The organism is Flavobacterium sp. DG2-3 (assembly GCF_030730925.1).
Classification (GTDB): domain Bacteria; phylum Bacteroidota; class Bacteroidia; order Flavobacteriales; family Flavobacteriaceae; genus Flavobacterium.
The window spans coordinates 1-57,335 of the sequence record NZ_JAVAMB010000015.1 but is presented as its reverse complement, the minus strand read 5'-3'; the positions used below and the strand labels follow the sequence as shown (position 1 = coordinate 57,335).

The window sequence follows — 57,335 nt, the reverse complement described above, 5'->3', positions numbered from 1 at the left end:
CGTTAAATAATGAATATGGAGGAGTAACTTTAGCAGAAATACTAAATTCAGAACCATACATTGGGAAGATAGGATTTGTTCCTTTATTACTTCTTGAAAGTCCTATAGTATAAGCTAAGTTTCTTGACGCACCATTACCAAACGTAAACAAACCTGTATTATAATTGTTCAAGTCGTAGTGCTGATAACTTACCGATTGTGATAATACGAAGTAGTCATCTGGCACGGTTAACCTTTTAGCTAAACCAACTTGGACTGTAAAAATATTAAAACTTTTGCTTCTATCAACAGTTCGAGTAATATAATTGTTAAGAAATTGCTTACTATATGAAATAGATGAACTAAACTGTACTGGTTTCTTTCCTCCAAACCAAGGTTCTGAGAATGATAAACTATACGTTTGGAAGTATGTACTTCCTTGTAGACGAAGCGCTACTTTTTGTCCATCTCCCATTGGTAAAGGCTTATAAGCTTCTTTGTCGAACATTTTTCGTGCAGAGAAGTTGTTAAATGAAAGTCCTAATGTACCAATGAAACCTCCACCGCCATAACCTCCTTGAAGTTCGACCTGGCTAGATCCTTTTTCAACTACATTGTATTCGATATCAACAGTTCCAGCTCCAGCGTCTACGTTTTTAAATTTAGGATCGATTGCCTCAGGATCAAAGAATCCTAATTGTCCAATCTCACGAATCGTTCTAACCAATTGTTCTTTACTGTATTTTTCACCTGGTTTTGTTCTTAACTCACGATAAATAACATGATCGTTTGTTTTGTCGTTTCCAACAACCGTAATTTTATTGAAATAAGCGATAGGACCTTCAGTAACTCTAATCTCAAAATCGATAGTGTCATTAACCGTTCTGACCTCTACAGCATTTATGTTTGAAAACAAGTAACCGTTGTTTTGGTACAAGTTGGTAATGTCTTCAGCATCTGGTTTTGTTTTATCAGCAATTCTTTTTTCTAATAAAACTCCATTATAGGTTTCTCCTTTTTTGATTCCTAAATAACGGTTTAAAAGCTGATCTGAATAAACTGTATTTCCTAGGAATTTGATGTTTCCGAAGTAATATTTATTTCCTTCTTCTACGTTAATATTAATAGAAAGAGCCTTTTTTTGTTTGTTGTATTTTACAGAATCGTAAATAATACGAGCATCACGATATCCTTTTTCTTTGTATGCTGCAATTATTTTTTCTAAGTCAGTTTTGTATTTTTCTGGAATAAATTTAGAAGCTTTAAAGACACGAATGAAGTTTTTCTGTTTGGTGTCTTTCATTGCGGCGCGCAATTGCGTATCTGTAAGTTGTTTATTTCCAGTGAAATCAATATTGCTGATTTTCACTTTGTCACCTTTATCTATTCTGACAAGCATATTAACTTGGTGTCCGTTAATAGTATCAGGAGTATTGGTAATAGTAACTTTTGTGTTATAAAAACCTTCTTTTTTATACTTGTTTTCGATGTAGTTTTTAGTGGTTGTAATTAAGTTTTCGTTGACAATTTTGTTTTTTGTCAAGTTGTTATCTTTAATTAAACCTTCGATTTTACTTTTCTTTACACCAACGATTTTAACTTCATTTAGTTTAGGAAGCTCAACAATGTCTAAATCTAAATAGATACTGTCATTTTCTACTTTATTAACATAGAACGCGATTTCATCAAAAAGCCCGAGTTTTCCTAATTTTTTAATTGCGCTACTGATTTCTTCTCCAGGAACAGTAATTTCCTGACCTTTTTGAAGTCCTGAAAAGGTAACAACAGTCTGTTCATTGAAGCTTATTTTACCAACAACAGAGACTTTAGCTAGAATATATTTTTTCCCTTGATCAAAAGGAACTCTTTCTTGTGCTTTAATTTGTGAAAAACTACCCAAAAGTAAAAGGGTAAAGACTATTTGTATTTTTTTTTGCAACACTAAAAAATTATTTAATTTGTTCACTGGTTTTTCCAAATCTACGTTCTCTTTTTTGATAACTAATAATAGCCTCATATAAATCTTGGTCTTTAAAGTCTGGCCACAAGACATTAGTAAAATACAATTCTGCATAGGCGATCTGCCATAGCAAAAAATTACTTATTCTATGTTCTCCACTTGTTCGTATTAATAAATCTACGTCAGGTAAATTTTGCGTGTAAAGATGCTCATTTATAATTGAATCGTCAATAGTGTCTATTGAAATTATATTATTTTTAACTTTATCACTAATTGACTTTACGGCATTTACCAATTCTTCTCTAGAGCCGTAGCTTAAAGCGAGAGTAAGAGTTAAGCGTGTATTATTTTTAGTCTTTTCCATAACATCCAAAAGTTCTTTTTGGGCTGTTTTTGGCAATTTATCAAGATTTCCTATTGCATTAAGTCTGATATTGTTTTCTTGAAGGGTAACGAGTTCTTTTTTTAATGAATTAATCAATATTTTCATTAATGCCTGTACCTCAAGTTTTGGGCGGTTCCAGTTTTCTGTAGAGAAAGCATATAGCGTTAAATATTCAATTCCTAGTTTAGCTGAGGTTTTGATGATGTCTTTTACAGATTTGGTACCATTTTCGTGGCCAAATGCACGCAGAAAGCCTTGTTGTTTAGCCCAACGTCCGTTACCGTCCATAATGATGGCAAGGTGTTTTGGTAAGTTTGTGTGATCTATTGATTCTATTAAATTCATTTTATTCTGCGCAATAGCAAGGTTTTTGTCCAAAGGTATAGGTTAAAGTAATACCTGAAAAAACATACCAGTCATTATTATTTAAATTTCCAAACTTTAAAATGTTTGAACTACTTGTATCAGGGTTGCTTCCGTCAATGTTGTCTGTGAAAGTATAACGTACTCCAGTTTCAAGTCCTAATACGAAACGTGGTGTTATGTTCGATTTTATACCTAGTATAAAAGGTATAGCAAGAGAGCTTGAGTTTTCGGAATATATTATGTTTGGATCTGCTGGTTGGCGATATCGATACAAATTATCATACAGGAAAAAATTTAATCCTGAAAATACATAAGGAGTTATTTTTGTATGATAATCATGCAGATTAAAATCAAAGAAATTAAATTCTAAACCAGCAGAAAACTCTTTTATATCATTGTCAAAGCGATAACCTCTTCCGCTTCTTCCGCTTTCGTCAGATTTGAGGTCATTTCCACTAACATTTGATTGAGTGTAAGAGAATCTCCAGGAATGTCTAGGGCTTCTATTCCATTTATACAGAATACCAAAAGCTAGTTTTTCTGGGTTGATATAAGTTGTTTTACCAACATCTCCAACAAAGTTGCTTCCACCAAGAAAAACACCAATCTCATTGATTTGAGCATTAAGTGTAATAAAGGGGAAAAAACATAACAATAAATTAAAAATTTTCTTCATTTAATTCAAAATTGCGTGCAAATATAATAATTATCAATACGAATCAAAGTTCCTTTGCTTAAATGTGCTTTTTTTTCAATTTACGTTATGATTTTGAGCCATTTAATGATGATTCACTACATGCAGAACGAGAAAATGTGGTATTATCGTATAGTGAAGAATCAGAAAAGAGTTTAATTTCTTTTATCTTCTCCCCAGAGCAGTTTGTTTCTCAAGGTCTTTAAGAAAGTTTCGCCTGGTATTTCAACCATTTTAATTTTGTAATCTGTCTTTTTAATTTTTAAAATAGATTCATTTTTCACAGAGGAAATTCTCGAATCTAAAGAAACTAGGTATTGGTCTTCTCTTCCTGTTACGCGCAGTGTAATTTCGGTATCGTCAGGAATAACAAGAGGTCTGGCAGTTAAATTGTGTGGGGCAATTGGCGTAATAACAAGGCTTTTTACATCTGGCGTTAAAATTGGTCCGCCACAGCTAAGCGAATATCCTGTTGATCCGGTTGGCGTTGAAATGATTAATCCGTCGGCCCAATAAGAATTTAAATATTCATTGTTCAAATAAGTTTCAACCGTAATCATCGAAGTCGTGTCTTTTCTGCTCACTGTAACTTCGTTCATTGCAAAATTAAGTTCTTTGAAAGCCTCGTTATAAGGTTCACAGCTTAATCCTAACAAAGTTCTTTCAGAAGTGGTGTAATTTTGGTCTATTACATATTGTAGTAAACTTTCGATATTCTCTTTCTGAACTTTAGCAAGAAAACCTAATCGGCCTGCATTTATACCTAATAAAGGAACTCCAGAATTACGAACAAAAGCAGCGGCTCTTAAAATAGTACCGTCACCTCCAATACTAATCAGCATTTCAAAACTATTGTCTAAAGCAGTACTTGGAGAAAAAGTTTTGTATTCTTTTTTTACAAGCTGTTTTTCGTAAAGCATTTTCAGGAAATTTTCTTCAATTACCATTTCAACGTTATTGGTATTGAAAAATTTGAAAATGTCTTTTATAATAGGTTCTGTGCTATTCTGATAGTATTGTCCGTAAATGGCTATTTTCATTCTATTTAAATTAGATAATTTGTCAATGTGTCAATTAGATAATTTGCAAATGTGAAAAATGTCTAATTAACTAATTTTCTCATTGGCACATTCAAAATCTATATATTAAGGTATTTGTCTAAATAATCTGATCGCTCTTTTAAGCTGTTAATATAGGTATCTTCCTGATGTTCAGAAATAATTTCGTAACCGTATCTTCTATAGGTCTGGATAATCTCATTAATTGCTCCTAAACCAATTTTTACCGTAATCTGAACATTGTTTTCTGTATCAGCTTCAGAAACAAAACAGCCTAAAACTTTTCCGTTATTGCTTTCTATAATTTGGGTTACCTCACTCATTGAATAATCCAAAAGACCTTTTTGTACAATAATAATAGCGCCTGGTTCTTTTAAAAATGGAGTTTCCTGAAAAAACTTCATAATGTCTACCATTTCATAATAGCCAATATAATTATTGTTTTCGTCAAGAATAGGAAGGATGTTTGTGTGGTTTTTTGCAAAGACCTCTAAGACATCAAGCCAGATCATCGATTTTCTGGCAAAAAAACGTTCTAAAGTATATTTGTAGTCAATTGCTTTTTTGTCAATGTCAAACGTTTCGACATCATCAGAAGAAATGCTTCCAATGAAAGTACCATCTTCTAAAATCGGAAAATGAGAAAAATTTACATCGATAAAAAAGTCCTGAATCGAGGCTATCGTTTCCTGACTGTCAATCGCTCTGAAATCGTTTGTGATATAGTTTGTAATTTCTGTCATAAATCAATTGAGGATATTTGATGCAAAATAATCAAAAAATACCGAAAACCGCTCTGTTTTACTTTGTATTTTTGTCGTAACAAATATAAGGTTACTAGAATTAATATCTATTTATATGACAAAATTAAGTGTAAATATCAATAAAATTGCAACGCTTCGAAATGCTCGCGGCGGAAATGTTCCTGATTTATTAAAAGTGGCTGCAGATATTCAGCGATTTGGCGGGCAAGGAATTACTATTCACCCACGTCCAGATGAGCGCCATATTCGTTATCAGGATGCGCGCGATTTAAAAGCAGTCGTTACAACAGAATATAATATTGAAGGAAATCCGCAGCATAATTTTATTGATTTGGTTTTAGAATGCAAACCAGACCAAGTAACCTTGGTTCCAGACGCAATTGGCGCTATAACTTCTTCTGCAGGTTGGGATACAATAAAAAATCAAGAATATTTGACAGAAGTGATTCAGGAATTTCAAAGAAACGGAATCAGAACTTCGATTTTTGTTGATCCGATTTTGGAAATGATTGAAGGAGCTAAAAAAACGGGTACAGATAGAATTGAATTGTACACAGAATCTTTTGCGCACCAATACGATTTAGGAAACGAAAGAGGGATTGATCCTTATGTTGAAGCCGCTAAATTGGCAAATGAATTAGGTTTAGGAATCAATGCTGGACACGATTTGAGTTTGGATAATATCAAGTTTTTTAAACAAAATATTCCAGGTTTATTAGAGGTTTCTATCGGTCATGCTTTAATTTCAGAAGCGCTCTATTTAGGTTTAGATAATACGGTGAATATGTATCTGAATAAATTGAAATAAGAATTTTAGTTTTTTGAATTTAAATTTTTAGATAATGATAATAAACCAGATTCCATTATTTTCAGAAATTAAAGAAATTATTCTTCAATCTCGTCAACGTGTTTTTAGAATGGCAAATTCAGCATTACTTGAAACATATTGGGAAATTGGGAAGCTGATTGTTGAAGCTGAACAAAAAGGAAAAGATCGTGCAGACTATGGCAAATCAACTTTAAAGAATTTAGCAAATCAGCTTACAGTAGAGTTTGGAAAAGGATTTGATGAAAGAAACTTAAATAATATGCGGGCTTTTTATAAAGCTTTTCCAATTTGGAACGCATTGCGTACTGAATTGAGCTGGACACATTATCGTTTATTATCAAGATTAAATTCTAATGAAAAAATCAAATATTATTTAAATGAAAGTATAGTAAATAATTGGAATAGCAGAACGCTTCAACGACAGATAAACTCATTAGCTTTTGAGCGTGTTTTAGAGCATAAGGATATTGAAGCAAAACCAGAAACAATTCATAGTCTAATAAAAGATCCTTATATATTTGAGTTTTTAGGATTGTCGCCAGAAAGTAAAAATTCTGAGCGAAGTATAGAAACTTCTATTATAGATCATCTGCAACAATTTCTGTTGGAATTTGGAAAAGGATTTGCTTTTGTTGCAAGACAACAACATATAGTTACAGATACCTCTGATTTTTATATTGATTTAGTATTCTATAATTATATTTTAAAGTGCTTTGTTATTATTGATTTAAAAACAGGTTCCTTATCTCATCAGGATATTGGGCAAATCGATATGTATGTTCGTATGTACGATGATTTGAAAAAAGGAGAGTCTGATCAGCCGACAATTGGAATTTTGCTCTGTTCGGAGAAAGATGAAACGATTGTGAAATATTCGGTACTGGCTGATAAGAAAAGTGTTTTTGCAAGTCAATATTTACTTTACATGCCAAAAGAAGAAGAATTAAAAGCATTAATTGAAAACAATATTCAAAGATTTGGATTAGAAAAAGAGAATTAAATCTCAAAAAATAAATATTTAAATATGTTATACTCAAAAATAGAAGGCGAAGGAAAACCATTTGTCATCATGCACGGCTTTCTCGGAATGTCTGACAATTGGAAAACTCTTGCTGGACAATATGTAGAAGCCGGATTTCAAGTTCATATTTTAGATTTAAGAAACCATGGACGCAGTTTTCATTCAGACGAGTGGAGTTATGAGGCAATGGTGCAGGACGTTTATGAATACTGTCAAGCAAATAATCTAACACGAATTGATATTCTAGGACATTCAATGGGAGGAAAAGTTGCGATGCTTTTTGCGACTACGCATCCAGAAATTGTAGATAAGTTGATTGTGGCAGATATTGGTCCGAGATTTTATAAACAACATCATCAAGATATTTTAGCAGGATTAAATGCCGTTGATTTTTCGGTAAAGCCAAGCCGAAATGACGTAGAAGCAACTTTGTCACAATATGTTCCCGATTTTGGAACACGTCAGTTTTTATTGAAAAATTTATATTGGAAAGAACCAGGACAATTAGCTTTTAGATTTAATCTGCCAGCTTTTAATAATAATCTGGATGCGATTGGAAAACCTTTGCCAGATGGTTTAGTTTTTGACCAGCCGACATTGTTTATCCGCGGTGGAAATTCTGGCTATATTCAAGATGCAGATCTTGACGGAATCCGTCAGCATTTTCCAAATTTAAAATTAGAAACGATTCCAAACGCTGGGCATTGGCTTCATGCCGAAAATCCGAAAATGTTTTTCGAAATGACAGCTTCCTTTTTAAAAGAGTAGTTTTTGTGATAAAAATTTTAGTACATTTATTTAAAATTTAAAAGAAAAAGTTATGAAATTAATACTTAGACTTCTTGTTACAGCAGCCTTGGTTTTGTTACTGTCTAACCTTTTAACTGGTGTTCACGTGGCAAGTTTTGGAACAGCTGTAATTGTTGCTTTTGTTCTAGGATTGCTTAATTTGTTTATAAAACCAATATTGGTTATCCTGACATTACCAGTAACAGTAGTTACTCTCGGATTATTTTTATTAGTTATAAACGCCATCATTATTTTGCTTTGTACAAAGATTGTAGGAGGCTTTGCAGTAGATTCGTTCTGGACAGCATTAATATTCAGTGTAATTTTGTCTATTCTGCAATCTATCACCTATAAAATACTGGGAGACGATAAATAAAACATTATGGCAGATTAAAACTGCTTCTAATACAATAGATTAAAAACTTGGTTGGGTTGCAAAAATTTTATAATTTTGCAACCCAATTTTATTATGTAAATTAAAGAAGAAGATGGATATTAAAAGAGTAGCAATAGACGCTGTAAACGAGACAATCGTTATGAACGTTGTTCATATGGATTATAAAGGTCAAGTAGCAAAAAGAATTAACGAAAAAATGCCTTTAGCGCAAGTTAAAGGATTTAGAAAAGGTGCCGTGCCTAAAGATCTTGTTGAAAAACAATACGGAAAAGCTATTAAGCAAGAAGAGATCAAAAAAGTAGTTGATTTGGCTTTAGAGCGTTATATTCAATCTGAAAGATTAAATCTTTTAGGAACTCCTCTTGCTAAAGTAAATGAAGATTTTAACTGGGATGCTGAAGAATTAACTTTCGAATACGAAATTGGTTTAGTGCCAAACTTCGAAATTGATTTAGAAGCTAAAAATGATATCGTAAAATATATCGTTACTGCTGACGATAAATTAATCGACGGACAAGTAGAGCGTATCCAAAAACAATTTGGAAAAGCAATTCCTCAAGAAGTATCTGATGAAAACTCAGACTTAACTGGAACATTCTCAAACGAAGCTGAAGGAATCGACAATACAACTACAATTGCAGTTAGCGCTTTCAGTAAAAAAGCTGGAAAACAATTCGTAGGTAAAAAAGTTGGAGATGTTGTTACAGTAAGCACAAAAGGTTTATTTGAAGACGATCACCAATTAATGGATTACTTAAAAGTTGGTCACGAAGGTGTTCACGGTTTAGATGTTGAAGTAAACTTTACTATCAGCGCTATCAATGGTTCTGAGCCAGCTGAATTAAACCAAGAATTATTTGACAAACTTTTTGGTGAAGGAAAAGTAGCTTCTCTAGAAGATTTAAAAGCTAAAATTAAAGAAGATGCTGAAGCACAATTTGCACAGCAATCAGAGCAAAAATTATTATTAGACGTTCAGGATTTCTTAATCGAAAACACAAAATTTGATTTACCAGCTGAATTCCTTAAAAAATGGTTGCAAACTGTAGGAGAGAAAAAATTAACTGCAGAAGAAGCTGAAGTTGAATACGCAAGATCTGAAAAAGGTTTACGTTTCCAATTAATCGAAGGAAAAGCTTTAGCGCAAAGCAATATCCAAATTACATTTGAAGACTTAAAAGCTTTTACATCAAACGCTATCAGACAGCAAATGGCTCAATTTGGACAAACAAATCCAACTGACGAAGAAGTAGAAGGAATCGTGGCTAGAGTTTTATCTAACCAAGAAGAAGTAAAGAGACTTTCTGAGCAAGTTGTGGCATCAAAAATGTTAGATATCTTCAAAGAAAAAGCTAACCCAACAACTAAAGAGGTTACTTACGAAGAATTTATCGCTGCTTCTTACGGAGAATAATTTCTAAAATAATATTCATATTAAGAGCGTCAGGAAGTTTTTTCCCGACGCTCTTTTGTTTTAATTTATTTTTTGATTACTTTTCAGAAGCTAATCCAGCTATCCGTTGCAAGTTTTTTTATTGTCGCCTTTTTTTGTAAGGTAAAAAAAGAGCTTCCGTTGGTCGCTTTTTTCTACCAACAAAAAATAGTTGTCAATTAAAAAAAGCTTTCCACTGCTATCTGGGCTAGAAATAGGACAAATTGACATTTTTTTGAAAGAGGTACAACCTTTGATGAGAAAATAATATCATTATAACATAAACTTAGAACACTACAATATGAACTACGGTAAAGAATTCAAGAAATTTGCTACAAAGCACCAAGGAGTAAACGCAATGTATTACGATAAAATAGTAGCAGCAATGACTCCAACAAACATGACTCCATATATTATTGAAGAACGCCAGTTGAATATTTCTCAATTAGACGTTTTCTCAAGATTAATGATGGACAGAATCATCTTCTTAGGAACAGGTATCGACGATCAGATCGCCAATATCGTTCAGGCTCAGTTATTATTTTTAGAAAGCGCTGATGCTTCAAAAGATATTCAAATTTATTTAAACTCTCCAGGAGGAAGTGTTTACGCAGGTTTAGGAATTTACGATACAATGCAATACATCAAACCAGATGTAGCAACAATCTGTACAGGAATGGCAGCTTCTATGGGAGCAGTTTTATTATGTGCAGGAGCAGCAGGAAAACGTTCTGCATTGCCTCACTCAAGAGTAATGATTCACCAGCCATCTGGAGGAGCGCAAGGAGTTGCAACAGATATGGAAATCAACTTACGTGAGATGTTAAAATTGAAAGATGAATTATACAACATCATTTCACAACACTCTGGACAGTCATTCGAAAGAGTTCACAAAGACAGTGAGCGTGACTATTGGATGAAAGCTGACGAAGCAAAAGAGTACGGAATGATTGACGAAGTATTAAGAAGAGGATAATTTTCTTAAAGCGTCTAAGTTATTAAGATGCTGAGTTACTGAGGCTCTTTGTAATTTCAAAAATCATAAATAAAGTATAAGATTAAGCTGTAAAGAAGTTAAGTTTTTAAGTTTTAGGTCAAAAAGCTTAGAAACTTAGTATCTTTGCAGCTTAGTAACATAAATAGAATGGCAAAAGTAGTATTAGAATGTTCGTTTTGTGGAAGAAAGAAGCCAGAAACTAATTTATTAATTGCGGGTATCAATGCACATATTTGTGATAAATGTATTGAACAAGCACACGGAATTGTATTAGAAGAATTAAAATCTAGCGGAAGCGCAAAACTAGTTGGGGACTTAATTTTAAAGAAACCAAAAGAAATTAGAGCTTTCCTGGATCAATATGTTATTGGTCAAGATCAGACTAAAAAAGTAATGTCGGTTGCGGTTTACAATCACTACAAACGTTTAATGCAACAGCAATTGGACGACGAAGTGGAGATTGAAAAAAGTAACATCATCATGGTGGGACAAACCGGAACAGGAAAAACATTAGTAGCAAAAACAATTGCAAAAATGTTAGACGTTCCGTTGGCAATTGTTGACGCAACAGTTTTGACAGAAGCAGGTTATGTTGGAGAAGACGTAGAAAGTATTTTGACACGTTTACTTCAAGCTGCAGATTATGATGTGGCTAAAGCCGAAAGAGGAATCGTATTTATTGACGAAATTGATAAAATTGCCCGTAAAAGTGATAATCCGTCAATTACGCGTGACGTTTCTGGAGAAGGTGTTCAGCAGGCATTATTAAAATTATTAGAAGGAACAGTTGTAAACGTACCGCCAAAAGGAGGACGTAAACATCCAGACCAGAAATTTGTTGAGGTAAATACTCAAAACATCTTGTTCATTGCCGGTGGAGCTTTTGATGGTGTAGAACGTATTATTTCAAAACGTTTAAACCGTCAGGCAGTGGGTTACTCAACTTCTAAAAATGTTGACAATATCGACAAAGACAATTTGTTGCAGTATATTATTCCAAAAGACATCAAAGACTTTGGTTTGATTCCTGAAATCATTGGCCGTTTACCGGTCTTAACGCACATGGATCCTTTGGATAAAGAAACGCTTCGTGCTATTTTAACGCAACCTAAAAATGCTTTAATCAAACAATATCAGAAATTGTTCTTAATGGATGATGTTGAATTTACGATTACAGATGAAGCATTAGATTTTATTGTAGATAAAGCTTTAGAATATAAATTAGGAGCTCGTGGATTGCGTTCTTTATGCGAAGCTATCCTGACAGACGCCATGTACGAACTGCCAACTTCAGACGATATCAGTCTGACAATTGACAAAGAATATGCAGAACATACATTAAGCAAAAACTTATTGAAGCGTATGGAAATTGCTTCTTAAGTATTGAAAATATTATTTTCTAAAAACCTGTTCATTTATTTGAACAGGTTTTTTTTATATTTTATTTCATGTTATTTCTTACATTTGTTTTAGCCGATTCGTTTAATCATAAGTTTTAAATATGGATTTTGGAAGTATGGAAATTGGTTTGCTGATATGGCAAATTGTTCTTTTTGTTTTTTATGGTGCTTTTTTTGGAATTATTTTTTATACTTTGTTTTTGGTTATAAAAGCACTTAAAAAGTATTTAAGAGAATAAAAAAATAAGTTGAAACTTAATCTGGTAATTAAATTATGAAGATACTATATTGCTTCATTATTTTTTTTGCGTTGTGGTTTTGTGTCCAAAAGAAAGAGGATAAATCACTTTTGCTTCCAAAAAAGGAAAACAAGTTATTTGAGGCGAAATCAGATTATAGTTCTTATTACAAAGAAGCTTTAGCATTTTGCAAAACCAACAATTACAATCAAAATTTCTTTTTTCTTATTGATTTAGGATTGCATTCTGGCTATAAAAGATTTTTTATTTACGATTTTAAGCAAAACAAAATTGCAAAATCTTATATGGTGAGTCACGGCTGTGGCGATAACCAATGGGGAAGAACTTCTTCTAAAGAAAAACCGCAGATTAGCAACGAGTTCGATTCGCATTGTTCTTCAGTTGGAAAATTCGTTGTTTTAGATCGCGGTGTGAGTCAGTGGGGCATAAAAGTAAATTATGTTTTGCAGGGAAAAGACAAAACAAATTCGAATGCACGAAACCGTGCCATAGTGCTCCATTCTTGGGATGCAATTTCAGATAATGAAGTTTATCCAGAAGGAACGCCAGAAGGTTGGGGCTGTCCAGCAGTTTCAAACGAAAGCATGAAAGAAATCGATGAGCTTTTGAAAAACAATAAAAAAGTCCTGATGTGGATTATCAAGACTTAATATGATATCGCCATCGTGGCTTACTTTGTAATCGTCAAATAAGTGGGCTTAGCAATGACTTGGTCATTAAGCCAAACATTTTTTTTGGTAGTAGAGTTTTTTGTTCTCGAATATTCAACTTTTACAATGTCTTTGTCATTTTCATTCCATTGAATATAAGTTTCGGGAAATTTCTCTTTAGGATTGTGGTTTAAGAAAATTCGAATTGCATATCGATCTGAATTTTGGTAAATCATGAAAAAATTAGGAGAATCTAAATTGGCTTGATATTGTGGAACCAATTTCCCGTCCAATAAAAAAAGTATTTTTATTTTCTTTGGGTCGTAACTATCAGGATTGCTCGGATTCAATAAATCTTCATTTTTAGAATTAACAACACTGAAGTCTATAGAGGCATCAAGATTAAAACCTTCAATAATGTCTTCTTTAAAAGGATCAGAATCACAACCAATAGAAACCAATAGAATTAGTAAAATACCAATAGCTTTTTTCATTATTTTAGGATTTAGAAATTTCAAATAAAAATAAGAAAATTTTTAACAAAACCAACTTTTTTTATTGAACCCTAAACTTCTCTCGATATTCAATAGGTTTCATTCCGACCATTTTATAAAACACTTTCCTAAAAGCTTTCGGATCGTTATACCCCGTTTTTTCTATGATTTCTGAAATCGAAAGTTGGGTTTGTTCCAAATATTTCTTGGAGCTTTCTACTCTAATATTCTGAAGATATTCAATTGGCGGAATTCCCGTTACTTGTTTAAAACGTCGTGTCATGTTTCTTGCACTGGTCGGAATATCTTTGGTAATTTCTTCCAGTTTTTCAATTGTATGATACTGACTTTCTATTTTTTGCTGTAACATGGCAACCAAAGTGTCATTGTGTAAATGATTAGGCCTGAAAGTGCTAAAATAGCTTTGTTTGTATCGATTTAAATCTATCGAAAATATTTTAGCGATTTTTACCGCCATTTCGTTACCACAGAATTTCTGGACTAAAAGTATCAATAGGTGAAAGGTAGAGGTCGAGCCTCCGCTTGTGTACAAACTTCCGTCAGCAGTTAAAGTCTCTTCAGGTTTTAATTTGACCATCGGGAAAGCTTTTGTAAAAGCACTGCAAGCATCTACATGCGTGGTAGCTAATTTTTCGTTTAGCAAACCTGACGCAGCAAACAAAAAAGCTCCTGTACAAAAACTGGCTAATTCAGCTCCAGCTTGATGTTGTTTTTTCAGCCAGGGAATAAAATTTTTATTCTTTTTAATCATCTCGCTCATATTGTCGGTAGTAAAAGCGGGAATTAAAATTAAATCTAAAATACTATCTGAAGACTCAATAGCATTGCTTTTATATCCAAATAAATTTCCTTGATCGGCTTGTTCTTGCGATTGAAAAATCATTATTTCAAATGGTTTTTCGTTTCCCGAGGTAAGTTTGTTTGCGGTTTCAAATACTTCTAATATCGCTGCTATACTTAATAATTTATAGTCGTGAGGTACGATTAAACCTAATTTCTTGCTCATGATATTTATAGTTTTTTGGAGGTTCAGTTTATACAAAAATAAGTAAATTGTCTTAAATGCCCCTAAAAATGACTTTTATTGACATTTTAACTAATCTTAATATTTTAAATTTGTTTTAATTAATTCGTAATTTTATAAAGATGAAAACAAAAATATTCTTAAATCTTGCCGTAAAAGATTTAAAACGTTCAATTGATTTTTTTACACAGTTAGGTTTTTCATTCAATGAAAAATTTACTAACGAAAAAGGAACCTGTTTAGAAATAGGAGAAAATATTAACGCTATGCTTTTGGTAGAAGAGTTTTATCAGACTTTTACAAAAAAGCAAATTTGCGACACAAAAACAACAAGCGAAGTTCTTATTGCGATTTCTGTAGAAAGTCGTGAAAAGGTGGACGAAATTATGGAGAAGGCCGTTAAGGCAGGAGGAACTGATTACAACCAGTCACAAGATTATGGCTGGATGTATCAAAGAACTTTTCTGGATATAGACGGACATCATTGGGAAGTGTTTTATATGGATGAGAATAATATTCCAAATAATCCAGAATGATTTCGGTACAATGCATAATAAATGCATCAATTGCAAAGGTTTGGGAATTATGGACTTTGCCAGAACATATTGTAAATTGGAATTATCCATCAGAAGAATGGCACACAATTGCGGCAGAAAATGATTTAAAAATCAATGGTCAATTTAAATATACCATGCAGGCAAAAGATAAAAGTGCAACATTCGATTTTGAAGGAATATATACAGAGATAAAAGTTCTTTCTTTAATTGAATATATGCTTTCTGATAATAGAAAAGGAACTATTCTCTTTGAAGAGCATAATGGCAACGTAAAACTTACTGAAATATTTGAACCCAATCTTCAGGATTCAGAAGATATGCAGAAACAATGGTGTCAGACAGTAATAGATAATTTTAAGATCTATGCTGAACATATTAAGAACAATAATTAACTAAAAAAATAAAAATGATCACAATACAAACAACCGTTAATGCATCTCTAGACAAAGTTTGGAATTTTTGGAATACACCAGAACATATTACAAAATGGAGCTTTGCTTCTCCAGATTGGCACACACCTTATGCAGAAGTTGATTTAAGAGAAGGGGGCAAATTCAAATCGACTATGGCAGCAAAAGACGGAAGCATGAGTTTTGATTTTGAAGGCGAATTTACTCTGGTAAAAACAAACCAAGCAATTTCTTATGTGATGGCAGACGGAAGAAAGGTTGAAATTACGTTCACAGAAACTCCAAATGGTGTTGAAATAATTGAAAGCTTCGATCCAGAAACTCAAAATCCAGAAGAAATGCAGCGCGCTGGCTGGCAGGCCATTTTGGATAATTTTAAGTCTTATGTTGAGCAAAATTAGATTCAAAGTCTTCAGAAGTTACAAAGTTGCAAAGTGACAAAGCAACAAAGATTTAATGCGATGCGGTAAAAGTGAAGGATTTTATCGTTAAGCAAAAAATAAAAACTTAGCGTCTTAGTGCCTTCGTGGCAAAATGTATTCACAAAAGTTAAAAGATTTACATTTAAAATTTACTTACATAACTTATATGGTTTAAAAAAAAGAAGAAAAAATATCTAACCCAACAAAAAAAAACAAAAAATGACAAAACAAATATGGTTGAATCTTCCTGTAAAGGACGTAGCAAAAGCGAAAGATTTTTTCTGGAAAATAGGTTTTTCGTTTAATGAACAGCATGATACGCCAAGTTCGACGTGCATGATTGTAGGAGAAGGGCATTTTGTAGTAATGCTTTTTGAAGAAATGCTTTTTTCAAGTTTTTCTCAGCACAATCTCACCGATACAAAATCAAGTTCTGAAGTCTTGATTTCGATCGATGCAGAAAGCAGAGAAGAAGTAGATGAATTAGCAGAAAAAGTCAAAGAAGCTGGCGGAACTGTTTTTTCGCCTCCTGCAGAAAGTCAAGGATGGATGTATGGCTGCGGTTTTGCCGATTTGGATGGTCATCGTTGGAATGTTTTATTTATGGACTTTAGTAAATTACCCGGTTAATATGGAAAAATTAGTATTTAACATCGATGTAAAGGCTTCCAAAGAGAAGATTTGGAAAGTCTTATGGGACGACGCAAACTACAGAAAGTGGACAAGCTCTTTTTGTGGAGAAAGTTACGTGCAAACGAATTGGAACGAAGGCGATAAAATTTATTTTTTAGGGTCTGGCGGAGAGGGAATGAACAGTATAATTGAAACTAAAATTCCGAACGAATACATGGCGTTTAAACATATGGGCGAGCTTAAAGATTTTAAAGAAGTTCCGCCAAATGAAGAAACGAAAAAATGGATAGGAGCAATGGAAACCTACAGATTAATTCAAAAAGGAGATGTAGTTGATCTTCACGTAGAAGTTGACGTAATCGAAAAACATATAGATTTCTTCAAAGAAGCTTTCCCAAAAGGATTGGAAACGATTAAAGAGTTAGCAGAGAATTAGTTCTCAGTGTTAAGGACTAGAAACAACAAACAATAAAAAACATCATGGCAGCAGTAAACCCATATTTAATGTTTAACGGGACATGCGAAGAAGCATTCCTATTTTATAAATCAGTTTTTGGCGGAGAATTTCCGTATATCGGAAAATTCAAAGATGCGCCTGCAGAAGAAGGAGAAGTACTTTCAGAAGAAGCTTTAAATCGAATTATGCACGTATCGCTTCCAATTGGGAATACCATTTTAATGGGAAGCGACACGCATCCAAGATACGGAGACGTAGGTTTTGGAGATAATTTCTCTATTTCTATCAATGCAGAAAGCACAGAAGAAGCAGACCGAATTTTCAACGGACTTTCGGCTGGAGGACATGTAGAAATGCCACTGGCAGATACTTTCTGGGGAGCTTATTTCGGAATGTTCAAAGATAAGTTCGGCATCAACTGGATGGTCAATTTTGATAAAAATGAACCAATGAAATAATCAAAAAGTTATGTTATCTTAATAATAAAAGATAATTGTTAAATTACTTGAAAAAGCACATTGATATGTGCTTTTTCTTTTCAAAAAAACAAAGATTATTCTTTTTTATCAACTAGAGATTGCCGATTTTTGTCGCTTCAAATTCAAGAAAGAAAAATGGCAGCAGAAGATAAAGAAATAATTTTATTAAAAGTTTCAGGACACGATAAAATTGGAGTTACAGCAGGCTTAACCGCAGTTTTAGCGGCATACGATGCTAATATTTTAGATATCGGTCAAGCCGATATCCATGACACACTTTCTTTGGGAATTTTGTTCGAAATTGCTGCTGGGTCTTCTTCAGCGCCAGTTTTAAAAGATCTTCTGTTCAAAGCTTACGAACTGGAAATTAAAGTAAAATTTATTCCGATTTCTATAGAAGATTATGAAACATGGGTAAAATCACAATCTAAACAACGTTACATTATCAATATTTTGGGCGAAAAACTGGCGGCTTCACAATTGGCGGCAGTAACCAAAATTATGTCAGATCAAAATCTAAATATCGATTCTATTATCCGATTGACAGGGAGAACTTCTATCGTCGAAAAAGAAGAATATCCGCGTTCTTGCATTCAATTGTCTGTAACGGGCGAAATTGTAAACAAGATTATCATGACGGCCAGTTTTATGGAAATTTCTAGAACGCTAAACGTTGATATTTCTTTTCAAGAAGACAATATCTACAGAAGAAATCGCCGTTTGGTTTGCTTCGATATGGATTCGACTTTAATTCAAACCGAAGTAATCGACGAATTGGCAGAACTAAATGGAGTAGGAGATCAAGTTCGAGCCATTACAGAATCGGCTATGAACGGAGAAATTGATTTCAACGAAAGTTTCAAACAGCGCATGGCCTTGCTTGAAGGATTGAGCGAAGAAGTATTGCAAAACGTTGCTATCAACTTGCCAATAACACAAGGAGCACATCGTTTAATGAAAGCCTTAAAATATTACGGATATAAAACCGCAATTCTTTCTGGAGGATTTACCTATTTCGGAGAATATCTTCAAAAAGAATTAGGAATAGATTATGTTCATGCCAATCAGTTAGAAATAAAAGACGGTAAACTAACCGGAAAATATATCGGCGACATTGTAGATGGACAAAAGAAAGCCGAACACTTAAAAGCAATTGCCGAAAAAGAAGGAATCCACATCAACCAGACCATAGCAGTTGGAGACGGAGCAAACGATTTGCCAATGCTAAACCTAGCAGGTCTAGGAATAGCTTTCCATGCCAAACCAAAAGTAAAAGAAAGTGCTTCAACATCTATTTCAAGTTTAGGTCTCGACGGTGTTTTGTACCTTTTAGGATATCACGATCGCTATATCGATATGATGTAATGCAATTGTCATTCTAAGAATTCACCATATTTTTGTCAATTTCGACGAAGGAGACCCGAGCGATAGCGAACAGGCGAAGCAAATCTCCACAAGAAACTCGACAAAGATTGATAAAACTTATAATTAAATCTTTGCGCCTCCGCGCCTTTGCGAGCAAAAAGACACTCTAGTCACTTAAATTAATCTCGCAAAGACGCAAAGTCGCTAAGTTTTTCAAACTAGATATGTCATCCTGAGCGAAGTCGAAGGACGACAATCATAATAAAAAATAAAACCTCAGTCTTTCATCAAAAAAGAGCTGAGGTTTTTTATTTGGGCATGCCCCGCCAGAAAAAGGCGGGTCGGGCTATCCGTTCCAATCTTTTGTGCCGAACCCCGGCACAAAAGGATTTCCACTTCTATCCCTCATGCGGGTTTAGTGGAATTTCCGTTTTTAAAGACTAATGAAAAATATGAATTGCCTCCAGCTTTAGCTGGAGGTACAGGAAGAAAACAAAAAAAGGCTTTAGCCAAATGTTTAACAGGTTTGGCTAAAGCCTTCAAAGAGTCTTTTTAGAACCACTATCTAAAGCTAGTGGCAATTTATATTTTTTTATAGGACTATTTTATTCTCGAGATTCCAATTCTCTTTTCATTTCTTTTAAATTTCTAATATTTAAAATCAGAATTGGAAGCAATGCAATTGGAACAACATTCATAGCGCTGAAACCTTTCATAAAAACAATGAAAATATTAAGTGCAAACAACATAAATAATACAACGGCAAAAATAGCATTAACCGTCTTCAAAGTCTTCTGATTTTTAATCAGTTCTTCTGTTGTCATTTCGCTAAATTTCGTTGTTTTCATTTTTATAATTTTATTTATAATGACTAATCTTTAAAACTTTGGAATTTCTGGCGTCAATAATAATTACAAAAGTACCGCCAAGCATTCCAATTCGTAAAGTTCCATTAATTACCCAATAATTGTCAATTAAATTGACTTCATAAGGTTTTTGGTCTTTAATATGAGATTCTCCGTAAATTTCAAATAGAATAGGCTCTGCAATTTGGATTGCTGTTTTTTCGTTTTTTATTAATAGCTCTTTATAATCAACAACATTATGTTGTGAACCGCCATTAAGTGCTCCTTTTAATTCATTTATTGCATTTTCTTTTCCTAGTTTTATGTGAGTAACTTCGGAACAACTATAAATATTAAAAATCAAAAATAATAAGATTAGTTTTTTTAAAGAATTAAGTTGTTTATTGAATGTTGTTGAAGTCAAGATCATTAATTAATTTTAATAATTGAAAATTCGTGAATTCGTGGCGGAAAAAAAATCAACACATTTCCTTCAACTGCTCCAAATAATCCCTCTGATTTGAAAGTCTAGGAATCTTATGCTGTCCGCCCAATTTATCCCTTTCCTTTAACCAATCATAAAAAAGGTTTTCCCTCGCAACATTAATCACCAAAGGGTTTAAAGTCATATTGTTGTAGCGTTTTGCTTCGTAGTCTGAGTTTAAAGTTTGCAAAGTTTCATCCAGAACTTTTTGGAAAAGGCCAACATCAGCGGGATGTTTTTTAAATTCAATCATCCATTCGTGAGCGCCTTTTTCTTTGTCTTGCATAAAAATAGGAGCAACCGTATAATCAATCACTTCAGTTTGTGTAACCTGGCACGCTTTAGCAATAGCCTGATCGGTATTTTCGACCATTAATTCTTCGCCAAAAACATTAATATGGTGTTTCGTTCTTCCTGTAACTCTAATTCTATACGGATTTAAAGAAGTAAAACGAACTGTATCTCCAATCAAATAACGCCACAAACCAGAATTGGTCGTAATAACAATTGCGTAGTTTTTATTCAATTCGACATCAGCCAGACGAATCACTTTTTGGTTTGGAGTTCCAAAAGTGTCCATCGGAATAAATTCGTAGAAAATTCCGTAATCGAGCATCAGCAATAAGTCGCTTGAATTATTCAAATCCTGAATAGCAAAAAAACCTTCAGAAGCATTGTATATTTCGTAATATCTAAAATCTTTGCTTGGCAGAATATTTTTGTATTGTTCTTTGTATGGAGAAAAACTCACACCGCCATGAAAATAAACTTCTAGGTTGGGCCAAAGTTCGAATAAATTCTGTTTTCCTGTATTTTCCAATACTCTATTCATCAACACCAACATCCAAGACGGAACACCAGCAAAACTCGTTACGTTTTCGTTTTTAGTTTCATTGATAATGGCAGCCATTTTAGTCTCCCATTCGCTCATCAGCGAAGTTTTGCTGCTTGGTGTGCTGCTAAATTCTGCCCACATTGGCATATTTTCAATCAGAATAGCCGACAAATCTCCAAAGAAAGTATTGTTGTTTTCGTAAATTTGAGAACTTCCGCCTAAGCGAAGACTTTTTCCCAAAAACAATTCAGAATCTTCGTTATTATTCAGATAAAGGCATAACAAATCTTTACTTCCTTTATAATGGCAATCTTCAAGCGCTTCGTTACTTACCGGAATAAATTTACTTTTGGCATTTGTGGTACCGCTCGATTTGGCAAACCATTTAATTGGGGTTTCCCAAAAAACATTTTGCTCGCCCAAACGAGTACGCTCAATTAGAGGCTGTAATTCTTCGTAAGTTGCAATCGGAACTCTTTCTGCAAAAGTCTGATAAGAGTTAATAGTCGAAAATTCATATTGTTTACCAATAACCGTATTTTCAGACGCCATCAATAAGTTGTGCAATAATTCTTCCTGAACTTCATTAGGATATTTTAAAAAAAGCTCTATTTGATGAATCCTTTGTTTTAGGACCCAAGATGCAAACGAATTGATAATTGATAAAGGCATGAATCTGGTTTTTAGTTAACTGATTTTAGGTTTTTAATCTTACAATCTGTGTAAAACAAAAAAACTTAAAATTTGAATATCGAGAGACAAATAGTAACTTTGTCTTCATATCAAAAATAATGTTTTTTTGTAAAAAACAATTCTATTTGAAGTAAAGATTCTACCTAATAAGTCGAATTTTAACACAAAAAACTTTAAATCTTTTGATAAGTCTAAATCAGCAATTATAAATAAAAAAACGAATGCAATATCAAGGTGTACTGACAAAAATGCAAACTGAATTTGGAAGCCCAATTCAATACTATTTAGTTTTCGAGGATAGTTTCTTAAATGTTAATCAGTTATTAGACAAAGAAATTGAAATCAATTTTGTGGGCTGTCAATGCTTGAATTGCGGTAAAAAGAAAAAAATATACCGTCAAGGTTTTTGTTACGAATGTTTTTATTCAAGTCCGGCAGTTGGAGATTGGATTATGAGACCAGAATTGAGTACAGCGCATTTAGGAATTGCAGATCGAGATTTAGAATATGAATCGAAAGCACAGTTACAGCCGCACATTGTATATTTGGCTTCGGCATGCGAAATAAAAGTTGGAGTAACCCGCAAAACGCAAGTCCCAACTCGTTGGATCGATCAAGGTGCTTCTCAGGCAATTGCAATCGTTGAGGTTCCGAATAGATATTTGGCAGGAATAACAGAGGTAGCTTTAAAAGATCATTATACAGACAAAACTAACTGGAGAAAAATGCTCCAGAATTCGGTTGAGACTTTTGATTTAATCGCAGAAAAAGCCAAAATAGAAAGTTTGATTCCAGCAGAAGTTAGAGATTACTTTTATGCACAAAAGAATGATCTTTACGAACTCCAATATCCAGTTTTAAATTATCCGGCAAAAGTGAATAGTTTAAATCTAGATAAAACGCCTTCTTTTACAGGAAAATTGACTGGAATAAAAGGGCAGTATTTATTATTTGAAAACGGAACAGTTTTCAATATTCGAGGTTCAGAAGGTTACGTGGTTACAATAGACGTCTAGAGTTATAGCCCATTCGTCTATTTTTGGCCTATAATGGTATAATTATAATCTTAAAATTAAAATAAAGGTTATATTTTGGCAACTTTCTAGAATAAATGATGTGAATTTTGATACTATATTTTACAATTCTATAATATTTACTTTATTCAAATAATTTATTTTTAAGAAAAATTTAACTTATATTTGGTTTGGTGTACACATTCACAAACCGAATATGGTTAAAGTTTTTTAATTCAAAAAAAACAAATTATTAAATGAGTAACTTAAAGAAAGTTAATGTTTTTAGGCGTTCATTAATGCGAAATCTAACTAAGAATATAGGAAATTCTGGAGTTAGTAATGCAGGGCCTATAGATAAGAGCAAAATTAAAAAAGTCTTGATCTGCAGACCTAATGGGCGATTAGGGAATATGCTTTTAATTACGCCTCTAGTTCAGGAAGTGAGTAAAATTTTTCCAGATTGTAAAATCGATGTGTTCGTAAAAGGAATGCTGGCGCCAATTGTTTTTGAAGAATACGAAAACATCGATAAGATTATCCATCTGCCTAAAAAGCCTTTTAAAGAATTGGTAAAATACTTTAAGGTTTGGACGCTCATTAGAAATCAAAATTATGATATTGCTATAAATGTCGATCAGAATTCTTCTTCGGGAAGGCTCGGAGTAAAGTTTTCGACAGCAAAATATAAGTTTTTTGGAAATCTTCCAGAAGGCGTTACCTTAGAATATCCAGATTACGATCATATTGCAAAATATCCAGTTTATAACTTTAGATATTTTTTAAGCCAAGTAGGAATAGAAGATAAAAATGATCCTATTGCACTTTTGGATTTAAAATTATCTGATGCCGAAATTGCAAACGGAAAACAGATTTTAGATAAAATTATTGATCCAGCTAAAAGAACGATTGCTATTTTTACCTACGCAACAGGAGAAAAATGTTACTGTGTTTCTTGGTGGGAAGAATTTTATACAGCTTTGAAAAAAGAATTTCCAAACGATAATATTTTTGAAGTTTTGCCAGTAGAAAATGTTTCTCAAATAAACTTCGAAGCGCCAACTTTTTACAGTAAAGATGTTCGGGAAATAGGTTCTGTATTGGCCAATGTAGATGTTTTTGTTGGCGCAGACAGCGGAATTATGCATTTGTCAAGTGCTTCAAAAGCTCCAACAGTAGGTTTGTTTTCGGTTTCTAATTTGAAGAAATACGAACCTTACGGAAATGGAAGTGTAGGCTTGGATACCAATACTTTAGCCGTTCCAGATTTTATAAAAGCAATGCACAAAATATTAGATAAATAAAAAAAAGAAAAACCTGTTTTTTAAAACAGGTTTTTCTTTTTAAGGGACTAAGCTACTAAGGTGCTAAGCTCCTAAGTTCTCAAAGTTAAAAACTTAGAAGCTTAGTGTCTTAGCACCTTAGTAGCTTTTACTAGGGATTCTTCTTCTTAAACAATCCATTCAATAAATCACTGGCTTTTTTAGTTACTTCCTGAGTTTTTTGCTCTTTTTCAGTTTTAGCCGCTTGGGTCGTATCTTTTGCTTTTGTGTTTTTATTGATCAAATCTGTAAGCGCTGAAGTTCCTTTTTGAGTCAGTTTTTCTTTTTGCTGGTTTACCAATTGTGTAGTCAAATTGCTCACCGCCGCTTTCATGTCTGTACTGATTTTAGGATTTGAAAAGTTACCAGTCAAAGAAGCATTAATAGGAATATTGTCCAGTTTTGCAGCATCGGCAGGAGATAATTTCGCAATCAAATTATTAGCTTCAGTACCTAGATATTTAGCAGGAACATCAAATTTAAGCGTGTAATTCATAGTTTGGTCAAAACCGTGCGTTCCACCAATCGTAGCTTTAATATCTTGGTATTTAATATCAAATGGTTTTACATTTACTTTTCCGTTATCAAAAGTCAATGCCATTTTCAAATCATTTAAATTCAATTTGTTCAAATCAAGAAACTTAACATTTGAAGTCAACGAATTTAAAACAGTTGAGTTTTTTGCATTTACAGTAGTCGATAACAATTGACCTAACAAATCACCAGAAATAGATTTCAAATCTGGAGTTAATTCTTTTGCATCCAAATTACCATTTAATTTGATGGTCGAATTCAATTTTCCGTTAATGATTCCCGCGATTGGAGCGATTTTTTTCATCATATCCAATTGTGTAAAAGTTTGTGCGATATCAACTTGATTGAATCCTAAATTCATATCAAAAGTCGGCACTTTTTCTTTTGTAGAAACTGCTCCGTTTAGACCGATAGATCCTCCGAAAATATTGGTTTTAAAGTTTTCAAGAGTCGCTTTTTCATCTTTAATAAGCAATCTTCCAGAAACGTCTTTTAGTTTTAAATTATCATATAAAACTGTTGTTGCTTTTGCATTTAAAGAACAGTTTAAGAACGCAGGAATCTTCATTGCCTCAGCAGGTTTTGCTGGAGTTTTTGTTTCTGTTTTCGCAGGTTCGCCAGAAGTCATGAAATCATCAACCGCCAATTGGTTTGAACTCATATTAAAGTTTCCTTTAAGCTCTTGTTTTTTAAACATAAAACCATAGAAATTCTCTAGAACTCCATTTATGCTGATATCACTTTTTCCAGTTGTAGCATCAAATTGTTTTAAGTTGATTGTACTTGTATTAAATTGAACTAATGCAGTACTAATGTTCATCGATTTGTTGTTTTCGTCAGTATATTTAAATCCTGACAAACTCATTGTACCAGCATTTTTGATGTTTTGGTATTGGCTTTTTTCTACAGAAGCCATATCAAAATTAGTGGTAACATCAGCTTTAAGAATACCCGCCAAAGGTTTATCCATCTTGATAGGATACGCTTTTGAAAGATTAGCCAAATTGATTGTTCCTTTTAAAGCCGCATCAATAATTGGATTTACAGTTATGTTTTTGATATTCGCTTTAGCGTTAAAAACATCCTGATCAATTCTAAAAGATAACTTATCTAGGTTAACATAAGTATCATTCAAAATTCCAGTTTCGTTGATGATTTTGGTATCAATTACAATATTCTGAACCGATTTTGGAAGGTTAGGATATTGGAAAGAAGCATTGTTGGATGCAATTGCAATATTGAATTTAGGAACAGTTGTATCTGTAAGTTCTCCTTTTGCAAAACCGTTTACAGTAAAATCTCCAGTTGTTTTTACACCCTCTAAGCTTGAAGAATAAGCAGAAGGAATTAAACCTAAGAAATTGGTAAACGATGAAGTAGGCGTTTTAAACTTTAAATCGTAAATCTGAGCTTTTTCGGCCATTTGAATGAATCCGTCAAACTCTAAAGGCAATTGGTTGATTAAAGCTTTATTTTCTTTGAAAGTATATTTGCTCTTTTCTAAATCAATACCAAGAACAGCGTCTAGCGTTAGCTTCACATTTTTCATGTAATTCATTTTATCCATGTCCAATGAAACTTTTGCAGTAGATTTTGTAGTTAAATCTAATTTAGAATTGGTAAAATCTCCAGTTCCTTCGTGGTTTAAACTGTCAATTACCATTTTAATTTTAGAACCTTGGTCGATATATCTAAAAGTAAAATTCTCAATTTTATAGTTCTGAATTTTTAAAGCAAGCGGTTTGCTTTCCTCGCTTTTTGTTTCTTCTTTTTTATCTTTTAAAGCGATATCAAAGTTTCCGACACCATCTTTATTAAAAATGATATTCACTAATCCGTTTGTAGAGCTAATTCCCTGAATGTTTAAAGGTTCTTCTTTTCCTTTGAAAAGTTCTTTAATGCTCATTTTTAAGTTCAGCTCTCCCAGAGATACTAATGTATCACCTTCAAAAGGAGCTTTGTTTATGATAACTAATTTCTCGATTCCAACTGTAGCATTTGGAAAATTCTTGAATAAACTTAAATCAGCATCTGTAAAACTTACTTTGGCATCAACGCTTTCGTTAATGGCCTCGACAATTTTGGATTTGATTTGGTCTTTAAACAAAAACGGAATGGCAAATAATGCCGCAACAAATACCACAAGTACAATGGCACTTATTTTTAAAACTTTTTTTAGCATATTAATAGATTTGAGGGTTTACATAAATCGACTCCACAAAAATAGTTTTTTTTGCAAGAGTCCAAAATAAAGTTTTCTTAAAAATGTAAGAATTAACTTTATTTTAAAGAATTAAAAAAATCCGCTCTGATATTAGATCAAAACGGATTTTTTAAGGTGTTATTTTATTATTTCTGAATAAATGAAACTATTTTTTCTACTAATGCTTCAGAAATAGGAAGAGTTTCGTTATTGTAGCTCGCTATATTGTCTTCCTGATTGCCATCGATAATTTTCATAATATGATTCATCTTGTCAATAATCTGCAATTCAGCATTTTTATTAGCCTGTTTTAAATTTTCGGCATCTTTAACCGCGATTTGTAGATCATTGTTTCCTTGTGCGATTAAAACCGGAATAGTGAGTTTTTGTATTTCGGTCTGCGGATTGTATTTGAACCACGAAATCAAATAAGGTTGAATACTTGGTCTGAAAAGAGAATTCAGCATCGGATCGACTTTTTTTACCTCAAATCCGTTTTTTAAACTATCGATAATAGGAAAAGTCAAGTCGTTAAGCTGTTTCATGGATTTTGCTCCAATCTGCGTTTTTAAGATTTTATCAGCTGGCTCGCCTGCGCCTGCAATCGAAACAAATTTATCGGCTTTTGCACTCGCAACCATTCCAATCAGAGAACCTTCGCTATGTCCAATTATGATTATTTTAGAAAAACGTTTGTCTAGTTTTAGGTAATTAATCCAGCTTTTTGCGTCTTGAATATAGTTTTCAAAAACAAGACTGCTTTCAGATCCGCCTGCCGCTTTGCTTTCGCCAATCGCTCTTTTATCATAGCGCAATGATGCAATTCCGTTTTTTGCCAACGCTTCAGCCAGCATTTTTAACGAATTGTTTTTCATCATCGGATTATTTCCATTTCTGTCCGTTGGGCCAGAACCAGCAATAATTAAAGCAACAGGATATTTTTTTGTCAAATCTGGCGTTGTCAGCGTACCAAAAATCTGATCGGTATTTATTTTTAATACAGCTGGCGTTTCCTTATAAGTGATTTCTTTTTTGTCTTGAGCATTTATAAAACTCCAAAACAAAACCGTTAAAAAAAGAATTACTTTATTCATTTTTCAATTCAATTAATAAATATTGATTCCGTAAGGCAATATCGCTTGAACTCCTTTTTGTTTTTGGAATTTCTTAACCTGCTCGATCAGAAGGTAGTTTTCTTCGCCGATTTCTTCTTTGATGAAAGCCTCTTTAGATTTTGCAAAAGGAAGTCCAGAAATAAGGTCGTTTAATGTTTTTTCGTATTCAGGATAATTCTGAGTGCTGTATTTTTTTATTTTAGCTATTTTGGCAGCTTCAGCAATTGCATCATTCAATCCGCCGATTTTATCAACTAAACCAATTTTCAACGCTTCTGAACCTGACCAAACTCTTCCTTGCGCAATAGAATCAACTTGTGTAAAAGTCATTTTACGGCCTTCTGCAACATGAGTTACAAAAGTGTTGTAGATTTTTTCAACTCCTTCTAGAGTGAACGCTTTGAATTTTTCATCGACTGGTACAAACGGACTGTAGTTTGCCGAATTCTCATGCGTTTTAACCTGCTCAGAATTGATTCCTAATTTATTGGCTAATGGACTAAAGTTTGGCAGCATTCCGAAAACACCAATAGATCCTGTAATGGTATTGTTTTCAGCAAATATTTTATTGGCGTTGCAAGCAATATAATAACCGCCAGATGCAGCATAATTACCCATAGAAACTACAACTGGTTTTACTTTTTTGGTAATTTCAATTTCTCTCCAAATTAAATCAGAAGTTAGCGCGCTACCGCCTGGACTGTCAATTCTAAGAACGATGGCTTTTACGTCATCATTTTTTCTGGCTTCTTGCAGAGAGCGTCGCATCGAACCTTCGCCAATAGTGTTGACATCTCCTTCGCCACTACCAATTTCGCCTTGAGCGTAAATAATAGCAATCTGATCTGTTGCCGAATTGGCCAAAGCAGTCGTTACATAGTTTTGAGTATAATCTGCAATCGAAATTTTATTATAATCTTCGTCTTTGTCCACTTTTAGCGCTTTTCTGATAGCGTCATGGTAAACATCTTCATAAGCTACAATATCGACTAAATGCTGCTGTTTTGCCATTTCTGGAGTTCTTGCCAAAAGACCATTGGCAATTTCGTTCAATTTAGGAAGCGGAATATTTCTGCTTTTTGCAATATCGCTAGAAACGGTAGCCCAAATGGAGTTTAAAAGAGCCGTAATCTGTTCTCTATTGGCATCGCTCATTTTATTTTCTAAGAAAGGCTCAACGGCACTTTTATATTTTCCGTGGCGAATAACTTCCATACGGATTCCCGATTTGTCCTGAAAATCTTTGAAAAACATCACCTCAGATGAAAGACCTTTAAAATCAAGATCTCCAGCAGGATTTATATAAATGGTGTTGGCAACAGAATTTAGATAATATTCTTTTTGAGAATAAGTATTAGCGTAAGCCCAAACAAATTTTCCTGATTTTTTAAAGCTTTCCAAAGCATTTCTCAAATCTTTATATTGAGCAAGACCAAGAGAAGATTCATCATTTAAGATCGAAATTCCTTTGATGTTGTCATCTGTTTTAGCTGCTTCAATCGCGTTAATGACATCGGTCAAGCCAATGCCTTTTTGCTCAGAAAAACGAGTAACCCAAGGATCTTTATATTTTCCGGCGTAATCGTTTTTGATTTCTTTTAAATTCAATTCGATAACCGAATCCGATTTAAGAGAAACGGTGTCGTCTCCGCCAAAAATAACTCCAAGAAAGATTACTCCAAAGAAGAAGAGCATGATAAAAACAAAAATACCAATAACTGTGGCAATTACATTTCCTAAAAACTTCATATGTATATTTTTTTTATAAGTAGCAAAAAAGAGCAAATTGTTACAAACGAGACATCTAAATTATTGATTGGATTTGAGACGTCGTTTCACAAATATATTGGTTAATTCTAAAATAGTTTTAGTTAATTTGCATTAATTATGAAATTACAGCATCAAGTCGTTTTATCGATAGGCAGCAACCAAGGCAGCAGACTAGAAAACATTCAAAATTGTATTGATTTACTGCATCAAAATGTTGGTACTGTTATCCAAGTTTCCAAACTTTATGAAACTCCTGCTTGGGGTTTTGAAAGTGATGCTTTTTATAATTGTGCATTGCTTTTGCATACCAATTTATCTGCTCATAAAATACTCAATCAAATTTTAAAGGTCGAAAAAGAATTAGGGAGAATTCGCTTGAATCAAGTAGGATATCAATCCAGAATTATTGATGTCGATTTGATTGTTTTTGATGATGAAATAATTGATACGGAAAAGCTTCAGGTTCCGCATCCGCTAATGCAAAATAGGAATTTTGTGCTGCTTCCTATGCGGGATTTAAAACTAAATTGGGAACATCCAATTTTAAAAAAAACAATTTCAGAACTGATTGCAGTTACTCCCGATGAAAGTATTTGTACGGTTGTTCAAAGCTTAGAAAGTCCGATTGATAAAATTCCGCTCAACCGATTTAATTATGTTTCTTTTGAAGGGAATATTGGCGCAGGAAAAACAACTTTAGTACATAAAATTGCGGAAGATTTTAATGGAAAAACTGTTTTGGAAAGATTTGCAGATAATCCGTTTCTGCCAAAGTTTTACAAAGATCAAAACCGATATGCATTTCCTTTAGAAATGTCTTTTTTAGCCGACCGTTATCAGCAATTATCTGATGATTTGGCGCAGTTTGATTTGTTTAAAGATTTTATAGTTGCCGATTATCATATTTTTAAATCGCTGATTTTTGCAAAAATAACGCTTGCTGAAGATGAATATCGTTTGTACAGAAATCTATTCGATATCATTTACAAAGAAATGCCAAAACCAGATTTGTATATTTATTTGTACCAAAATACAGATCGACTTCTTCAAAACATCAAAAAACGCGGACGTGTTTATGAACAGAATATTGAAGCGGTTTATTTAGAAAAAATCAATAACGGCTACTTAGAATATATAAAATCTCAAACCGATTTGAATGTTTTAATCATCGATGTTTCGGATCGCGATTTTGTAAAGAAACACGAAGATTATCTTTATATTTTGAATGAAATTCAGAAGAAGTTAATTGGTTAATGTGCCAATTTGATAATTAGTTAATTAGATAATTCTTAGTTTGTTGCAAATTAACTAGCTAACATTTTGCCTCATAATATAATCGACACATTTTTTCCATTATCAAATTGTCAAATTATCTCATTTTCTAATTGACTAATTGACTACTTGACAAATTAGCTAATTATCCCAAGCTGTTTTCTCAGTTTTACGGATAGTTTCTCCTGAACAAGATTGTAAGACTGCTGAATGTATTTTTCCCATTCTGACTTTTTCATTCGTGTAATATCATCAATTAAAACCCATTTGTATTTTGCAACATAAGGCGCTGGTTTAAATCCAGGTTTATTGCTCATTTCTTCAAATTCTTCGTCCAAAACTTTAAACGAAGCCGATGTAGGATTTTGATCCAATCCTACCACACAATACATTTTAGTGCCTACTGAAAACACAAGATCATGCTCCCATTTAATATCTTCGGTTGTGCCAGTTAATTTTTGGCAGATTTCTCGAATTATTTCTATATCCATTTTATGCTTTTAGTAATTTTTAGAATTAGATGATTAGGCAATGTGTCAATTAGATAATTTAAGCAGAAATCCAAAGTATTATCTAATTTTCTAATTGACACATTATATAATTGATAAACTATCTTTTTAAAGTAAAATGTCCTCTTAAAACAGGCATCGAATCATCGACTTTTAATGCATACCAATAATCGGAAGCTGGAAGCGGAATTTGATTTAAAGTGCCATCCCAACTCATTTTGAAACGGCTTAATTGAGCTACTAGTTTTCCGTAGCGATCAAAAATAGTAACAACTGCCTGAGGGTAATTTTCCATTCCAGTTACTTCCCAATTGTCATTGTAAGTATCATTATTTGGTGTGAAAAATGGAGGAAAAACTAGTACTACAAATTGTTTTTCAGCTTCTCCGCATCGGCTTTTTTCTCGTGCATAAGCGGTCTGAAGCCCTCCAGGAACATCATAAAACACATTAGAATCTTGATAATTGACACCGTCTACAGAATATTCAAAATAATCTTCTGCTTTTACAAGATAAATGATTGCTCTAGTACCTTCAACGTCTATACGGGCAATTTGCGGAACTTTGCGCTCTTCGACAATAATAGTTTTTGTACTCGTACAATTTTCAGGACTTGTAACGTCTACAGTATAGGTTCCGCCTTCAGTAACATCTATAGTTTGAGTAGTTTTGCCATTAGACCATAAATAACTCATGCCAGAAATTCCTGCGTCTAATGTTCTGGTTTGAAACTGGCACAAAGGCAATGTTTCATTTGTAACAGCTGGAGGTGTATAAATAACAATGTTTATTGGAATTCTAGTCGGATTTACGCATCCATTATTTGAAGCCTCAGCATAATAAGTCGTATTTGATGAAATTGTTGGAGTGGTAAAAGCGGGTCCTGTAAAAAGACTTGTTGTTGCAGTTGCTGAATCATACCATTTAATAGAACCAACATTTGAAGTCGCTCTAATGGTTAAAGTACCAGGGCCGCAATTTGTATAGGTCTCTTGTTCTGCAATAGGAGTAGTGGGAGTTGCATTTACAGTTGCCGTTACCAATTTGCGGTTCGATTCGCAGCCAGCATCAACATAGTAAGTTGTGGTTGCAGTTATTATTGGAGTAGTGTAGCTTGGGCCTGTCGCCAATAAATTACCGCCAATAGCAGCATCAAACCATCTTATTGTTGCTCCAGCAGTTGTTGTTGAATTCAAAGTAAAACTTCCAGAATCGCAAACTGCACTAGGAATTAGAGGTTGTGTTGCTACAGGAATAGTAATTTTAGTACTCGCAGCAATTTCTAACGGAGCTTCACCCGGCATTCCGCCATATTCTACAATATATCCTTTTGGCTGATAGTTATCACCCGGAGTTAAAGAACCGGTATTAGATAAATCATTCCAAGAACCTCTTATTCCAACGCCGGGTTGTGTGATGTGCGCATAATCTTCCTCGCCTTGCTGGTTGGGTTCGCCATTGTTCCAAAAAGCAAAATTTGGTGTTGAGCCATTGGCGTTTCCATTCCAAAAAACAGTTCCAGTTTCTGGTCCGGTAACCCATTTCCAAACACCTTCTGTTTCGGCATCGCTTCCGCCAATCCATCCCGTTCCAGAGGCTTGTTCGCCAATTAATTTGGCTTCATCAGCAGATAAAATTGTAGCTAAATATCCTTGAAGTCCATAATAGGTACGTGCCGCTGCTGCATCTCGTGCCGCAGTCCATGTGATGCCAATACTTGAAACGTATTCGTAATAATGCTGTGTAGACGGCAAATAATTTGCTTTACCCATTGTAATAGAAAATGTTCGAATTCCAGAAGCTGTAGCTGATGAATTGGTAAAAACAACATCTTTAATGGCTGCGACAAAATCTGAATATAAAACATCTGCTCCTGTAGGACTTGATAAGGTTAGTTTTCCCGCTATTGCATCCCAGCTTGTAGTAATATTTGGGTGTGATGCAGGATTTGAAAGTTCCAGTTTGTCAAGGCCACTCGAATATCCAGAAGAAATTTGAATGTAAACGGCTTCAGTTCCTGTGTCTGATGGATCATTGTCTATTTTAACATCTTCTACAATTTTAATAGTGCCTTGAGGACAGTATAATTGATCACCTTTGGCTTTGATAGAAGGAGGCGCGGTAGCAGCAACCCTGCTGCAATCGGTAGAATATCTAGACGTATTGTCTCTATAAGATGCCCAGTTGGCATTAGAATAACTTTCGTTATCTACCAGAATGCAGGTTAGAGCTGGATTGGTTTTAAAGTCAACAGCAGTAAGGTTTGAGTTTTGCCCATTTTTTACATTCAGATAAGTCAATTGGTTATTATCACACCAAAAATTTATTAGACTACGATTGGTAGAAATGTCCAAACTGGTTAATTGATTGAAACGGCAATTTAGAACGAACAATTTTGTGTTTTGTGTAACATTTAGTGAGGTCAAACGATTGGAAAGGATATTGAAATAACTAAGGTCAACATTAGAAGAAACATCAATGCTTGATAGGTTGTTAGAAGCACAGCTTAAATCTCGTAATAAAATATTTTTAGACAAATCTAAAGAGCTTATTTGATTTGCAGTACAATTTAAACCTATCAAGGCTAGATTTTTGCCAACATCTAAAGTAGTTAGAAGATTATTACGGCAAAAAAGCGTTTGTAAAAGCAAGTTTTGAGATACGTCTAAACTGCTTATTTTATTGTGATCTACAAATAAAGTTTCTAAAGCCGTATTTTTTGCAATATCAAGAGTGGTTAGCTCATTGTAACCACAATCTAAATGTCTAAGCAGTAAATTTTTTGAAAGATCTAAAGAAGTAATTCTGTTATTGGTATAGGGATTATTATTGTCTGATAATCCCAAGTCTAATTGTTCTAAATTTGTAAAAGATTCAATTCCAGTTAAATTTGAAATGCTTCTGCCGGGAATTGTTAAGATTTTTACATTGACAACATTGGCGGTAAGAACTTGACCATCAATAGTGCCATTGTCAATATTTAAATCGATTAAAGCTTGTTCAAAATTAGGATCAGGAATTTGAGTATATTGTTGTGCAAATCCAATAAAACTGGACAGCAGTAAAGGGAATAAAAAAGACGCTTTTAAAAAGTAATGTTTTTTCATTTTATAAAAGTATCACTTTTATAATAACAAAAAAATATTTTTACATTTCTAACATTTTAAGTCTGAAAAATATTTTAAAATCACATTTTTTTAATAAAAACCTGTGTTAATTTTTATTTGGCCAATTCATTTTTTGAAACAAATCCCAAACTACAATTCCGGCGCTTACAGAAATATTAAGAGAGTGTTTAGTTCCAAGCTGCGGAATTTCAATACATCCATCACAGATAGCAACAGCTTCTTGCGATACGCCGTAAACTTCATTTCCGAAAACTAAAGCATATTTTTGGTCTTTTTCGATTTTAAAATCTTGAAGAAAAATGGAGCTTTCAACTTGTTCAATTGCCATCGTCAGTACGTTTTCTTTCTTTAAGTTTTCAATAACTTCCAAAACATTTTCATGATGTTCCCAAGCAACAGTTTCGGTAGCGCCAAGAGCGGTTTTATGAATTTCTTTGTTTGGAGGAGTTGCAGTAATACCGCATAAAATTATTTTTTCAATCAAAAACGCATCAGCAGTTCTAAATACAGAACCAATATTATGCAGACTTCTAATATCGTCTAAAACTAATATTAAAGGGGTTTTTTCCGATTTTTTGAAATCTTCAATTGATTTGCGGTCTAGTTCGCTGTTTTCGAGTTTTCTCATTGTGTTTAATTCAAGTCATAAAAAAAGCTTCCAAAGATAAGGAAGCTTTTTGATTATTTTAAATGTTTCTCAGATTAGCTTTTTACTGGATCTGGTAAAACTGTACCTTTAATAGTAAGGATTTTTGTTGGCTGTCCTTCTGCGTTAGAAGTTACGGTTACCGTTTTTGTGAAAGCACCAACTCTGTCAGTAGCATATTTTACACCAATAACACCTTTAGCTCCTGGAGCAATTGGTTCTTTTGGAGTAGTTGGAACAGTACATCCGCAAGATCCTGTAGTGTTAGTAATGATTAATGGTTTTGTTCCGTTGTTAACAAAAACAAACTCACGTTTTCCATCAGCATTGTGAGCGATAGTTCCGTAATCAATAGTTTCTGTTTCGAAAAGCATACCTGCTCCTTCAACTTTTGCAGCTTTAGTAGCTTTAGCTTTTTTAGTTGTTTGTGCATTTGTTGCTGTGATACCAGCTACAGCCAACATAGCGAATAAAATTATTTTTTTCATCTTTAAGGGTCTTTTTTTAAATGATAAACAAAGCTATGTAAAATTCTCCAACCGTAAACTAAAAAAATCTTAAAATATTTTAATTTTTGAAGCTTTCGATATGCCGTTAAAAAATCATAAATTCGCTGTCTTAATTTTTTTCATTTAAAACATTACAATTTGGCAGCTAAAGAAAAAGTGGTGAAGGAAACACCTTTAATGAAACAGTACAACGAGATCAAGGCTAAATATCCTGATGCCTGTCTGCTTTTCAGAGTAGGAGATTTTTATGAAACATTTGGAGAAGATGCCATTAGAGCTTCAAAGATTTTAGGAATTACATTAACTAAAAGAGGAGCAGGATCTGATACTGAAACGGCGCTAGCTGGGTTTCCGCATCATTCTGTAAACACTTATTTGCCAAAGTTGGTAAAAGCAGGACTTCGTGTAGCGATCTGTGATCAGCTGGAAGATCCGAAAATGACAAAAACTATTGTAAAAAGGGGAGTGACAGAACTCGTGACTCCAGGGGTTTCTTTGAACGATGAGGTTTTACAGTCAAAATCAAATAACTTCTTAGCATCGGTTTATTTTGCTAATAAAAATATCGGAATTTCATTTTTAGATGTTTCTACAGGAGAGTTTTTAACGGCACAGGGAAATGCAGAATACATCGATAAATTATTGCAGAACTTCAATCCGAGTGAGGTTTTGGTTCCTAAGAATAATAAGAATGATTTTAAAACTGCTTTTGGAGAAGATTTTCATAGTTTCTATCTAGAAGATTGGATTTATAAAGAAGATTATGCTCTTGAAACGCTGACCAAACATTTTCAAACGAACTCCTTAAAAGGATTTGGTGTTGAAGAATTGAAGGAAGGAATTATTGCTTCTGGGGCAATTTTATATTATTTGTCAGAAACGCAACATAACCGCGTACAGCATATTACGGCGATTCAGCGTATTGCAGAAGATGCTTACGTTTGGATGGATCGTTTTACCATTCGAAACTTAGAATTATACCATAGCTATAATCCAAATGCGGTTACACTTTTGGATGTGATCGATAAAACGCTTTCGCCAATGGGAGGGCGTTTATTGAAAAGATGGCTGGCATTGCCTTTAAAGGATGCAAACAAAGTAAAAAGCCGACATGAAGTTGTGGCGTATTTAAAATCGAATCCTGAAATTCTGCATAATATTCAATACCAGATTAAACAGATTTCAGATTTGGAACGATTGATTTCTAAAATTGCGGCAGGGAAAGTTTCGCCAAGAGAAATTGTTTATTTAAAGGAATCTTTAGATGCTATTATTCCAATTAAAACATTGGCGCTTGAAAGTCCACAAGAAGCGGTAAAAGTAATCGGAGATAGTTTGCATGCTTGTGATCTGCTTCGTGAAAAAATTAAAACCACTTTAAATCAGGATGCTCCTGTTGCCATTTCAAAAGGAAATGCAATTGCAAAAGGGATTAATGAAGAGTTGGATGAATTGCGTGCGATTTCAACTTCAGGAAAAGAATTTTTAGAAGGAATTGAAAAAAGAGAATCGGAAAGAACAGGTATTTCTTCGTTGAAAATCTCTTTTAATAATGTTTTCGGATATTACATCGAAGTTCGAAATACACATAAAGATAAAGTTCCAGAAGAATGGATTCGTAAACAGACTTTGGTAAATGCGGAACGCTACATTACTGAAGAATTAAAAGAATACGAAACTAAAATTTTAGGAGCAGAAGAAAAGATTTATAAAATAGAAAGTGAGCTTTTTGAACAATTAGTAGCGTGGATTGGAACTTATATTAAACCAGTTCAAATGAATGCGTATTTAATTGCACAATTAGATTGCTTATGTTCGTTTACGCAGATGGCTGTTGAAAACCAATATGTATGTCCAGAAATCGATGATACTTTCGAATTGGATATCAAAAACGGAAGACACCCTGTAATCGAAAAGCAATTGCCTGTTGGAACGCCATATATTGCCAATGATGTTTTTTTAGATAGAGAAACACAGCAAATTATTATGATCACCGGACCTAACATGTCGGGTAAGTCTGCAATTTTAAGGCAAACAGCTTTGATTGTGCTTTTGGCTCAAATGGGAAGTTTTGTCCCTGCTGATAGTGTTAGAATGGGAATTGTAGATAAGATATTTACCAGAGTTGGAGCTTCAGACAACATCTCGATGGGCGAATCTACATTTATGGTCGAAATGAACGAAACGGCTTCTATTTTGAATAATATTTCAGATAGAAGTTTAGTCTTGTTGGATGAGATTGGAAGAGGAACCAGTACGTATGACGGAATCTCGATTGCTTGGGCAATTGCTGAATTCTTGCATGAACATCCAGGAAGAGCAAAAACGCTTTTTGCAACGCATTATCATGAATTGAATGAAATGACAGAATCGATGCCTAGAATTCAGAATTTCAATGTGGCAGTAAAAGAGCTAAAAGATACTGTTCTGTTTGTTAGAAAACTGGTAAAAGGAGGAAGTGCGCACAGTTTCGGAATTCACGTGGCTAAAATGGCGGGAATGCCACAATTGGTTATTTCGAAAGCGCAAAAGCTGTTGAAGAAATTAGAAAAGAATCATTCGAGTGATGCTCTAAACGGAATAAAATCGGCAAACGAAGAAATGCAGATGAGTTTCTTTAATTTGGATGATCCATTGTTGGAAGAGATAAAAGAAGAAATTCTGAATCTCGATATTAATGCAATCACGCCTGTAGAAGCGTTAATGAAACTGAATGAGATTAAAAGAATGTTGGTTAAAAAATAATTTTAAATAATTTTCAAATTTAAAGTTTAGGTTATCAGAAAGTTATAAAATAAGTCGATTTTTTTTTGAAAAAACGCTTGTGTAATTGAATAAATGTCCTAAATTTGCACTCGCAATACGAAACAAATCAAGTGTTGCAGTTCTTAGTAAAATTTGAAAAATGCGAAAATAGCTCAGTTGGTAGAGCGCGACCTTGCCAAGGTCGAGGTCGCGGGTTCGAGCCCCGTTTTTCGCTCAAAAACCATACAATGCTCGGATGGTGAAATTGGTAGACACGCTGGACTTAAAATCCAGTGAACAGCAATGTTCGTGCGGGTTCAAGTCCCGCTCTGAGTACTAAAGCCTCTTCTTTTGAAGAGGCTTTTTTGTTTCTAGGCTACGCTGGGGGTTCTGAGGTGCTAAGATTCTGAGGTTCTAAGGTTTTTAGGATTTGAGAATTTTTGGCACTAGGTGAGCTTAGGAACTTAGGTACTTAGTAGCTCAGTATCTTAAAAAAAATCAACAATCTAAAATTTATAAATGGGTGCTTTTGTAATTAGCAAGCGATTTAATGATGAATATAAATTTACGTTTACTTCGAGAAGGGGAAAAGTAATTTTTACGAGCCTGAGTTATGAGCTGAGGTTTGAATGTGAAGAAGATATTGAAAAGTTCAAGGCGAATGTCGATCAGGCTAAGTTTTTAAAATTTAAAGGTTCTGGAGGAAAGTATTTTTTTAAATTGATGTTGGGAGAGGTGCACTTTGCTACGAGCCGTAAATATAGTACGGAATTGCTTTTGCAGAAGGGAGTAAAAGAAATTGTAACCTATTCTTCTAGGTCGGAAATTTTAGATTTCTCTTCAAGTGAATCAATTTTTGGAGATGAGGAGTCTGAAGAAGAAGAGGAAGAGGCTGCTGAATAATAATAAAAAAAGCGTCTGCAATTGCGGACGCTTTTTTTGTGTGTGATAGTGATTGTGGAAAAATTAATCACAAAAAAAACCATCTAAAAGATGGTTTTAAAATCGTTAGAACTTAGGATCTAATTATTTTTTTACTTCTTCTACTTTAGCAGCAGCAGAATCAACTTTAGCAGCAGCAGAATCAACAGTTGCAGCAGCAGAATCAACAACAGCAGCAGCTGAATCAACAGCAACAGCAGTAGAATCTACAGCAGGAGCTTCAGCAGCAGCGTCAGCTTTTTTACAAGATACAACAGTTAATACAGCAACAACAGCTAAACTTAAAAATACTTTTTTCATCTTACTTTATTATAAAAGGTTAATTATTAATTCGTGGCAAAGATATAAATTTTTTAATATGTAAAATATTTTTTCACTTTTTTTTTAAAATATTTTCCTTACTCACGATTATCTTATTTATCAAAGAATATGCCAAAATTATAAAAATTTCTTAAATTATTTAATTTATCGCGTAAATAATTTTTTATTAAATATTCTTTATAAAAACCACTTGTTTTATTTTCTGGCTTATGGTTTGTTTTGTTTTTTAAGAGTATTTATTCAAGTGCACTTGCTTAAAAATAGCGCTGTTTTTACTCTTTTTTTTAAATAAATGGCTCTTGTAAGTCTCCAAGGCTATGAAACGAGCTTTATAATCGTATCGGTTGCTCCTTTATTATCTTGAATAAATGATCTGCAGATTTCACTTTTTTCTTTTAGAAAGCTTGGGTCGTTTAATAATCGGTCAAAAATTTCTTTTAATTCTGTGCTTGTGGTTATTGGTGTGCAGCCGCCAATTTCAACTAAAGCAATTGCTTCTGCAAAATTTGAATAATTAGGTCCAATTACAATCGGAATTCCAAATGTGGCCGGTTCCAGAATATTGTGTATTCCAGGATTTCCAAATCCGCCTCCTACATAAGCGATCGTTCCGTAACTATAAATCTTAGTCAAGATTCCGACAATATCAATTATAAAGACATTATAAACAGATAAATCTTTGTTTTCTTTCTCTGAAAATAAAATAGTTGGTTTTGTAATCAGCGATTTAAGGTTTGAAATCTGATCTGGTTTAATATTATGTGGGGCAATTATAAATTTGATATTTTCTGGAGCCTGATTGATGTATTCTGCGATTAAAACTTCGTCTTTTGGCCATGAGCTTCCGATAACAATTGTAGGCTGATTGTTTTTGAAATTTTCAATATAATCCAAACGGTTGTCTCTTTCTAAAATAGCATTTACGCGATCAAAACGGGTATCGCCCGAAACAATTACATTTTTGAAGGCAAGACTCTCTATTTTTTGTTTTGATTTTTCATTTTGAACAAAGAAATAAGTAAAAGCATTTAAAGCTTTTCTATAAAATCCGCCGTACCATTTAAAGAACATTTGGTTGTCTCTAAAAATTCCAGAAATTAAATAAGTTGGAGTCTTATGGTTTTCAAGTTCTTTTAAATAATTCAACCAAAATTCATATTTGATGAAAAAAGCTTTTTCAGGATGAACTATTTTAATGAATTTTTTTGCATTGCTTTTACTGTCTAAAGGAAGGTAAACAGTGGCATCTGCGACTGTGTTATTTTTACGCACTTCGTATCCAGAAGGTGAAAAAAAGGTAACAACAATTTTGTGAGCCGGATATTTTTCTTTGATTTTTTCTATAACAGGAAGTCCTTGCTCGTATTCGCCCAACGATGCAGAATGAAACCAAATGGTCTTGTCTTCAGGTTTTATTTTTTCTTGCAGCGTATCAAAAACATTTTTTCGCCCCTCTACAAAAAGCTTAATTTTCGGACTAAACAAGGCTATGGTTCTTAAGAAAAATCCTGCGATGTGAATGGCTAAATTGTATAAAAAAAGCATGTAATTTTTTTTGCAGCTAAATTACATTTCTTTCGACTATTTTCATTGGTTTGAAGCTATTAATAACTATTTTTGTTCCTCCTTTTAGAGATTTCTGTCTAAAAACAGTGTCTTTAATTTTTAAATACATTCAAAATGAAAAAAATACAAATGGTTGACTTGAAGAGTCAATACGAAAAAATAAAATCTACTGTCGATGCTTCAATTCAGGAAGTTTTAGATACAAATACTTATATTAACGGTCCTTTAGTTCATCAGTTTCAAAAGAATCTTGAAGATTATTTAGGAGCAAAACACGTTATTCCATGCGCAAACGGAACAGATGCTTTGCAGATTGCCATGATGGGATTAGGTCTTCAGCCAGGAGACGAAGTAATTACTGCTGATTTTACTTTTGCAGCAACTGTTGAGGTTATTGCTTTGTTGCAATTAACTCCAGTTTTGGTAGATGTTGATATGGTAAATATGAATATTGATATCGATGCGCTTAAAAAAGCAATTACGCCAAAAACAAAAGCAATTGTTCCAGTTCATTTATTTGGACGCGCTGCCAATATGGATGCGATTATGGAAATTGCAACTCAATACAATTTATATGTAATCGAAGACAATGCTCAAGCAATTGGAGCAGATTATGTTTCTAAATCGGGTTCTAAAGCTAAGGTTGGAACAATCGGTCACGTTGCAGCGACTTCTTTCTTTCCATCTAAAAACTTAGGATGTTACGGAGATGGAGGAGCAATTTTTACAAATGATGATAAACTAGCGCACATCATCCGCGGAATTGTAAATCACGGAATGTACGAGCGTTACCATCACGATGTTGTGGGAGTAAATTCCCGTTTAGACAGTATTCAGGCAGGAGTTTTGAATGCAAAATTGCCTTTATTGGATGAATATAATAAAGCACGCCGTTTAGCAGCGACTAAATATAATGCGGCTTTTGCTGGAAATGCAAAAATCATTACGCCAGAATTTGATGCAAGCGAAAATGATCACGTTTTTCATCAATATGTGTTAAGAATCATCGATGCAGATCGTAATGCTTTAATGCAACATTTATTAGATAAAGGAATTCCATGCGCAATTTACTATCCAATTCCGCTTCACTCTCAAAAAGCGTATTTAGATCCTCGTTATAAAGAAGAACAATTTCCTGTAACAAATCAGTTGGTTCAGGAAGTAATTGCATTGCCAATGCACACCGAATTGGATGACGAGCAGATTAAATTTATTACAGACAGTGTAATTGAGTTTTTAAAATAATACAGCTTAAATATTAGCCAAATATAACCACAAACAACCACAAAATGAAAGTATTAGTAACGGGAGGATTAGGATTTATCGGATCTCACACTGTAGTCGAATTGCAAAATGAAGGCTATGAAGTGGTGATTATTGATAATCTTTCCAATTCTTCAGAAGATGTTTTAAAAGGAATTACAGCCATTACAGGTAAAACGCCTTTATTCGAAAAATTAGATTTAAGAGAAAAAAGTGCTGTTCGGGATTTCTTTAAAAAACACGATGATGTTACAGGTGTAATTCATTTTGCAGCTTCAAAAGCAGTTGGAGAAAGTGTTGAGCAGCCATTGTTGTACTATGAAAACAACATTAGCAGTTTAATTTATCTTTTACAGGAATTACAGCAAAAACCAGAGGCAAGTTTTATTTTCAGCTCTTCTTGTACGGTTTATGGTCAAGCGGAAAAAATGCCAATTACAGAAGATGCTCCAGTTCAAACAGCAATGTCTCCTTACGGAAATACCAAACAAATTGGAGAAGAAATTATTACTGATACTGCAAAGGTTACCAATATCAGCGCTATCTTATTGCGTTATTTTAATCCAGTTGGGGCGCATGAATCAGTAGAAATTGGAGAATTACCATTAGGAGTTCCTCAGAATTTAGTTCCGTTTATTACGCAGACAGGAGTAGGCTTACGTCAGGAATTATCGGTTTTCGGAAACGATTATCCAACGCCAGACGGAACTGCAGTTCGCGATTATATTCACGTTGTTGATTTAGCAAAAGCGCATGTAATTGCGTTACAGCGTTTGTTGAATAAAAAGAATTTAGCAAAAGTGGAAACTTTCAATTTAGGAACAGGAAAAGGAAGTTCTGTTTTGGAGGTCATTCACAGCTTTGAAAAAGTCAGCGATAAAAAGCTGCCGTACAAAATGATGCCTCGCCGTGAAGGAGATATTACCGAAGCGTATGCAAATACAGATAAGGCAAATAATGTGCTAGGATGGAAGGCTGAACTAAGTTTAGACGAAGCTATGGCGAGCGCTTGGAAATGGGAACAAAAAGTGAGGAATAAATAAATTTCTTATCAATTAAAATTATAAAATTTTAACATCCCAAATTATAGCAGTATAATTTGGGATTTTTTTTAGCGTATTGAGTATCATGAAACAAACTATAGATTATAAATTAATATTTGCCTTAATGGCGGTTGGCATTATTTGGGGAACCACCTTTTTAGGAATCAGAGTTGCGGTTGAAACGATTCCACCATGGTTTGTAACTTCAATTCGTCAAGGATTGGCAGGAATAATTATGATGGTTATTTTGCTGTTTAAGAAAGAATTAAAATGGATTGGCTGGGAAAACTTAAAACATCAGCTTGTTGCGTCGGTTTCGATGCTTGTTATTGCAAATGGTTTTACGACAATTGCAGAACAAACTTTGCCAAGCGGATTAGCTTCTGTTATTAGCGCCTTAGCACCGATACTTATTTTTCTGGGCAGTATTTTATTCGGATTGCAAAAAATGAGTTTCAAAGGATTTATGGGGGTAGTTATCGGTTTCTCTGGGGTTGTTTTAATATTCAAAGATGGACTCGGCTCTTTTTTGGACGAAGATTACAGAACCGGAATGATATTCATGGGATTTGCAATCACAGCTTGGGCAGCAGGAACCATTTATACTAAAATTCATGGAAGTAAATCCAAGAATATTATCTTGAATTTATTTTACCAATTTTCAATGGCTTCTTGCATTCAATTGGTTTTGGCTTCTATTTTTTCTCCAAATCCAGATATCAGTTCGTGGAGTCTGACCAGTATAGGTGCAGCTTTGTACTTGTCAATTTTCGGATCGGTAATTGCTTTTTTTAGTTATAATTATGCCTTGAAACATGTTACGCCGGTACAGGTTTCTATTCTGGCCTATATCAATACGATTATTGCGGTATTCTTAGGCTGGCTTCTTTTGAATGAGAGAATAACAGTTGAGTTTATAATTGCAACAATTCTAATTATTTTGGGAGTCTTTATTATTAATTATAAAAAGAAAGAAAAAACTTCCAAATAAATTCATATTCGATCTTTTTGTTGTAAATTTGAGAATTAAGAAAGTGATTATGGATGCAAAGAAAGAAAACGAGAAAAACAACAAGGTCGAAGAACCTGCAGTTGATTATCAGTCGATAAGACCAAAATTTAAAGGCATAGATCATGAGACTTTTGATTTTGATGCGGAATTTGCTAAAGGATTGACTCCCGAAGAATTTAAAGCTGAAATGTCCAAAAGAATAAAAGCGTATCCTTGGAAAAATAAACCTTAAGTATTCGCAGAGATGCACCGCTACGCATTTAGCACAAAATAAAAATCCCGAATTCATAATTTAATGAATTCGGGATTTTAAATTTATATTTTAACTGATCGCTAAAAAACCGACCACTGATCACTTTAAAAATTAAGCATTAGCAGTAACTGCTTCTTTATCAATTTTATTAATCAAACCAGCTAAAACTTTTCCAGGACCAACTTCAGTAAATAAAGTTGCACCGTCAGCGATCATTTGCTGAACAGACTGAGTCCATTTTACAGGAGCTGTTAATTGAATGATTAAGTTCTTTTTAATTTCGTTTGCATCAGAAACTGCATTTGCAGTAACATTTTGATACACTGGACAAATTGGAGTAGAGAAAGTAGTAGCTTCAATTGCAGCAGCCAATTCTTCTCTTGCAGGTTCCATCATTGGCGAGTGGAAAGCGCCTCCAACAGGCAAAATCAAAGCACGTTTTGCTCCGGCAGCTTTCATAGCTTCGCAAGCTTTTTCAACAGCAGTAGTTTCTCCAGAAATTACCAATTGACCAGGACAGTTATAGTTTGCAGCAACCACAATACCATCAATAGAAGCGCAAACTTCTTCAACAACATTATCAGCTAAACCTAAAACCGCGGCCATTGTAGACGGAGTGATTTCGCAAGCTTTCTGCATTGCTTGAGCACGCTGAGAAACTAATTTTAATCCGTCTTCAAAAGATAAAGTTCCGTTCGCAACTAAAGCTGAAAACTCTCCTAATGAGTGACCTGCAACCATTTCCGGTTTAAAATCTTCTAAAGTTTTAGCCAAAATAACAGAATGTAAAAATACAGCTGGTTGTGTAACTTTAGTTTCTTTTAGTTCTTCGGCAGTACCTTCGAACATGATATCTGTAATTCTGAAACCTAGAATTTCATTTGCTTTTTCGAATAATTCTTTGGCTAAAGCCGAATTTTCATAAAGGTCTTTACCCATTCCTGTGAACTGTGCACCCTGACCCGGAAATACGTATGCTTTCATTTGTCTAATTTAATTTTTTATTTTTTTTTTAAAATTGAAAATTAGTTTCAATTGGAAGGCAAAAGTACTATTTTTTTAACTTGTATAACCCTTAAACATGTAAATCCATGCTAATCTTGAAAATCGGAGATTGAAAGGAGTGAGCAAAGTAATGACAACAGCAATGATTGGAAGGATTCTCAAATCGAAGTTGGTTTCAAAAAAATACTGCGCAATACAATACGTCGCAATTCCTTGAGCCACCGTTAATCCGTAATTTACGTACATCGCGCCAAAGAAATAACCAGGCTCTTTTTGGAATTTATAATGGCAATGACTGCAATATTCGTTCATTTTTGGAAAACTGAAGTTCAGAAAAATATTCTTGTCTGTAAAAACTTTTCCTTTGTGACAAACAGGACATTCGTTTTTTAAAATATGAGTTAATGCGCTTGACATGATTTTATTGATTTTTGTTTATACAAAGGTAATTTGTAATGACTTAAAAGTCTTTTTTATATCTTCGCTTATTATAGCACAAAAAAGACATTTTGCATCAGTTTGATCTCCTGCAAGGTTTCCAAAACCTTGTAGGTGTAGATTTTTACGTATCTCAAATACCTACAAGGTTTTGGAAACCTTGCAGGAATAAATAAATCATTTCGAAATGAAAAAATACCCAATTTACAGTGTACAAAATTTCAGCTGCAACGACATTCACCGTGATTTTTATGTCAATACTTTTAAAGAACATTTAAAAAGCCACAGTTTTGTCGAAGAACCGCATCGTCATGATTCCTATTTAATGGTTTTTTTTACGAAAGGTTCAGGATTGCATGAAGTGGATTTTGATCAGTTTGAAATCAAAAGAGGAAGTCTTTTTGTTTTACAGCCTGGACAAATGCATCATTGGAATTTGTCTGAAGACATAGAAGGTTTCGTAATTATCTTTTCTCAGGAATTGTACAATTTGTATTTCGGACAGAAAAAGATCAACGATTATAATTTCTATCATTCCATTCATAACAGACCAGAAATGGTTTTTGAAGAAAATGAGATTCCTAAAATCCTGCCTTTCTTCAATTTATTGATTCAGGAAAATAGTCAAAACAACAAATATCAATTAGATAAACTACTGAATTTATTAGATTGCATTCATATCGAAGTGTCTAGAAAATATAGCGAAACCTATTCGCATCAGACGCATTCGTACAATATCAAAATCAATACTTTCGAATCGCTTTTAGAAGAATATTTCAGAACCGAAAAACTGCCATCTTTTTACGCAGAAAAACTAAACATTACGTTAAAGCATTTAAACAGAATCTGCAACGAAATCCTTCAAAAAACAGCAACAGAAGTCATAACAGACCGCGTAATCTTAGAAATCAAAAGAATGCTGATTGATAAACAATTAGCCGTAAACGAAGTCGCATTCAAAGTCGGTTACGAAGATTACTCATATTTCTCCCGCTTCTTCAAAAAACAAACTGGAATGTCTCCCACAGAATTTAGAAATACGGTACGATAAGTTTTTTAGCCACAAATTACACAAATTTCCGCGAATTTTTTTTTGCCACAGATTAAAAGGATTACTTGGATTTTTTTAATCTGTGAAAATCTTTTTAATCTGTGGCAAAATATAATCGTTTTCGGGAAGAAAAAATTTGTGGAAATTTGTGTAATTTGTGGCTAAAAAAAAGCCTTGCGTTTATGAATGCAAGGCTTTTCACCAACCAATTTTAATCTAAAACCAAAAAGATTAAGCTTGTTTTACGAATTGTAATTCGATATTTAATTTTACTTCTTCACCAACTAAAACTCCTCCAGTTTCAAGAGCAGAGTTCCAGTTTAGTCCCCAATCTTTACGATTGATTTTTCCTTCTATGCTTAAACCAACTTTAGTATTTCCCCAAGGATCAGTCATGATTCCGCTGAATTCAACTGGGAATTTTACTGTTTTAGAAACACCTTTAATGTTTAAATCTCCAGTTAATTCAAATTCACCATCATTGATTTTTTTGAAAGCAGAAGATTTGAAAGTTAATTTTGGATGATTCTCAGCGTCAAAGAAATCACCGCTTCTTAAATGTCCGTCACGGTCAGCATTTGCAGTGTCAACAGAAGCGATATCAGCAGAAAAACTGAAATCTGCATTGTCAAAACTTTCGCCCTCTGTAATAGCAGAAGCTTCATAAGTTCCAAATTTTCCTGATACATTAGTAAACATCATGTGTTTAACTTTAAAACCAATTTCTGAGTGAGTTGGGTCAATTGACCATTTTGTAGTTGCCATAATTTTATTTTTTAAATAATTAATTTGTTTCATTTTGATAGGACAAAGTTACGGTGACAGTTGTCCTGAAGCACTTAACCTAGATTAAGAAATGAAAAATGGGATTTATTTTAGTTAAGCTACAGATTTTTTGTTTGCCACGAATTACACGAATCCTCACGAATTTTATTTGTTTTTAATTTGTGTAATTAGTGAAATTCGTGGCTTAAACTTTAGTAAATTACAAAAAAAAGAAACGGCAACAATCTGATTTATAGATTTATTGCCGTTTCCAAGTACAGGTATTTAATTGTTTTTGTTTGAATTAATAATTCATCGGAACATCCATTAATAAAAATTCAGCATCTGTGTTGGCTTGAATCTTAAAAGTATCAGTTCCTGAAATTCCGGCCGCATCACGGCTGTTCAATTCCTGACCATTGATTGTTACATTTCCTTTTAAAATGAAAGCATAAACTCCGTTTCCTTCTTTTTTGATTTTATATTCCGCAGAAATTCCAGCATCAAAATTTCCCATATTGAACCAAGCATCTTGGTGAATCCAAACCCCTTCATCGTCTGCATTTGGAGATAAAACCTGAGACAATTTATTATGTCTGTCAGCAACATCCAAAGTAATTTGCTGGTAACGAGGCGTAACATTTCTTTTGTTTGGAAACAGCCAAATCTGTAATAACTTAGTCTGCTGATCTGCATTTGGATTAAATTCGCTATGCTGAATTCCAGTTCCGGCACTCATCACCTGAATATCACCATTTTTGATTACTTCAGTATTTCCCATACTGTCTTTGTGAGCCAAATCTCCTTCAAGCGGAATCGTAATGATTTCCATATTATCGTGTGGATGCGTTCCAAAACCCATTCCGGCAGCAATCGTATCATCGTTTAAAACTCTCAAAGCTCCAAACTGAATTCTATCTGGATTGTACCAGCTTGCAAAACTAAAACTGTGATAAGCATTTAGCCATCCGTGATTTGCATTTCCTCTTGATTCTGCTTTGTGTAATACTATATTTTCCATGACTTTGTCGTTTTGTTATTTTTATAGTACAAAGATACCACCATCGTAAAGGAAAAGCACTTAACCTAGATTAAGAAAGATTCTGAGTTATTCTTTCTGTAGTTTTAAAGATTTAGTAAAATTATCTAATTGACACATTTCCAAATTATCTAATTGATTTTTTGAAGCAGAAATTTTAGTTTTCAAAAGAAGTCTAGTCCCGCTATCCGTTTCAATCTTTTGTGCCGAACCCCGGCACAAAAGGATTTCCACTTCTATCGGGGCTAATTTAGAAGTTTTTGTTTTCAGAGGTATTATAGACAAGATTAACCGTTTAGTTTGTCATTCCGAGGAACGAGGAATCTTCGCAAGTAGCTCCGCAAAGTGAATTGCTAATCTTTGTCGAGTTTCTAACGGAGATTCCTCGTTCCTCGGAATGACAAAAATCAGGTGGTAAGAAATTAAAATAAACTATTTAATCTTAATCAATTTCCCTTTTCCAGTCACTTCATCAAGATAATTCGCAGCAGAACTATTCTTATCATGCATATAAAATTCAATAGTATCTTTTTCGATTTGATCTTTTGGAATAGTTATCACTAAGCTAGTATTTATGAAGTTTTCCAACAATATTGCATTGCCATAAGAAACCTTTCCTTTTGGCATGTATTTATTATCAAAAACGAACACACTATCCTTAAAAGTAATTTTATCTTTTTGGATATAAGAATTATCGTCTTCAATTAAATAATTATAACGGCCATTAAGCTTATCTGTTTTCTGACTGAAGTTGATGAAAAACAGAGTTGTTAGTAAAGCAATATATTTCATAAGATTCTAGCTGTATTGATTAATAAATTGCTGCACAACAGCATCGGTATTCTCATGACGTTTCTTTTTCTCCAAAACAATTGGTGGAGCGGCTCTTTCTAAGCAATTTTCAACGGCACAGGTTTCACAAGTTACACCTACAATTCGTTTTATCAAGGGTTTTCCATCAATAAATTTGAATTTCTTTTTCATGGTCGGATTAATTAAAATCCCAACTGATATACTTCTGATATAATTTTCAGCAAAAGGATCTTTTGTTGCCGATGAAAAAACCAAATATTCGTTTCCGCTATTGGCGTAACTAGATATTTGAGCATCAAAAAAATGTGATTTATTTTGACGGATTGCTTCATCAATAGTTTTAACCGAAACCCATCTTCTGCAATAATGTTCGTTGGTCTCATTGGCGTGAGGTTCCTGCTGGTGCGTAATGTGTAATTCTTTATTTATTTGATAAAAATCAGAACCAATTTTGTGAGATAATCTCAGGAAGAAAAGATTCTTCAGCTGAAAATCTTTTGGCAACAAATTCGTCAATCGCTGATAAAATGATTCGGGTGAAACTTGAAAACTTTCAATTAGCGAAACAAATTCTTCTGGTTTTGGATTTTCATTTTCCAGAAAAAGATTGATTTTATCTATAACTAATTTTCTCGGCAGAAGCAAAGCACCAGCAAAATAAGAAGCGTAGAAATTATTCAGAACCTGATCAAAATTTTCAAACTTAATCCAGCTGAACGTCAATAAACGATCAGATATTTTGAGATAATTATAAGCAATTTCTTTGGCTAAAATAAAAGCTTTTTGTGGATCATCCAATTCGGTTGAAAGCAATAATGTTCTGCTCTTCGGAACATAAATCGAACGCAAATCGCCCAAAGCTTCCTGATCGGTAAAAGCAATTTCTTCAATTTTATACTCGTATTCTTCTTTGAGAATCGCTTCCAATTCTTCAACACTAATTTTAGAATCTAAATTAATCTGAAAAGACTTCGAAAAAGCAATTACTTTTTCTTCCAGATCTTCAAAATAATTGCTATGCGCTTCCTGATACGAACGCAATGCGGCCAAAAAGAAACTTTCACGACTCAGATTATAATGCTGTGCAATTTCGATAATCGTACTGATAAACGCATTGACTTTTGCTGGAGCATTCGCAATAATATCAATTAAATCCGCTTCTTGAATTCCAAAAAGTTCCAGTGGAATCTCTTTTAAAATTCCAGATTTCAGGATTTCGCCAATCGGAGCGAGGTTATTATCGAGTTTTAAAGACACCATTTGGTCGTAAGGCACATCTAAATGTTCGCATAAAAGCAAAATTTTATCTGTTTTGGGATATTTTTTTCCCTTTTCAATCTCGTTTAAATACGATTTTGAAAGATTGGTCAGTTTGGCCAAACCAAAAAGGGAGAGATTCTTTTGTGTGCGAACCTGCTTCATTTTTAGCCCAAAAATCAGCTTTATATAGTCTTTTTCGATATCCATAAATCAAATGTAAACAATCTAAAAATAATCGCCAAAAAAATATTTTTTAAATTTAGCGAACGTTCGCTTGTTTTGTAAAAAACTTTTTTATAACATTGTATCGTTGAAACTTGTTAATTATGAATTAGTTATGATTTAGTGATTTTCGGCAAAACCAAAATATTGAAGAGACAATCTCTTTAATGACTTAAAAATTAAAATCTGCAGCTATGAAAAACCAATTAGAGATTACTGAAATGGCTTTAGAAATTCTGGCCGACAAAAAGCTTGCTTATCCAAAAATCTGGACAGAAGAAGCAACTGCTTTTATTATCGAATTACACAAAAGATTCGATTCGCAGCGAAAATTGTTATTGTTACAGCGTGAGCAAAAACAAACTGCTTTTGATAATGGAGTCATGCCGACTTTTATTCCAGAAACAAAAAGCGTCAGAGAAGGCAATTGGACAGCTGAAGAAACTCCGAAAGATTTATTGGATCGCAGAGTTGAAATTACTGGACCGGTTGACCGCAAAATGATTATCAATGCGTTGAATTCAGGAGCGAAAACTTTTATGGCCGATTTTGAAGACAGCACTTCACCGACTTGGCAAAATTTGATGGACGGTCAAATAAATTTAATCGATGCGGTAAACAAAACCATTACCTACACCGATTTGGTGAAACAGAAATCGTATCATTTAAAAGAGAAAACGGCTGTTTTAATTGTTCGTCCTAGAGGTCTGCATCTTCCAGAAAAGCACATTTTGATTGAAGGAAATGAAGCTTCGGGATCTTTGATCGATTTTGGTTTGTACGTTTTTCACAATCATAAAAGGCTTTTAGAAAATCATTCTGGACCATATTTCTACATTCCGAAATTAGAACATTACTTAGAAGCGCGCTGGTGGAATTCGGTAATTGATTTTACTGAGGATTATCTGAAACTAAAAAGAGGAACGATAAAAGTGACGGTTTTAATTGAAACTATTACGGCAAGTTTTCAGCTCGACGAAATTATTTATGAATTGAAAGAACATATCGTTGGCTTAAACTGCGGACGTTGGGATTATATTTTCTCGTACATCAAAAAGTTCAGAAAAAATCCAAAATTTATTGTTCCAGATCGTGATCAGGTAACTATGACTTCGCCTTTTATGAATGCGTATTCTAATTTGGTTATTCAAAGATGTCATAAACGCGGAATCCATGCGATTGGCGGAATGGCAGCGCAGATTCCGATTCGGAATAATGAAGAAGCTAATGCTTTCGCTTTCGCGAAAGTAAGAGCCGATAAAGAGCGTGAAGTTCGAAACGGACATGACGGAACTTGGGTAGCGCATCCGGATTTGGTTTCAATTGCTAAAGAAATTTTTGATAAAGGAATGCCGACGCCAAATCAGATTCATGTAAAAAGAGAAAACAGAAAAATTACAGAAGAAGATTTGATTGAACCGCCAATTGGATTAATTACAGAAAATGGTGTTCGAAAAAACATCAATGTTGGTGTTTTGTATCTCGCTTCGTGGTTAAACGGACAAGGCGCAGCGGCGTTGCATAATTTGATGGAAGATGCTGCCACAGCCGAAATTTCGAGATCACAGTTGTGGCAATGGCTTCAGAATAAAGTGGTTTTGGATAACGGCCGAAAATTAGATTTGGCTTATTATCACGAATTGGCTTTAGATGAATTCCAAAAAATCAAAACCGAATTGGGCGAAGAAAAACACGAAGAACAGCAATTTCCGTTAGCTGAAAAAGTTTTGGAACGCTTAGTTGTAAATCCTGATTTCGTTGACTTTTTGACGATTCCGTGCTACAAATATTTATAAAAAAACTGTTGAGCTAAATTTTTTAAACACATAGAAACATAGATTTTTCTAAGTTTTGAATAAAAGATTTTGAAAAAAAACTAGTTTTTCACACATAGTAGTTTGCGATTAGCTATGTGTATTTACAAAAGTGAAACGCCTCTGTAGACAAAGAAAAACTATGTCTCTATGTGTTTAAAAAATTAAGCACAAATTACATTCCAGTTCAGGCTGAACACTCAAAAACTGAGAACTGAACACAATTACTTACTAACCACTCTTAACTATAACATTTATGAAAACAACAGAAGACAGAATTCAGGAATTGATTAACGATTGGATTACGAACCCGAGATGGAAAGGCGTTGAACGTCCTTATACCGCTGCAGAAGTAGTGACGCTTCAGGGTTCGTATCAAATTGAGCATTCTATTGCTAAAATGGGAGCGCAGAAATTATGGAAAAAGTTAAAAAGTCAGGATTATGTTGCCGGGTTGGGCGCTTTAACTGGAAATCAGGCTATTCAGGAAGTCGATGCTGGTTTAGAAGCGATTTATTTAAGTGGATGGCAAGTTGCTGCCGACGCGAATCTGGCGGGAGAAATGTATCCAGATCAATCGCTTTACCCTGTAAATAGCGTTCCGATGGTGGTTAAAAAAATTAACAATGCTTTATTGCGCGCTGATCAAATTCAGACCGTGAATAATATTGAAGATAAAAAAGATTATTTAGTTCCGATTGTAGCCGATGCCGAAGCTGGTTTTGGAGGAAATTTAAATGCTTTCGAATTAATGAAATCGATGATTGAAGCTGGAGCTTCTGGAGTTCATTTTGAGGATCAATTAAGTTCAGCTAAAAAATGCGGACACTTAGGTGGGAAAGTTTTGGTGCCGACACAAGAAGCAATTAATAAACTGATTGCAGCGCGTTTAGCATCTGACGTTATGGGCGTTCCAACTTTAATCGTTGCGAGAACCGATGCTGATGCAGCTAATTTATTAACCAGCGATGCTGATCCAAGAGATCGAAAATTTATAACAGGTGAGAAAACCAGCGAAGGTTTTTTCTATGTAAACAACGGAATCGAGCAGGGAATTGCCCGCGGATTAAGTTACGCACCGTATGCTGATTTGATTTGGATGGAAACCAGTAATCCTGATTTAGATTATGCAAGAAAGTTTGCAAAAGCGATGAAAAAGGAATTCCCAGATAAAATGTTGGCGTATAATTGTTCGCCTTCTTTCAACTGGGCTGCGAAATTATCTGTTGCCGAAATGGGAACGTTCAGGGAAGATTTGGCTGCAATGGGCTATGCTTTCCAATTCATTACGTTGGCAGGTTTCCATGCTTTAAACACGAGTATGTTTGAATTATCAAGAGCGTACAAAGAACGCGGAATGGCAGGTTATTCTGAATTGCAGGAAAGAGAATTCGCTTTACAAAAAAACGGATTCAGAGCTGTAAAACACCAGGCTTTTGTGGGAACTTCTTATTTTGATGCTGTTCAAAACACAGTTATGCTCGGAAAATCAGCCATAACAGCAATGGAACATTCTACAGAGGTTGAGCAATTTTAATTCATAAAAACACGGTTTTCGAGCCGTGTTTTTTTTGCCACAGATTTCATAAATTAAAAAAGATTTTTTTACCACAAATTACGCAAATTAGCACAAATTTTTTATCCATTTTTGAGTCAAATTAATTTGTGTGAATTTGCGTAATTTGTGGTAACTTTTTTTAAATCATTTTAATCCTTTTAATCTGTGGCAAAAAAACTATTTCTTCAATAATCTTGCTTTCATTTTACTGAAAAATTCTGGTGTTACGCCAATAAAAGAAGCGATTTGTTTTTGAGGCACTTTATGAACCAGCGTTCCATATTTTTTTGTGAATTTTTCAAAACGTTCTTCTGCAGGCAAACTCAAATTGTCCATTAATCTTTGCTGATTGGCAACCAATGAATTTTCAATCAAAATTCTGAAAAAACGTTCCAGTTTTGGGATTTCCAAATACAATTGTTCCTGATTTTCTTTGGATAACGAAACCACTTCAGCTTCTTCTAAAACTTCAATAAAAAGCTGTCCAGGTTTTTGCGAAAAATAACTGTACATATCACTCATCCACCAGCCTTCACACGCAAAAGAAAGAACGTGCTCTACAATATTATCGTTGATATTAAAGCTTCTTAAAATTCCGGAATTCACAAAATACGAATGTTTACAAACTTCTCCAGCATTAAGTAAAAGCGTTTTGGTTTTATAAGTGTTTGTTTCTAATTTAGATAAAAAAAGCGCCTGTTCTTCTGGTGTTAAAGAAACATGTTTGGCAATGTTTTCAAGAATTAATGCCATTATTTTTTATCGTCTATTAAAGTGAATGAAGTCGCTTTAAAACGATTTCCTTTTATTTCTCCTGTTACTAAAGCTTTGTTGATGGCATTGCAAAATCCTTTTTCAGAATGTGCATCACCATGATCGTGAATGGTTGTTCCGTCAACAAAATAGCTTTTTCCGTCAATGCGAACGGCTAAATCACAGCTATTGCCTTTCATACCAAATTGGCATTCTCCGCATGAAGCTTCTACGATTGTTGGTTTGTCAAATTTCTTTTTGTCTTGTGCGTTTACAGCAATACCGATAAATAAAAATGCTGCTAAGATTATATTTTTCATAATTAAGAATTTACTGTTATTAATTTTGCAGTTGCTTTGGCGCGTTCGGTTATTTCTTCGATTGGAGTATTTAAAGAATCTGAGCTTAAAGCAACGCCCATTCTGCGATACGGTCTAGAAGTTGGTTTTCCAAAAATCCTGAAATCAGTTTTTGGTAAAGCGGCTACTTTTTCAATTCCGGTAAAAGTTGGATTTGTCGAATCTTCAGATGCTAAAATTACAGCACTAGCTCCCGCTTTTTCTAAAGTGATTTCGAAAATTGGAAGACTTAAAATGGCTCTTAAATGCAATTCGAATTCGTTGAAATTCTGTGTTCCCGCCAAAGTAACCATTCCAGTATCGTGCGGACGCGGAGAAAGTTCAGAGAAATAAACGCCTTCATTGGTTAAGAAAAATTCAACACCAAAAAGTCCGGCACCGCCAAGCGCTTCGGTAATTTTTTCAGCCATATCCTGAGCTTCGTACAAATCTTTTTCTGAAACTAAAGCCGGCTGCCAGCTTTCCTGATAATCACCTCTTTCTTGTCTGTGACCAATTGGTGCGCAAAAAAGTGTCGGATTGTTATTTTGAGTAATCGTTAAAAGTGTGATTTCTGAATTGAAATTTACAAAAGCTTCTACAATAACTTCAATCACATCGCCACGTGAACCTGCAACGGCATATTCCCAAGCTTTTAGAATATCTTCGTCACTTTTTATTGTCGATTGTCCTTTTCCTGATGAAGACATCAAAGGTTTTACCACACACGGGATTCCGACTTCTGCAACGGCTTTTTGTAATTCTTCGGCAGAAGTAGCGTATTGATATTTGGCGGTTTTTAAACCTAATTCTTTTGCTGCTAAATCACGGATTGCTTTACGATTCATGGTAAAGTTGGCCGCTTTCGCTGAAGGAACAACAGTAATGCCTTGCTTTTCGTAATCGTAAAAACGTTCGGTGCGAATGGCTTCTATTTCGGGTACGATAAAATCGGGTTGGTGTTTGGCTACGATTCGGTCAAGTGCTTCGCCGTCGAGCATGTTGATTACTTCAAATCCGTGTGCGACTTGCATTGCGGGTGCGTTTTCGTAACTGTCAACTGCGATTATGGTTTGTCCGATTCTTTGTGCGGCGATAGTGAATTCTTTGCCTAATTCGCCTGAACCTAGGAGTAGTATTTTCATTTTGGAGTGTTGTAATGTTGGAGAAGTAAAAGTAACGAAAAATGTTTTTAACCGCAAAGTTCGCAAAGAATTACGCTAAGAACGCGAAGTTTTTGTTTTTAATTAGTATGTAGAAGTGTTTCACGCAGATTTTGCAGATAGAGCAGATTTTGTTTGATTTACACATCAAGTAACCGCATTTTTTGTCATTTCTGTAAAAGTCATTTATTTCGGTAACAGATTTTTCATATCAATTGGTGTTTTTCCATCAATTCCCTGATGCGGTCTTT

General features: G+C 33.9%; 56 protein-coding genes and 2 tRNA genes (1 of these 58 running past the window's edge). 29 read left to right on the top strand and 29 right to left on the bottom strand.

Translation table 11 applies throughout. From position 1 onward, the window contains the following. The 5 genes from bamA to Q9Q97_RS17970 all read right to left on the bottom strand — a co-directional run. On the bottom strand, positions 1 to 1,996 hold the 5' portion of the coding sequence (gene bamA, locus Q9Q97_RS17990; protein WP_306159624.1) for an outer membrane protein assembly factor BamA. Its footprint begins 752 nt before the window's first position; 1,996 of the gene's 2,748 nt are visible here — the first part of the coding sequence; its start codon is at positions 1,994 to 1,996; its stop codon lies off the left edge, out of view. Continuing rightward, a complete protein-coding gene (locus Q9Q97_RS17985; RefSeq protein WP_306159708.1) occupies positions 1,929 to 2,669 on the bottom strand; it encodes an isoprenyl transferase in 741 nt (246 codons plus the stop codon). The genes bamA and Q9Q97_RS17985 overlap by 68 nt, the downstream gene beginning before the upstream one ends. Before the next feature lies 1 nt (position 2,670). Next, the gene (locus Q9Q97_RS17980; RefSeq protein ID WP_306159622.1) at positions 2,671 to 3,366 is read right to left on the bottom strand and encodes a DUF6089 family protein; all 696 of its coding nucleotides are present in this window, start codon (positions 3,364 to 3,366) and stop codon (positions 2,671 to 2,673) included. Positions 3,367 to 3,539: 173 nt separating this feature from the next. Continuing rightward, positions 3,540 to 4,424 carry an NAD kinase gene (locus Q9Q97_RS17975; protein ID WP_306159620.1) on the bottom strand — a complete coding sequence of 295 codons (885 nt, stop codon included), beginning with the start codon at positions 4,422 to 4,424 and terminating at the stop codon, positions 3,540 to 3,542. Positions 4,425 to 4,522: 98 nt separating this feature from the next. Further along, positions 4,523 to 5,185, bottom strand: coding sequence for a CBS domain-containing protein (locus tag Q9Q97_RS17970; protein WP_306159618.1), 663 nt, complete (start codon positions 5,183 to 5,185; stop codon positions 4,523 to 4,525). Between the two features lie 115 nt (positions 5,186 to 5,300). Between Q9Q97_RS17970 and Q9Q97_RS17965 the strand changes: the two genes are divergently transcribed. The 8 genes from Q9Q97_RS17965 to Q9Q97_RS17930 all read left to right on the top strand — a co-directional run bounded on the left by Q9Q97_RS17965 (position 5,301) and on the right by Q9Q97_RS17930 (position 12,981). Further along, positions 5,301 to 6,014 carry a pyridoxine 5'-phosphate synthase gene (locus tag Q9Q97_RS17965; protein WP_306159616.1) on the top strand — a complete coding sequence of 238 codons (714 nt, stop codon included), beginning with the start codon at positions 5,301 to 5,303 and terminating at the stop codon, positions 6,012 to 6,014. A gap of 34 nt (positions 6,015 to 6,048) precedes the next feature. Next, complete coding sequence (locus Q9Q97_RS17960; RefSeq protein ID WP_306159614.1) at positions 6,049 to 7,035, top strand: YhcG family protein; 987 nt, start codon at positions 6,049 to 6,051, stop codon at positions 7,033 to 7,035. A gap of 24 nt (positions 7,036 to 7,059) precedes the next feature. Beyond that, the gene (locus Q9Q97_RS17955) at positions 7,060 to 7,824 is read left to right on the top strand and encodes an alpha/beta fold hydrolase (protein ID WP_306159612.1); all 765 of its coding nucleotides are present in this window, start codon (positions 7,060 to 7,062) and stop codon (positions 7,822 to 7,824) included. 52 nt (positions 7,825 to 7,876) lie between these two features. Next, positions 7,877 to 8,221 (top strand): phage holin family protein, encoded by a 345-nt coding sequence (locus tag Q9Q97_RS17950; RefSeq protein ID WP_306159611.1) that lies wholly within the window; start codon positions 7,877 to 7,879, stop codon positions 8,219 to 8,221. Between the two features lie 112 nt (positions 8,222 to 8,333). Further along, positions 8,334 to 9,656 (top strand): trigger factor, encoded by a 1,323-nt coding sequence (locus Q9Q97_RS17945; protein WP_306159609.1) that lies wholly within the window; start codon positions 8,334 to 8,336, stop codon positions 9,654 to 9,656. Positions 9,657 to 9,975: 319 nt separating this feature from the next. Then, the gene (gene clpP / locus Q9Q97_RS17940; protein ID WP_306159607.1) at positions 9,976 to 10,650 is read left to right on the top strand and encodes an ATP-dependent Clp endopeptidase proteolytic subunit ClpP; all 675 of its coding nucleotides are present in this window, start codon (positions 9,976 to 9,978) and stop codon (positions 10,648 to 10,650) included. A gap of 168 nt (positions 10,651 to 10,818) precedes the next feature. Further along, positions 10,819 to 12,051: an ATP-dependent Clp protease ATP-binding subunit ClpX gene (clpX, locus tag Q9Q97_RS17935; protein ID WP_306159605.1), complete on the top strand. Its 1,233-nt coding sequence runs from the start codon at positions 10,819 to 10,821 to the stop codon at positions 12,049 to 12,051. 294 nt (positions 12,052 to 12,345) lie between these two features. Further along, positions 12,346 to 12,981: a murein L,D-transpeptidase catalytic domain-containing protein gene (locus Q9Q97_RS17930; protein ID WP_306159603.1), complete on the top strand. Its 636-nt coding sequence runs from the start codon at positions 12,346 to 12,348 to the stop codon at positions 12,979 to 12,981. Positions 12,982 to 13,001: 20 nt separating this feature from the next. Here the strand turns inward: Q9Q97_RS17930 and Q9Q97_RS17925 are convergent, their stop codons facing one another. Both Q9Q97_RS17925 and Q9Q97_RS17920 read right to left on the bottom strand, forming a co-directional pair. Further along, complete coding sequence (locus tag Q9Q97_RS17925) at positions 13,002 to 13,475, bottom strand: hypothetical protein (RefSeq protein WP_306159601.1); 474 nt, start codon at positions 13,473 to 13,475, stop codon at positions 13,002 to 13,004. Positions 13,476 to 13,536: 61 nt separating this feature from the next. Next, entirely contained in the window at positions 13,537 to 14,502 is a 966-nt protein-coding gene (locus tag Q9Q97_RS17920; protein WP_306159599.1) for a GlxA family transcriptional regulator, read from the bottom strand. Between the two features lie 140 nt (positions 14,503 to 14,642). Here Q9Q97_RS17920 and Q9Q97_RS17915 point away from each other — a divergent pair, with 140 nt between their 5' ends. From Q9Q97_RS17915 to serB, 7 genes are all read left to right on the top strand, one after another. Next, the gene (locus tag Q9Q97_RS17915; RefSeq protein ID WP_306159597.1) at positions 14,643 to 15,056 is read left to right on the top strand and encodes a VOC family protein; all 414 of its coding nucleotides are present in this window, start codon (positions 14,643 to 14,645) and stop codon (positions 15,054 to 15,056) included. After that, positions 15,053 to 15,469 carry an SRPBCC domain-containing protein gene (locus Q9Q97_RS17910; RefSeq protein WP_306159595.1) on the top strand — a complete coding sequence of 139 codons (417 nt, stop codon included), beginning with the start codon at positions 15,053 to 15,055 and terminating at the stop codon, positions 15,467 to 15,469. The genes Q9Q97_RS17915 and Q9Q97_RS17910 overlap by 4 nt, the downstream gene beginning before the upstream one ends. Positions 15,470 to 15,483: 14 nt before the next feature. Beyond that, complete coding sequence (locus Q9Q97_RS17905) at positions 15,484 to 15,888, top strand: SRPBCC family protein (protein WP_306159593.1); 405 nt, start codon at positions 15,484 to 15,486, stop codon at positions 15,886 to 15,888. A 240-nt stretch (positions 15,889 to 16,128) separates the two neighbouring features. After that, on the top strand, positions 16,129 to 16,539 hold the full coding sequence (locus Q9Q97_RS17900; RefSeq protein ID WP_306159591.1) for a VOC family protein: 411 nt from the start codon (positions 16,129 to 16,131) through the stop codon (positions 16,537 to 16,539). A 1-nt stretch (position 16,540) separates the two neighbouring features. Then, positions 16,541 to 16,978, top strand: coding sequence for an SRPBCC domain-containing protein (locus Q9Q97_RS17895; RefSeq protein WP_306159590.1), 438 nt, complete (start codon positions 16,541 to 16,543; stop codon positions 16,976 to 16,978). Positions 16,979 to 17,022: 44 nt separating this feature from the next. After that, positions 17,023 to 17,457, top strand: a complete 435-nt coding sequence (locus Q9Q97_RS17890; protein ID WP_306159588.1) for a VOC family protein — start codon at positions 17,023 to 17,025, stop codon at positions 17,455 to 17,457. 156 nt (positions 17,458 to 17,613) lie between these two features. Then, on the top strand, positions 17,614 to 18,843 hold the full coding sequence (gene serB, locus Q9Q97_RS17885; RefSeq protein WP_306159586.1) for a phosphoserine phosphatase SerB: 1,230 nt from the start codon (positions 17,614 to 17,616) through the stop codon (positions 18,841 to 18,843). 605 nt (positions 18,844 to 19,448) lie between these two features. On the opposite strand, the gene Q9Q97_RS17880 is transcribed toward serB, so the two are convergent. From Q9Q97_RS17880 to Q9Q97_RS17870, 3 genes are read right to left on the bottom strand one after another with little or no spacing between them, the layout of a single operon-like run. Next, on the bottom strand, positions 19,449 to 19,691 hold the full coding sequence (locus Q9Q97_RS17880) for a redox-active disulfide protein 2 (protein WP_306159584.1): 243 nt from the start codon (positions 19,689 to 19,691) through the stop codon (positions 19,449 to 19,451). 10 nt (positions 19,692 to 19,701) lie between these two features. After that, on the bottom strand, positions 19,702 to 20,112 hold the full coding sequence (locus Q9Q97_RS17875; RefSeq protein ID WP_306159582.1) for a YbbC/YhhH family protein: 411 nt from the start codon (positions 20,110 to 20,112) through the stop codon (positions 19,702 to 19,704). Between the two features lie 55 nt (positions 20,113 to 20,167). Next, entirely contained in the window at positions 20,168 to 21,679 is a 1,512-nt protein-coding gene (locus tag Q9Q97_RS17870; protein WP_306159580.1) for a GH3 auxin-responsive promoter family protein, read from the bottom strand. A gap of 242 nt (positions 21,680 to 21,921) precedes the next feature. Between Q9Q97_RS17870 and Q9Q97_RS17865 the strand changes: the two genes are divergently transcribed. After that, positions 21,922 to 22,716 (top strand): DUF2797 domain-containing protein, encoded by a 795-nt coding sequence (locus tag Q9Q97_RS17865; protein WP_306159578.1) that lies wholly within the window; start codon positions 21,922 to 21,924, stop codon positions 22,714 to 22,716. Positions 22,717 to 22,970: 254 nt separating this feature from the next. Continuing rightward, entirely contained in the window at positions 22,971 to 24,017 is a 1,047-nt protein-coding gene (locus Q9Q97_RS17860; RefSeq protein ID WP_306159576.1) for a glycosyltransferase family 9 protein, read from the top strand. 130 nt (positions 24,018 to 24,147) lie between these two features. On the opposite strand, the gene Q9Q97_RS17855 is transcribed toward Q9Q97_RS17860, so the two are convergent. From Q9Q97_RS17855 to sppA, 3 genes are all read right to left on the bottom strand, one after another. Continuing rightward, the gene (locus tag Q9Q97_RS17855; protein WP_306159574.1) at positions 24,148 to 26,751 is read right to left on the bottom strand and encodes an AsmA-like C-terminal region-containing protein; all 2,604 of its coding nucleotides are present in this window, start codon (positions 26,749 to 26,751) and stop codon (positions 24,148 to 24,150) included. A 167-nt stretch (positions 26,752 to 26,918) separates the two neighbouring features. Next, entirely contained in the window at positions 26,919 to 27,866 is a 948-nt protein-coding gene (locus Q9Q97_RS17850; protein ID WP_306159572.1) for a S9 family peptidase, read from the bottom strand. A 12-nt stretch (positions 27,867 to 27,878) separates the two neighbouring features. Further along, on the bottom strand, positions 27,879 to 29,636 hold the full coding sequence (sppA, locus tag Q9Q97_RS17845) for a signal peptide peptidase SppA (RefSeq protein ID WP_306159570.1): 1,758 nt from the start codon (positions 29,634 to 29,636) through the stop codon (positions 27,879 to 27,881). Positions 29,637 to 29,774: 138 nt separating this feature from the next. Between sppA and folK the strand changes: the two genes are divergently transcribed. After that, on the top strand, positions 29,775 to 30,911 hold the full coding sequence (gene folK, locus Q9Q97_RS17840; RefSeq protein WP_306159567.1) for a 2-amino-4-hydroxy-6-hydroxymethyldihydropteridine diphosphokinase: 1,137 nt from the start codon (positions 29,775 to 29,777) through the stop codon (positions 30,909 to 30,911). A gap of 155 nt (positions 30,912 to 31,066) precedes the next feature. Here the strand turns inward: folK and Q9Q97_RS17835 are convergent, their stop codons facing one another. The 4 genes from Q9Q97_RS17835 to Q9Q97_RS17820 form a co-directional block, all read right to left on the bottom strand. Further along, on the bottom strand, positions 31,067 to 31,420 hold the full coding sequence (locus tag Q9Q97_RS17835; RefSeq protein WP_306159565.1) for an MmcQ/YjbR family DNA-binding protein: 354 nt from the start codon (positions 31,418 to 31,420) through the stop codon (positions 31,067 to 31,069). 118 nt (positions 31,421 to 31,538) lie between these two features. Further along, positions 31,539 to 34,544, bottom strand: a complete 3,006-nt coding sequence (locus Q9Q97_RS17830; protein ID WP_306159564.1) for a T9SS type B sorting domain-containing protein — start codon at positions 34,542 to 34,544, stop codon at positions 31,539 to 31,541. A gap of 106 nt (positions 34,545 to 34,650) precedes the next feature. Beyond that, complete coding sequence (locus Q9Q97_RS17825) at positions 34,651 to 35,193, bottom strand: RNA methyltransferase (protein WP_306159562.1); 543 nt, start codon at positions 35,191 to 35,193, stop codon at positions 34,651 to 34,653. Between the two features lie 74 nt (positions 35,194 to 35,267). Continuing rightward, on the bottom strand, positions 35,268 to 35,699 hold the full coding sequence (locus tag Q9Q97_RS17820) for a DUF1573 domain-containing protein (RefSeq protein ID WP_306159560.1): 432 nt from the start codon (positions 35,697 to 35,699) through the stop codon (positions 35,268 to 35,270). A 159-nt stretch (positions 35,700 to 35,858) separates the two neighbouring features. On the opposite strand from Q9Q97_RS17820, the gene mutS reads away from it, so the two are divergent. The 4 genes from mutS to Q9Q97_RS17800 all read left to right on the top strand — a co-directional run bounded on the left by mutS (position 35,859) and on the right by Q9Q97_RS17800 (position 39,368). Continuing rightward, positions 35,859 to 38,465, top strand: a complete 2,607-nt coding sequence (mutS, locus tag Q9Q97_RS17815; RefSeq protein WP_306159559.1) for a DNA mismatch repair protein MutS — start codon at positions 35,859 to 35,861, stop codon at positions 38,463 to 38,465. Between the two features lie 162 nt (positions 38,466 to 38,627). Continuing rightward, positions 38,628 to 38,700, top strand: a tRNA-Gly gene (locus Q9Q97_RS17810). 15 nt (positions 38,701 to 38,715) lie between these two features. Continuing rightward, a tRNA-Leu gene (locus tag Q9Q97_RS17805) sits at positions 38,716 to 38,801 on the top strand. A 183-nt stretch (positions 38,802 to 38,984) separates the two neighbouring features. Further along, positions 38,985 to 39,368, top strand: a complete 384-nt coding sequence (locus Q9Q97_RS17800) for a DUF1508 domain-containing protein (protein ID WP_306159557.1) — start codon at positions 38,985 to 38,987, stop codon at positions 39,366 to 39,368. 123 nt (positions 39,369 to 39,491) lie between these two features. Here the strand turns inward: Q9Q97_RS17800 and Q9Q97_RS17795 are convergent, their stop codons facing one another. Beyond that, positions 39,492 to 39,707: a hypothetical protein gene (locus Q9Q97_RS17795; protein WP_008467260.1), complete on the bottom strand. Its 216-nt coding sequence runs from the start codon at positions 39,705 to 39,707 to the stop codon at positions 39,492 to 39,494. Positions 39,708 to 40,043: 336 nt separating this feature from the next. Continuing rightward, positions 40,044 to 41,273: a 3-deoxy-D-manno-octulosonic acid transferase gene (locus Q9Q97_RS17790; RefSeq protein ID WP_306159555.1), complete on the bottom strand. Its 1,230-nt coding sequence runs from the start codon at positions 41,271 to 41,273 to the stop codon at positions 40,044 to 40,046. Positions 41,274 to 41,408: 135 nt separating this feature from the next. Between Q9Q97_RS17790 and Q9Q97_RS17785 the strand changes: the two genes are divergently transcribed. The 4 genes from Q9Q97_RS17785 (at position 41,409) to Q9Q97_RS17770 (ending at position 44,844) form a co-directional block, all read left to right on the top strand. Next, positions 41,409 to 42,539: a DegT/DnrJ/EryC1/StrS aminotransferase family protein gene (locus Q9Q97_RS17785; protein WP_306159553.1), complete on the top strand. Its 1,131-nt coding sequence runs from the start codon at positions 41,409 to 41,411 to the stop codon at positions 42,537 to 42,539. A gap of 44 nt (positions 42,540 to 42,583) precedes the next feature. Continuing rightward, positions 42,584 to 43,600, top strand: coding sequence for a UDP-glucose 4-epimerase GalE (galE, locus tag Q9Q97_RS17780; RefSeq protein ID WP_306159551.1), 1,017 nt, complete (start codon positions 42,584 to 42,586; stop codon positions 43,598 to 43,600). Positions 43,601 to 43,685: 85 nt separating this feature from the next. Next, the gene (locus tag Q9Q97_RS17775; protein ID WP_306159549.1) at positions 43,686 to 44,591 is read left to right on the top strand and encodes a DMT family transporter; all 906 of its coding nucleotides are present in this window, start codon (positions 43,686 to 43,688) and stop codon (positions 44,589 to 44,591) included. 49 nt (positions 44,592 to 44,640) lie between these two features. Further along, positions 44,641 to 44,844, top strand: coding sequence for a hypothetical protein (locus tag Q9Q97_RS17770; RefSeq protein WP_306159547.1), 204 nt, complete (start codon positions 44,641 to 44,643; stop codon positions 44,842 to 44,844). Between the two features lie 132 nt (positions 44,845 to 44,976). On the opposite strand, the gene fabD is transcribed toward Q9Q97_RS17770, so the two are convergent. Both fabD and Q9Q97_RS17760 read right to left on the bottom strand, forming a co-directional pair. Then, positions 44,977 to 45,849, bottom strand: coding sequence for an ACP S-malonyltransferase (gene fabD, locus Q9Q97_RS17765; RefSeq protein ID WP_306159544.1), 873 nt, complete (start codon positions 45,847 to 45,849; stop codon positions 44,977 to 44,979). Positions 45,850 to 45,924: 75 nt separating this feature from the next. Beyond that, the gene (locus tag Q9Q97_RS17760) at positions 45,925 to 46,287 is read right to left on the bottom strand and encodes a DUF983 domain-containing protein (RefSeq protein WP_091492477.1); all 363 of its coding nucleotides are present in this window, start codon (positions 46,285 to 46,287) and stop codon (positions 45,925 to 45,927) included. Between the two features lie 208 nt (positions 46,288 to 46,495). Between Q9Q97_RS17760 and Q9Q97_RS17755 the strand changes: the two genes are divergently transcribed. Next, a complete protein-coding gene (locus Q9Q97_RS17755; protein ID WP_306159541.1) occupies positions 46,496 to 47,359 on the top strand; it encodes a helix-turn-helix domain-containing protein in 864 nt (287 codons plus the stop codon). A 231-nt stretch (positions 47,360 to 47,590) separates the two neighbouring features. Here the strand turns inward: Q9Q97_RS17755 and Q9Q97_RS17750 are convergent, their stop codons facing one another. The 5 genes from Q9Q97_RS17750 to Q9Q97_RS17730 all read right to left on the bottom strand — a co-directional run bounded on the left by Q9Q97_RS17750 (position 47,591) and on the right by Q9Q97_RS17730 (position 51,443). Continuing rightward, the gene (locus Q9Q97_RS17750) at positions 47,591 to 48,124 is read right to left on the bottom strand and encodes a YceI family protein (protein WP_306159539.1); all 534 of its coding nucleotides are present in this window, start codon (positions 48,122 to 48,124) and stop codon (positions 47,591 to 47,593) included. Between the two features lie 304 nt (positions 48,125 to 48,428). Further along, entirely contained in the window at positions 48,429 to 49,145 is a 717-nt protein-coding gene (locus tag Q9Q97_RS17745) for a pirin family protein (protein WP_306159537.1), read from the bottom strand. A gap of 87 nt (positions 49,146 to 49,232) precedes the next feature. Next, a complete protein-coding gene (locus Q9Q97_RS17740) occupies positions 49,233 to 49,448 on the bottom strand; it encodes a hypothetical protein (protein ID WP_306159536.1) in 216 nt (71 codons plus the stop codon). 147 nt (positions 49,449 to 49,595) lie between these two features. After that, entirely contained in the window at positions 49,596 to 49,955 is a 360-nt protein-coding gene (locus Q9Q97_RS17735; protein WP_306159534.1) for a hypothetical protein, read from the bottom strand. 6 nt (positions 49,956 to 49,961) lie between these two features. Next, positions 49,962 to 51,443 carry a helix-turn-helix domain-containing protein gene (locus Q9Q97_RS17730; RefSeq protein WP_306159532.1) on the bottom strand — a complete coding sequence of 494 codons (1,482 nt, stop codon included), beginning with the start codon at positions 51,441 to 51,443 and terminating at the stop codon, positions 49,962 to 49,964. Between the two features lie 209 nt (positions 51,444 to 51,652). On the opposite strand from Q9Q97_RS17730, the gene aceB reads away from it, so the two are divergent. After that, entirely contained in the window at positions 51,653 to 53,254 is a 1,602-nt protein-coding gene (gene aceB, locus Q9Q97_RS17725) for a malate synthase A (RefSeq protein ID WP_306159531.1), read from the top strand. A gap of 274 nt (positions 53,255 to 53,528) precedes the next feature. Continuing rightward, positions 53,529 to 54,809, top strand: coding sequence for an isocitrate lyase (aceA, locus tag Q9Q97_RS17720; protein WP_306159529.1), 1,281 nt, complete (start codon positions 53,529 to 53,531; stop codon positions 54,807 to 54,809). Between the two features lie 198 nt (positions 54,810 to 55,007). Here the strand turns inward: aceA and Q9Q97_RS17715 are convergent, their stop codons facing one another. The 3 genes from Q9Q97_RS17715 to purT are packed head-to-tail and all read right to left on the bottom strand — an operon-like array spanning position 55,008 to position 57,066. Continuing rightward, complete coding sequence (locus tag Q9Q97_RS17715) at positions 55,008 to 55,583, bottom strand: Crp/Fnr family transcriptional regulator (RefSeq protein WP_306159527.1); 576 nt, start codon at positions 55,581 to 55,583, stop codon at positions 55,008 to 55,010. Then, complete coding sequence (locus tag Q9Q97_RS17710; protein WP_306159525.1) at positions 55,583 to 55,903, bottom strand: DUF6370 family protein; 321 nt, start codon at positions 55,901 to 55,903, stop codon at positions 55,583 to 55,585. The genes Q9Q97_RS17715 and Q9Q97_RS17710 overlap by 1 nt, the downstream gene beginning before the upstream one ends. 2 nt (positions 55,904 to 55,905) lie before the next feature. Beyond that, entirely contained in the window at positions 55,906 to 57,066 is a 1,161-nt protein-coding gene (gene purT, locus Q9Q97_RS17705; RefSeq protein ID WP_371878223.1) for a formate-dependent phosphoribosylglycinamide formyltransferase, read from the bottom strand. Positions 57,067 to 57,335: the final 269 nt, after the last annotated feature.

Excerpts from the sequence above, each read along its gene's own strand:
- Q9Q97_RS17985 (WP_306159708.1), bottom strand. The coding sequence starts at position 2,669 with ATGAATTTAATAGAATCAATAGATCACACAAACTTACCAAAACACCTT.
- Q9Q97_RS17980 (WP_306159622.1), bottom strand. The coding sequence starts at position 3,366 with ATGAAGAAAATTTTTAATTTATTGTTATGTTTTTTCCCCTTTATTACA.
- Q9Q97_RS17975 (WP_306159620.1), bottom strand. The coding sequence starts at position 4,424 with ATGAAAATAGCCATTTACGGACAATACTATCAGAATAGCACAGAACCT.
- Q9Q97_RS17970 (WP_306159618.1), bottom strand. The coding sequence starts at position 5,185 with ATGACAGAAATTACAAACTATATCACAAACGATTTCAGAGCGATTGAC.
- Q9Q97_RS17965 (WP_306159616.1), top strand. The coding sequence starts at position 5,301 with ATGACAAAATTAAGTGTAAATATCAATAAAATTGCAACGCTTCGAAAT.
- Q9Q97_RS17960 (WP_306159614.1), top strand. The coding sequence starts at position 6,049 with ATGATAATAAACCAGATTCCATTATTTTCAGAAATTAAAGAAATTATT.
- Q9Q97_RS17955 (WP_306159612.1), top strand. The coding sequence starts at position 7,060 with ATGTTATACTCAAAAATAGAAGGCGAAGGAAAACCATTTGTCATCATG.
- Q9Q97_RS17950 (WP_306159611.1), top strand. The coding sequence starts at position 7,877 with ATGAAATTAATACTTAGACTTCTTGTTACAGCAGCCTTGGTTTTGTTA.
- Q9Q97_RS17945 (WP_306159609.1), top strand. The coding sequence starts at position 8,334 with ATGGATATTAAAAGAGTAGCAATAGACGCTGTAAACGAGACAATCGTT.
- clpP (WP_306159607.1), top strand. The coding sequence starts at position 9,976 with ATGAACTACGGTAAAGAATTCAAGAAATTTGCTACAAAGCACCAAGGA.
- clpX (WP_306159605.1), top strand. The coding sequence starts at position 10,819 with ATGGCAAAAGTAGTATTAGAATGTTCGTTTTGTGGAAGAAAGAAGCCA.
- Q9Q97_RS17930 (WP_306159603.1), top strand. The coding sequence starts at position 12,346 with ATGAAGATACTATATTGCTTCATTATTTTTTTTGCGTTGTGGTTTTGT.
- Q9Q97_RS17925 (WP_306159601.1), bottom strand. The coding sequence starts at position 13,475 with ATGAAAAAAGCTATTGGTATTTTACTAATTCTATTGGTTTCTATTGGT.
- Q9Q97_RS17920 (WP_306159599.1), bottom strand. The coding sequence starts at position 14,502 with ATGAGCAAGAAATTAGGTTTAATCGTACCTCACGACTATAAATTATTA.
- Q9Q97_RS17915 (WP_306159597.1), top strand. The coding sequence starts at position 14,643 with ATGAAAACAAAAATATTCTTAAATCTTGCCGTAAAAGATTTAAAACGT.
- Q9Q97_RS17910 (WP_306159595.1), top strand. The coding sequence starts at position 15,053 with ATGATTTCGGTACAATGCATAATAAATGCATCAATTGCAAAGGTTTGG.
- Q9Q97_RS17905 (WP_306159593.1), top strand. The coding sequence starts at position 15,484 with ATGATCACAATACAAACAACCGTTAATGCATCTCTAGACAAAGTTTGG.
- Q9Q97_RS17900 (WP_306159591.1), top strand. The coding sequence starts at position 16,129 with ATGACAAAACAAATATGGTTGAATCTTCCTGTAAAGGACGTAGCAAAA.
- Q9Q97_RS17895 (WP_306159590.1), top strand. The coding sequence starts at position 16,541 with ATGGAAAAATTAGTATTTAACATCGATGTAAAGGCTTCCAAAGAGAAG.
- Q9Q97_RS17890 (WP_306159588.1), top strand. The coding sequence starts at position 17,023 with ATGGCAGCAGTAAACCCATATTTAATGTTTAACGGGACATGCGAAGAA.
- serB (WP_306159586.1), top strand. The coding sequence starts at position 17,614 with ATGGCAGCAGAAGATAAAGAAATAATTTTATTAAAAGTTTCAGGACAC.
- Q9Q97_RS17880 (WP_306159584.1), bottom strand. The coding sequence starts at position 19,691 with ATGAAAACAACGAAATTTAGCGAAATGACAACAGAAGAACTGATTAAA.
- Q9Q97_RS17870 (WP_306159580.1), bottom strand. The coding sequence starts at position 21,679 with ATGCCTTTATCAATTATCAATTCGTTTGCATCTTGGGTCCTAAAACAA.
- Q9Q97_RS17865 (WP_306159578.1), top strand. The coding sequence starts at position 21,922 with ATGCAATATCAAGGTGTACTGACAAAAATGCAAACTGAATTTGGAAGC.
- Q9Q97_RS17860 (WP_306159576.1), top strand. The coding sequence starts at position 22,971 with ATGAGTAACTTAAAGAAAGTTAATGTTTTTAGGCGTTCATTAATGCGA.
- Q9Q97_RS17855 (WP_306159574.1), bottom strand. The coding sequence starts at position 26,751 with ATGCTAAAAAAAGTTTTAAAAATAAGTGCCATTGTACTTGTGGTATTT.
- Q9Q97_RS17850 (WP_306159572.1), bottom strand. The coding sequence starts at position 27,866 with ATGAATAAAGTAATTCTTTTTTTAACGGTTTTGTTTTGGAGTTTTATA.
- sppA (WP_306159570.1), bottom strand. The coding sequence starts at position 29,636 with ATGAAGTTTTTAGGAAATGTAATTGCCACAGTTATTGGTATTTTTGTT.
- folK (WP_306159567.1), top strand. The coding sequence starts at position 29,775 with ATGAAATTACAGCATCAAGTCGTTTTATCGATAGGCAGCAACCAAGGC.
- Q9Q97_RS17835 (WP_306159565.1), bottom strand. The coding sequence starts at position 31,420 with ATGGATATAGAAATAATTCGAGAAATCTGCCAAAAATTAACTGGCACA.
- Q9Q97_RS17830 (WP_306159564.1), bottom strand. The coding sequence starts at position 34,544 with ATGAAAAAACATTACTTTTTAAAAGCGTCTTTTTTATTCCCTTTACTG.
- Q9Q97_RS17825 (WP_306159562.1), bottom strand. The coding sequence starts at position 35,193 with ATGAGAAAACTCGAAAACAGCGAACTAGACCGCAAATCAATTGAAGAT.
- Q9Q97_RS17820 (WP_306159560.1), bottom strand. The coding sequence starts at position 35,699 with ATGAAAAAAATAATTTTATTCGCTATGTTGGCTGTAGCTGGTATCACA.
- Q9Q97_RS17800 (WP_306159557.1), top strand. The coding sequence starts at position 38,985 with ATGGGTGCTTTTGTAATTAGCAAGCGATTTAATGATGAATATAAATTT.
- Q9Q97_RS17795 (WP_008467260.1), bottom strand. The coding sequence starts at position 39,707 with ATGAAAAAAGTATTTTTAAGTTTAGCTGTTGTTGCTGTATTAACTGTT.
- Q9Q97_RS17790 (WP_306159555.1), bottom strand. The coding sequence starts at position 41,273 with ATGCTTTTTTTATACAATTTAGCCATTCACATCGCAGGATTTTTCTTA.
- Q9Q97_RS17785 (WP_306159553.1), top strand. The coding sequence starts at position 41,409 with ATGAAAAAAATACAAATGGTTGACTTGAAGAGTCAATACGAAAAAATA.
- galE (WP_306159551.1), top strand. The coding sequence starts at position 42,584 with ATGAAAGTATTAGTAACGGGAGGATTAGGATTTATCGGATCTCACACT.
- Q9Q97_RS17775 (WP_306159549.1), top strand. The coding sequence starts at position 43,686 with ATGAAACAAACTATAGATTATAAATTAATATTTGCCTTAATGGCGGTT.
- Q9Q97_RS17770 (WP_306159547.1), top strand. The coding sequence starts at position 44,641 with ATGGATGCAAAGAAAGAAAACGAGAAAAACAACAAGGTCGAAGAACCT.
- fabD (WP_306159544.1), bottom strand. The coding sequence starts at position 45,849 with ATGAAAGCATACGTATTTCCGGGTCAGGGTGCACAGTTCACAGGAATG.
- Q9Q97_RS17760 (WP_091492477.1), bottom strand. The coding sequence starts at position 46,287 with ATGTCAAGCGCATTAACTCATATTTTAAAAAACGAATGTCCTGTTTGT.
- Q9Q97_RS17755 (WP_306159541.1), top strand. The coding sequence starts at position 46,496 with ATGAAAAAATACCCAATTTACAGTGTACAAAATTTCAGCTGCAACGAC.
- Q9Q97_RS17750 (WP_306159539.1), bottom strand. The coding sequence starts at position 48,124 with ATGGCAACTACAAAATGGTCAATTGACCCAACTCACTCAGAAATTGGT.
- Q9Q97_RS17745 (WP_306159537.1), bottom strand. The coding sequence starts at position 49,145 with ATGGAAAATATAGTATTACACAAAGCAGAATCAAGAGGAAATGCAAAT.
- Q9Q97_RS17735 (WP_306159534.1), bottom strand. The coding sequence starts at position 49,955 with ATGAAATATATTGCTTTACTAACAACTCTGTTTTTCATCAACTTCAGT.
- Q9Q97_RS17730 (WP_306159532.1), bottom strand. The coding sequence starts at position 51,443 with ATGGATATCGAAAAAGACTATATAAAGCTGATTTTTGGGCTAAAAATG.
- aceB (WP_306159531.1), top strand. The coding sequence starts at position 51,653 with ATGAAAAACCAATTAGAGATTACTGAAATGGCTTTAGAAATTCTGGCC.
- aceA (WP_306159529.1), top strand. The coding sequence starts at position 53,529 with ATGAAAACAACAGAAGACAGAATTCAGGAATTGATTAACGATTGGATT.
- Q9Q97_RS17715 (WP_306159527.1), bottom strand. The coding sequence starts at position 55,583 with ATGGCATTAATTCTTGAAAACATTGCCAAACATGTTTCTTTAACACCA.
- Q9Q97_RS17710 (WP_306159525.1), bottom strand. The coding sequence starts at position 55,903 with ATGAAAAATATAATCTTAGCAGCATTTTTATTTATCGGTATTGCTGTA.
- purT (WP_371878223.1), bottom strand. The coding sequence starts at position 57,066 with ATGAAAATACTACTCCTAGGTTCAGGCGAATTAGGCAAAGAATTCACT.